This is a genomic window from Metapseudomonas phytobenefica, from assembly GCF_043392685.1.
In the GTDB taxonomy this organism is placed as follows: Bacteria; Pseudomonadota; Gammaproteobacteria; order Pseudomonadales; family Pseudomonadaceae; genus Metapseudomonas.
Genome location: NZ_JBHZGM010000003.1, coordinates 170,422 through 225,075, shown reverse-complemented (window position 1 = coordinate 225,075; position 54,654 = coordinate 170,422). Strand labels below are relative to the sequence as shown.

Here is a 54,654-nt window from a genome sequence, read left to right as displayed (position 1 = left end):
GAGATCGCCAAGCTATCCGCTGGCCTCGCCATGGCGGCGGTGGATGCCGTGCTCAAGGGCGAAGCCGACAACGCCTATTCCCTGTCGCGCCCACCGGGTCACCACTGCCTGCCGGACCAGGCCATGGGCTTCTGCATGCTGGCCAACATCCCGGTGGCCATCGAGGCGGCCAAGGCCCGTCACGGACTCGGCAAGGTGGCGGTAATCGATTGGGACGTGCATCACGGCAATGGCACACAGGCGGTCTACTACGACCGACCTGACGTGCTGACCATCTCCCTGCACCAGGACGGCTGCTTCCCGCCGGGCTACAGCGGCACGGACGATCGCGGCGAAGGTGCGGGGCTGGGCAGCAACATCAACATCCCGCTGCTCGCCGGCAGTGGCCACGAGGCCTACCTCGAAGCCATGCAACGGATCGTGATTCCAGCCCTGGAACGCTTCGAGCCGGAGCTGATCGTGGTCGCCTGCGGCTACGACGCCAACGCCGTGGACCCGCTGGCGCGCATGTTGCTGCACAGCGACAGCTTCCGCGCCATGACCCGCCTGGTCCGCGAAACCGCCGAGCGCCTGTGCCAGGGCCGCCTGGTACTGGTCCACGAAGGCGGTTATGCCGAGGCCTACGTGCCCTTCTGTGGCCTGGCGGTGATGGAGGCATTGTCCGGCATCCGCACTGCAGTACAGGACCCGCTGTGTGACTTCATCGGCCTGCAACAGCCCGGCAAAGCGCAGCGCAGCCTGCAGAGCGAACTGATCGGCGAGATGGCGGAAGCATTCGGCATCGCACCCTAGGCACGCTAGCAGCACCTTCTCCTGTGGGGGCGATGTCAATCGCCAGGCGGGACGCAGTCCCGGCTACCGGGCAAATCGAATGCTCGCCAGGGGCCGCTTCGCGGCCCTTTTCGAATGAATTCGAACCCACATGGGTGCAGCGACCTGGGCAGTCTCGACCACTTGCAGGACTTGCTGCAGACATAGCCATTGCCAACCCGGCATCGGCAAGGCTGTTATTTCTCACCCTCCAGCACATCCCCCGCCCAGCTCAGGGCGGCGACCACGGTCGGAAAGCCGATGGTGCTGGTCAGCGCCAGCAGGGCGTGATGGATCTGTTCGGGGCTGGCACCGGCTTCCAGGGCACGGCGGGTATGGCTGTGGACGGCGCCTTCGGAGTGGACGGCGGCAGCCGCCGCGAGCTGGATCAGCTGCAGGCTGCGCTCGTCCAGGGGGCCAGCCTGGCGCACCACGGCGCCGAGGGTTTCCACTGCCTGGAAATACGCCGGGTGCTGTTTCTTCAGGCGTTTGTAGGTATCGAGACCGTGTTTGCGTTCCATGGGGCCACCTCGCTGGGACATGCCCTTTCAGCTTAGGAAAACTGCCGGGATCGGTCCGGGAACCTGGCCAATCCATCCCGGGCGGCTATACCGAATCCGTGGATGCCTGGCGGCTTGTTCCCAAGGGGAGATTGCCGAGATGGACGTCAGACTCGCAGACAAACCCGCCCCGGTTGCCAGTTCGACCAGGACGGGGGCCGTTCGGCGTGCCGAACCCGTGCCCGGGGCCGGCGGGCGACAGTCACCGGCCAAGCAGCCATGAGCCGCAGCCTGGTCGGTGTCGTGCTGGTCGCGCTCGCACTCTACCTCGGCGTGGGCGTGCTGCTCCTGGTGTTCCAGCGCTCGCTGATCTACTTCCCTCAGCCGCGCGCCATTGGCGGCCCGGACCGGCAGCTGATGCTGCCGGTGACGGATGAGCAGATCGTCGTAACCGTGCGTCCGCTGGCCAGTTCCAGGGCGCTGATCTACTTCGGCGGCAATGCCGAGGATGTGTCCCGCAGCCTGCCGGATTTTGCCGAAGCCTTCCCCGACCACGCGCTCTACCTGTTGCACTACCGGGGTTTCGGCGACAGCACCGGCAAGCCTACCGAGGAGGCCATCCAGCACGACGCCCTGGCGCTGTTCGACAAGGTGCATGCCCTGCATAGCGACGTGGCCGTGGTCGGCCGCAGCCTGGGCAGCGGCGTTGCCATCCGCCTGGCCAGCCAGCGCCCGGTGGCGCATCTGGTGCTGGTCACGCCCTATAACAGCGTGCTTGAACTGGCCCAGCGGCAGTTCCCGATCTATCCGGTGCGCTGGATGCTGCAGGACAAGTACGAATCCTGGCGCTATGCCCCGGCCATCACCGCTCCCACCCTGCTGATCGTCGCCGGGCACGACGAGGTGATCCCGCGCTGGAGCAGCGAAAAGCTCTTCGCCCGTTTCCATCCAGGCGTAGCACGGTGGGAGGTGATCGATGATGCGGGGCACAACGACATCGGTGGGCAGCCGAAGTACCTGCGGCTGATCCGCGACGCGCTCTAGGCGCGGGCCGGGGATGGGCTGAGCATCTCGATCTCGCGGATCTCGAAATCCCGCTGCAGGTAATCCATGCGCTGTGCATGGAAGCGCCGCATGTGAGGCAGCGCACTGTGGACGTCCAGATGGGCGCGGCTCTGCCAGACCTCATAGAAGATGAACAGGCTCGGGTCCCGGGCATCTCGCAACATGTGGTACTCGATGCAACCCTCCTCCGCGCGACTGGGTTCGACATAGGCGCGGAACAGCGCCTCGAACGCGTCGGACTTCTCGGGGCGGGTGTGGGCATGAAGGATGAAGCCGTAGGGCTGGGTCATGGTGATGGCCTTGCGGGTTATGAAGGTTTTATCAACCCTACCTCAAGGCATAGCCTCCGATTCATGACATTCCGGCAACTATCTATTGCGTGCGCGCGGATTTTTCCGCAAGGGCGTGGCCGGTAGTCTGCCGCCACATCGAATCCCGGAGGCTACTGCCATGAAAAAAGTCCTGTTGCTCAACGGCGGCAAGAAGTTCGCCCACTCCGACGGCCGCTACAACGCCACCCTGCATGAGGCCGCGCTGGCCTTCCTCGACCGCGCCGGTTGCGACGTGAAGGAAACCTTCATCGACGGTGGCTACGACGTGGCCGAAGAAGTGCAGAAGATCCTCTGGGCGGACGTGGTGATCTACCAGATGCCCGGCTGGTGGATGGGCGCCCCCTGGACCGTGAAGCGCTACCTGGACGAGGTCTTCACCGCCGGTCACGGCAGCCTCTACGCCAACGACGGCCGCACCCGCTCCGACGCCTCGCAGAAGTACGGCAGCGGCGGCCTGATCCAGGGCAAGCAGTACATGCTGTCGCTGACCTGGAACGCACCGCAGCAGGCATTCGACGATCCCACCGACTTCTTCGAGGGCAAGGGCGTGGACGCGGTGTATTTCCCCTTCCACAAGGCCAATCAGTTCCTCGGCATGAGCGCCCTGCCTACCTTCCTCTGCGTGGATGTGATGAAGCAGCCGAACATCGCAGCGGATGTGCAGCGCTATGAAGAGCACCTGGCGAAAGTGTTCGGCGCCTTGTAGGAACCTGCTCGCTGGCGAAAGAATTCCGTAGCCTGGATGAAATCCAGGGAAAGCCCCACCACCGCTCCCGGATTTCATCCAGGCTACGATCTACCGGTGCTTCCCCTGCGGAGTCCCGGTTTTCGTGTCAGTTGAACAGGCGGTTCCAGAGCTTCTTGATGGGGTTGCTCTCTTCCTGCTGCCGCGGCTGCTGGGATCGGGCCTGACGGGTCGCGGCCACCCGCGCGGCCTCGGCCTTCTTCACCCGCTGCTCGTGCACGGCGCGGAGTTCGAGCAGGGTCGGGTTGGTCGGTGCCACCTGCAGGCCGGCGTCGATGTACTCCAGCGCCAGGGCGAACTCGCGACGAGCGTAGGCTTCTTCGCTGTGCTCGACGAAGCGCTGCGCCACCCTTTCCAGCCCGGCCAGCGCCTGCTCGTTGCCCGGCGCCAGGGTAAGCACCTGCTGGAAGTAAAACACCGCATTGTCCTGGTCCGGCTGCAGCAGGCTGTCCTCGGCCAGGCGCTGTTCGGCCAGCGCGAGAATATTGCGCAAGCGCGCGGCAAGCACCCGCTGCAGGCCGTCGCCGGCCTGGGCGTTGTCGTTGTCCAGGCGCAGCACCTCATGGAAATAGAAGTCGGCATTGTCCGCCGCCGGCTCCACCAGCTTGCCTTCGACCAGGCGCTGCTCGCCCAGCTCCAGCAGGTCGGCGATCTTCATCCGCAGCACGACGTAGTAGCCGCCACCGGCGGAAGCCACCAGCAGCATCAGGCCCGCCAGGCCCCAGAGCAGACCACGCAGGCGCTTCGGGGCCGCCGCTTTCGACTTCGACTTCGACTTCGACTTCAGCTTCGCCCCGTCCACCGGCATGACCGGCGCGATGCGGGTGAAGTCGAGATCGAGGTTGCCGAGTTCAGTCAGGCTGTCCAGCAGCACGCGACAATCGGCGAAGCGCTCGTCCGGGTCCTTGGCCAGCATGCGGTCGATCACGTGCTGGTAGTCGGACAGGCCTCGGCGCAACAGCGGCGGGTCCATCTGCACGTGGTTGAGCACGGTTTCGGCGTAGTTGGCGCCCCGGTACGGGTTCTCACCGGTCAGCAGCTCCAGCAGGATCACGCCCAGGCTGTAGATATCGCTGCGCGCGTCCAGCGGCTGACACTGAGCCTGCTCCGGGCTGCTGTACGCCGGGCTGCCGACGGCGACGTTGAACTGGGTCAGCTCGGTGTCCAGTTCCAGGTCCTTGGCGATGCCGAAGTCGGTGAGCACCGCCGTGCCGTCGTCGCGGAAGAGGATGTTGGCCGGCTTGATGTCACGGTGTACCAGCCCCTTGTCGTGCACCACTGCCAGGGCACCGGCGATCTGCCGGACGATCCGCAGCGCTTCCAGGGGTTCCAGCACCTGGCCCTGGTAGCGGCCGAGGTCGCCGCCGGACAGGAACTCCATGGCGAGATAGGGCCGGCCGTCGGGCAGGCGGTCGATGTCGTGGATGGTGACGATGGACGGATGGCGCAGGGACGCGAGCATGCGCGCTTCCCTGAAGAAACGGTCGATGAAGGCTTCGTCGTCCAGCCTGTTCAGCACCTTCACCGCCACCTTGCGGTTGAGGGATTCCTGGGTGGCCAGGTAAACCTCGGCCATCCCGCCCTTGCCCAGGCGTCCGTGCACGAGGTAGCCGGGGATGTCGAGAAGATTGTCGGTCATGGATTCAGGTTCTTCGGGGTTGGAGCAACCGGCTCAGGAACGACTTGGACCTGTTTGCCACCGCAGAGGTTTCCGGCGACGCGAGCTTGATGACGATACAGGAGATATTGTCCCGACCGCCGGCATCGCAGGCCTGCTCCAGCAGGCGCGTCACCAGCTCGTCGAGGCTGCCGGCGCGGGCACACTGGGCCTGGATCTGTCGATCCTCCAGTTCGCCGCTGAGGCCGTCGCTGCAAAGCAGCAACAGCTCGCCGGGGGCCAGCCGGCCTCGCGCCAGGCCGACCTCCAGGGCCTGGTGCTCCTGGCCGAGGCACTGGGTCACCACATTGCGCTGGGGATGGCGGCGGGCCCGCTTCGGGCTCAGCTGGCCGGCATCCACCAGTGCCTGCACCAGGCTGTGGTCGTGGCTGAGACGAACGATGCGGCCAGCGCTCACCCGGTAGGCACGGCTATCGCCGGCCCAGGCCAGGTCGAATGCCACGCCGTCGAACTTCACCGCCACCAGGGTCGTGCCCATGCCGGAACCCGACGCTGCCGCGAGCACTGCTTCATGAGCCGCCTGCACGGCGTTGTCGAGGCCCTGCCCGGCCGCCACACCCTCGCGCAGGGTCGCCACCGCCACCGCACTGGCGACTTCGCCGCGCTGGTGGCCGCCCATACCGTCGGCCACCGCCCAGAGACCCAGTTCCGGGGCGCAGAGCAGCGCATCTTCGTTGTGTTCGCGCACGCAACCGGTAATCGATTGCGCGGCGTATCCCAGGAGCTCGGACATGGGTTCCTGCTTCAATCCAGCGGTATCCCTGCATGATGCGGCGACCACCCAGCGCTGTCATCGCCTGGCGCATGAGGTGTCTCGCAGTCGAGGATTTGCATGGCCCTACGGCCAGCCGCAGCGGGGCTATGCTGATTGCAGCGAATTCACAAACCACAGGTTCGTGCAGCCCAGGAGGTGGTAATGGCCGTTGAGCGCTTCAAGGCAGGGATGCGCTGATCCATTCACCCTCTCGCGGAGGTCACCGCCATGAGCAAAGGTCTCGATTCAAAACGCGAAGCGAAGAAAAAGCCCCAGAAAACCCTCCAGGAAAAACGCATGGCCAAGCGCAACAAGAAATCCGGCGCGGGCCTGCTCGGCAGTCATGCACCGAATCCTTGAGACACCCGATAACACGAGAACGCCCTCCGCGATGGAGGGCGTTGTCGTTCAGGCTGCGCGATGGCCGCTGGGCGCCAAATCGTCCAGCGACGCGACATCCGGCGACGCAGAATCCGGCTTGAGCACCAGCAGGTCGCCTTCCAGGCGGTCGAGCACGGCTTCGGCGGTATTGCCCACCAGTGCACCGACCACGCCATGACGGGCGACCGTGCCCAGAACGGTCAGTGTCGCCTCGAATTCGTGGGCGATGCGTGGAATCAGCTCCCTGGCCGGCCCTTCGCCGACGTGCAAGCGATACGCGGGCAGCTCGTATTCCTCCATGAACCAGCGGCATTGCTCCAGGCAATGATGCGCGGCGACCTGGCCGTAGGTCTGCTCCGGGTCGGCCTGGGGCAGGCGCGCGGACGAATAGGCGCTGACCACATGCAGGTCGGCCTCGAACAGGTCGCAGAGAAACTTCGCGTGCCCGATCACATTGCCTTGCAGCGCCACGTGCGCTTCGTCCCGATGCTCGACGTCCATGCCGGCGAGGAAGGTGCCGCCTTCCCAGGCCTGGCTGCTGCGGATCAGGAACAGCGGCGTCGGCACCTTCCGCAGCAGGTGCCAGTCGTCGGGGGTCATCAGCAGCTGGCTCAACCGTCCGGACGGACGGTGCTGCTTGATCACCAGGCCGCATTTCTGGGACCGGCAGACGTCCAGGACCTGACTGCTGGCCCGCGCGAAAGGCACCCGCGCCACTTCGCCATGGGCATGCACGCCCGCCCGCAGCAAGCCGAGCAGGTACTGGTCGAGCAGCCCCGAGGAGTCATCGCTCGGGTCGCAGAGCAGCAGGTGGAGATGGGCACCGAGCTTCTGGGCGAGCTGCAGACCCCGTTCAAGGGCCGGGGAGCCGGGTTCGGCGGGAATGGCGACCAGGATCTTCTTGATCGAGCGCATGGCAATCGTCCTCCTTTGCTGAAATGCGATTGCGGGCATACCTCTCTTGCTGGAAAGCGGCACGAGGCCCCGGTACTTGGGGACCTGTGCCTTCGGAACAATGGGGGGATCAGGCAAGGAGTATGGCCACTCGCCAAGCCCGGGCAAGGCAGGTCATCGCCAGCTACAGCCTGTCTGGTTCTAAGCCGTGTCACCAGCGGAATAAGGGCTGCCTCCGCGCTTGCCGGCGTCAGAGGAACATTCCGCCCGAGGCTTCCACGCGCTGGCCGTTGATCCAGCGGCCGCCATCGGAGAGCAGCATGGCCACGGCGGCGCCGATGTCTTCCGGCAGACCGACGCGTCCCAGCGCGGTGTTGCTGGCGATGAAGGCATTGACCTCGGCATTGTCACGCACCACGCCACCGCCGAAATCGGTCTCGATGGCGCCGGGTGCCAGCACGTTCACCGAAATTCCCCGCGCGCCCAGTTCCCTGGCCTGGTAGCGGGTCAGCACTTCGATGCCGCCCTTCATCGCCGCGTAGGCGGCATAGCCCGGCAGGGCGAAGCGGGTCAGGCCCGTGGAGATGTTGAGGATGCGGCCGCCATCGGTGATCAGCGGCAGCAGTTTCTGGGTGAGGAAGAACGGCCCCTTGAGCTGGACGTTCACCAACTGGTCGAACTGCTCTTCGCTGGTTTCGGCGAAGCTCGCGTGGATGCCGATGCCGGCGTTGTTCACCAGGAAGTCGAAGTTGTCGCGGCCGAACTCGTTCTTCAGCAGGCGCGCCAGGCTGGCGGCGAAGTCGTCGAAGGTGGCGCTCTTGCTCACATCCAGCTGCAGCATGGCGGCGTGGCCGCCGAGGTCCATGATTTCGCGGCTGAGGGACTCGGCATCCTCCAGCTTGCTGTGGTAGGTGCCGATGATGTCGATGCCCTGGGCCGCCAGGTGCTGCGCCATGCTTTTGCCAAGGCCACGGCTGGCGCCGGTGATGAGTGCGATATTGCGGGTCATTGCTGTGCTCCTGGTGCAGTGGGTGGGGGTGCAGAGCTGTCCGGTTCATGAATGGCTGATCCGGGGAGCGCTGATCGGCTCGATCGAACAATCCGGAGGGAGGCGCCGCACGGATGAACAGGCTGGAGCTACTGAAACCTTCGTACGGGTCGGCGAGCTGTCAAGTTTCACCCTGTCCGACCAGCTGCAGGAGCGGAAAGGCCAGTGGTCGCACGGGGCCTGCACCGGCGCTTTGGCGGAGTCAACTGACGGCCGGCGAATAAAAGGTTAGGCATTCCTCGAAAGCACAGGTATTGTGTCGAGCGCTGTGATGCATGTGTCACCGGGAAACGGTCTGTACTTTAGCGGTCCCCTCTTCATCGGTTGCCGACTTTCTGCACTCAGTGACAGGCTGGAACGATCCAGCCCAGCAATAATTCAGTTTCTAGGAGACATTCAAATGTCCGAGCGCCAAACCGGCACCGTCAAGTGGTTCAACGATGAAAAGGGCTACGGCTTCATTACCACCGATAACGGCCCGGACCTGTTCGTCCACTACCGTTCCATCCAAAGCGCCGGCTTCAAGAGCCTGAAGGAAGGCCAGAAGGTTTCCTTCATCGCCGTGCAGGGCCAGAAAGGCATGCAGGCCGACGAAGTGCAAGTACTGTAAGTACAAGCCGAAAAAGAACCGGCCTTCGGGCCGGTTTTTTTTTCAGTGGTTTCAAATGGCCCCACCGGGCCACTCCGTACCGAGAACGTGATATGCGCATCAAGACTTCCCACAGCAGCACCCCCAAGGCGCCGGCAGCCACCACCAGCAGCGAAGCCCTGGAAGCCCAGATTGCCGCCTTCCTGAACAAGGGCGGCCAGATCCAGGAAATCGCCAAGGGCGTCAGCGCCCAGGTCGCTCCGAGCCGCCACATCCGCATCGGCAACAAGTAAGACCTTCCTGGCGCCCACGGGCGGTCAGGCATCCGGCCTGACCCCCGGCGCCAACACGCCGCCCTGCCGATGGGCGGATGCCGCTTGCCACGAGCCCCGTCACGCTACACTTCCACTCAGGCCGCCAGCGGCCGGAACCGGGGGTATCGGCCGGTGGGGACCCGGCGCCAGCCAGATGGGAGGTGTCCCATGCAGCGGCACTACTACATCAGCGACAACCTCAAAGACCTGGAAAGGGTCGAAGACGAGCTCGAAGCCCGGGGCATCGATCATGAGCAGATCCATGTGCTCAGCGAACGCGATGCCGACGTCGAGCATTACCACCTCCACGACGTGTCCTCGGTGATGAAGCGCGACATGGTCCACTCCGGCCTGATCGGCGTCGGCATTGGCATCGCCCTGGCGGCACTGGTGATGCTGGTGGCCTGGTTCAGTGGCTGGACCGGCACGGCCGCCGGCTGGATACCCTTCATCTTCCTCGCCATCGCCCTGTTCGGCTTCAGCGTCTGGGAAGGCAGCCTGTTCGGAATCCAGACCCCCAACGCCGTGGTGAAACGCTTCCAGCGCACCCTGGAAGAAGGCAAGCATGTGTTCTTCGTCGATGTGAAACCCGCCCAGGAAGCCATTCTCGCCAGCGTCGTCAGCCACCACCCGATGCTCAGGACCGCCGGCACCGGCCAGGCCACTCCGGACTGGGCCGAAGGCCTGCAGCACCGCCTGCATCAGTGGCGCAAGATGATGTGATCCACGCCTGCGGCGGCGGATGCAACGCCTGGCGTCATCCGCCGCTTCAACCCGCGCTCACCGCTCCCTGAGCCGGTATCGTGATGGCGCGGGCTTCTGCCAGCAGCCAATCGATCAGCCGGCGTACCTTCTCCGTCGGGGGCGACCTGCGGCTCCAGGCCAGCCGGTAGGCCCAGGGCGTCGGCAGGCGGCAAGCCTCGCCGAAAGGCAGCACCAGCCGGCCATTGGCGATGTCGTCGAAGGCAAGGGCCGTTGACCCCAGGGCGAATCCCTGACCGCTCACCGCCCCCTGGATCGCGTGGCCGATCAGGCCGAAGCGCATGCCCCCCTTTACCGGCCCCGGCTCACCCACATAGGTGGCGAACCAGTCTTCCCAGTTCGGCAGATGCAGGTTGCCGGTGTTCTTCCAGTGGGTGTGGATCAGTCGGGCGCCGAGCAGGTCCCGTGGCTCGCGCACTGCACCGTACTGTTCCAGGTAGGCGGGGCTGCAGACCGGAAAGAACTCTTCGACGAACAACTGTTCGCTGGCCGGCAGGAGCGTGTCGGCGGTGGTGAAGCGGATGGCCAGGGTCGCTTCGCCGCGCTCCAGGTCCACCAGTTGCTCGGTGGCTTCCAGGCTGAGGGTGATGTCCGGGTTGCAGGCGGAGAACTGGTTGAGCCGGCGCATCAGCCAGTGGCTGGCGATGGAAGGGGCACAGGTGATGTGGATCGGCTGTTCGTCCTGCCCGCGCAACTCGTCGGCGCCCCGCGCCAGCAGCTCGAAGGCCTGGGCGACGGTGGCGGCCAGGCGACGGCCGTTGTCGTTCAGGGTAACGGTATTGCGCGTGCGGTCGAACAGATTCACGCCCAGATCGCCTTCCAGCAGGCGGATCTGTCGGCTCACCGCCCCCGGCGTCACCGAAAGCTCTTGGGCGGCTTCGGTGAAATTGCGGCTGCGGGCGGCGACCTCGAAGGTACGCAGGGCGATGAGTGAAGGAAGGCGCATAGCGGAATAGCTTTGAGTTCAAGTCAAAGCATAATGACAAATCATCGTTTGAAAGCAAGCCGTCCGGGAACGATCCTGCCACCCATTGGCGGCGTCTGCCGCGCCCTTCTGCCTTGCGAGTCAAACGATGAAACCCTCCCGTCTTCCCCTGGACTGGTTCGTCTGCGGACTGATGTTCGTCCTCTGTATCTTCTGGGGCTTCCAGCAGGTGGCGATCAAGCTGGCACTGGACGATGTGCCTTCCATCCTGCAACTGGCCATCCGCGCCGGCGGTGCCGCCCTGGTTCTGGGCGCCCTGGTGCTGTGGAAGGAAGGCCGCGGTGCCTTCAGCGATGGCACCCTGTTGCCGGGCATCACAGCAGGCATGCTGTTCGCCCTGGAGTTCCTCTTCATCGGCGAAGGACTGAACCACACCAGCGCCTCGCACCTGGCGGTATTCCTCTACACCGCGCCCATGTTCGCGGCCCTCGGCCTGCACCTGATGCTGCCCGAGGAACGCCTCTCGCCGATCCAGTGGCTGGGCGTGCTGGTGGCCTTCGGCGGTGTCGCCACGGCCTTCCTCGGCCAGCCCGCCGGCGCTCCTGGCAATATGCTGCTGGGCGACATCTACGCCCTGTGCGCTGCCCTGGCCTGGGGCGCCACCACCCTGGTGATCCGCGGGTCGAAGCTATCCGAGGCCAACCCGGTGAAGACCCTGTTCTACCAGCTGTTCGTTACCGTCCTGCTGCTTGGCGCGGTGGCGTTCAGCACCGGCAAGACCGATATGCAACTGACCCAGAAGACCGTCATCAACCTGGCCTTCCAGGTGGTGGTCATCGGCCTGGTGAGCTACATGGCCTGGTTCTGGCTGCTGCGCCGTTACCTGGCTTCACGCCTGTCGGTGCTGTCCTTCATGACACCGCTGTTCGGCGTCGCCTTCGGCGTCCTGATACTGGGTGAAACCATCGACACTTCCTTCGCCATCGGCGCGACCCTGGTACTGGGCGGCATCGTGCTGGTCAGCGGTGCCGAGCTGCTGCGCGGTCGCAAGCAACGCAAGACACTCGCCACGTCCGAGGCCTGACCGGGCCCTGTCCGCTTCGTCAAGGCAACGCCGGGGAGATTTCCCCGGCCAGTGATCAGCGCCGACGGATGCGTTCCACCACTATCCGGCCATCCGCGCCCCAGCGCCCGCGCACTTCGACGTAGTCCCCGACACCCGGCAACTTGTCGATGCGGGTGCCGGGGCCTATCGCCAGTGGCACCGAGTCCAGGGTCCAGCCCTCTCCCAGCACGCCTTGCAGCCGCACCCGCGAACCCACGGGGCTGGGCGCCGGCCGGCCTTCGGCGTCGCGCGCGCCCTGGTCGATCCAGTCGGCGATCAGGCGGATTTCCTCATCGCTGAGAAAGGGCGGGCCGTCGTAGGGCATCTGCGGCTGCGACTGGCCACGTATGCGCCGCACCAGTTCACTGGCGTCGGCGGAACCGGGCACCACGCGCACGCGCTCATGGCGATCGAGAATGGCCCCGTAGGAATTCAGCAACAGGCCCTCGGGGGCGGAACCCATCAGGCCGTAGGCTGAATGGCACTTGACGCAGCGGCTGGCGAATATCGGCGCCACATGGCTGTAGGTAACAGGCTGGCCAGCGGGCGGGCGTTGCAGCGGTGCCGCTGCGACGGTGGCGTTAGAGGGACGGCTGCCGGCTTGCAGGCCGCCGGCGATCCAGCTCTCGAACAGGGCAATCTCGGCATCGCTGAGAAAGGGCGGACCCGTCATCGGCATGCGCGGCTGGCTCTGGCCTTTGAGGCGCCGGATCAGCTCGCTGGCGGCGGGATCGCCGGCTTTCACCACCGGCCGGCGGCTGCCCGCGAGCAATTCATCGAGGCTGGACAGCCGCAGGCCGAGCGGCGCGGCTTCGCCGGAATGGCACATCACGCAACGGGATTGGAGGATTTGCTGGATATCGTCGAAGGTCACCTCCTGGGCCAGGGCCAGCATCGGCGCCAGGAACAGCGAACAGCATTTGACCAGCACCGGCAGCTTGCCCATTTCGCCTCCGCTTCAGCTTTGCTTACACCACCCAGCCTAGTGAAGCAGAGCCTGTAGCGCCGCCCTGCGGAACCCCGCTGCAATCCGTCGGTCAGTTTGTTCAAGGCTGGCGTATGCCGGCCCCAGGCCCCGGGCTCTATCCAGTCGCCGCTGTAGACCCGGGGCTTTCCCATGCGCGTAGAATCGGCAACGTCCGCCTGCAGAATCGCCGGACTGGCCTGTTTCCTCAGCGCCAGCCCTGATCAATGATGGCGCCGCATGTCGTAACTGGAGAACCACTGCATGAAACCCGTCCCCCGCCTCACCGCCCTGCTGCTCGGCGCCGGCCTGCTGGCGAGTCTCGCCGGCTGCGACCTGGTCGAGGAGTCGGCCAACAAGCTGGCGGAAAAAGCCGAGGCGGCCGCCCAGGAGATCGTCCGGGAAGCCATTGGCGAAGCGGTCAACGAATTGAACAAGAAAGTGGACGAAGTCCAGGCTTCGGCCAAGGCACTACTGGGCGAACAGAAGCAGGACGAAGCCCGCGGGCAGGCACCACGCGCGCCGTCGCACAAGAATGAGGGCAAGGAAGAGGACGCCATGCTGCCTCCTTCCGGGATCGAGACCTGATCCCCGGCCATTCCCGCCGCGATATCCCTGTCGCGGCGTGCTGGCCTCAGGCGCGCAGGTAGCGCGGCAGAGGCCTTCGATGAAGCACCTTCAGCGATTCCACCGGCGGAACCTCGCCATGCTCCAGCGCCAGGTCGCGCTTGAGCGTGCTGATCAACCAATCCAGCTGCGCCGTCACCGCCACCACGCGCTGGAAGAATTTCCCATCGCGCTCCAGGGTCAGCACAAAGCCACCATCTGGCCGAGCCTTGGTGCTCAGCTCGTATTCCGGAAAGGCGCTGATCAGCTTGTCAAAATCCAGATCCATGTCTTTCTCTCCCAGAAAAGTGATTGCTCCTGCACCCCGCTTGCAGCGTGCATGCCTGCGCTTTGACAACAGAAACGCCAAATAAATCAGTTGGTTGCGAAATTTTTTTCAACTTTTTCCATGCATTGCGCACGATTCCGGTGATTTGCAGCGTGCAATTTGCAAGGCCGCTGAAAGGCAAACCCCCCGACCCGGGTGCGCGCCGGGCCAGGGGCCTTGCATGCAATGCCGCGCCAGGCACGGCCTGCAGGGAGATCAGAGCAGTTCGATGCGATCCTCTTCGATGCGGATCAGCCCCTGCTTGTAGAGGCCGCCGATCGCCTTCTTGAAATTGCCCTTGCTGACGCCGAAGCGCTGGCTGATCAGTTCGGGCGGGCTCTTGTCGGACAGTTTCAGCATCCCGCCTTCGGCACGCAGCGCGGCGATGATCTGCTCGCCCAGGCTACTGACCGCCTCCGTACCCACGGGCTGCAGACTCAGGCTGACCTTGCCGTCGGCACGGATTTCCTTGATGTAGCCCTTCTCGCGCATGCCGCTGCGCACGAACTTGAACACTTCGTTCTTGTGGATCAGGCCCCAGTGCTTGCCGTCGATGATCGCCTTGAAGCCGAGATCGGTCTTCTCCACCACCAGCAGGTCGACTTCCTGGCCCGTCTTGTAGCGCGGCGGAGTCTGGTCCAGGTAGCGGTCCAGCCGGGCCGTGGCGGTGATGCGGCGGGTACGCTTGTCGAGATAGACATGCACCACGCAATAGTCGCCGACCTGCAACGGTCGCTTCTCTTCCGAATGCGGCAGCAGCAGGTCCTTGGGCAGGCCCCAGTCGAGGAACAGGCCGATGCGGTTGATCTCCACCACCTTGAGGCTGGCGAAGCCGCCGACCTGGACCTTGGGCTTGAGGGTGGTGGCCACCGGACGGTCTTCGCTGTCCAGGTAGAGGAAGACGTTCAGCCAGTCGCCCACTTCGGTGGGCTGGTCCTTGGGCACATACCGCTTCGGCAGGAGGATTTCGCCATCCGGGCCGCCATCCAGGTACAGACCGAAGTCGGTGTGCTTGGCCACCTGAAGTGAATTGAAACGCCCGAACAGTGCCATCTTCGCTACCTCTGAAATTCGAAGCGGCATTCTACCTGCTGGCCGGCCGGCTAACCACGAGCGCGGGCATCCGGCGCCGGTATCACGAAGCCTGTCAAACACGCCTTTCATCGCCGGACCAGCCGCAAAGGCCCGCCTGAATTTTCAATCTGCAAAACTGTCTACTGGTCGCTAGCACAACGATGTTTCAGAATCATGTCGTCGTACGCGCGACCTTCATGTATTCCGGCATCACCCAACGGATTCTCGCTGTCACATCTCAGGAGTTCCTGTGCGCTTATCCAGCAGCCGCTGGCTGTCACAATCCCTATCTCTGGCAACGCTCGGCGTGCTGTTCCTGGTGATTCCCCTCGCCAGCCGCTATTGGCTGGACTGGTCCACCCCCTTCGGCTACCTCTCCGACCTCGTATTCGGCAGTTTCCTGATCCTGCTGCTCTACGGCCGCTCGCTGTGGCTGGCGTTGCCGCTGATGCTGCTGTGGAGCGTGATGATCCTCGGCAATGCCGAACTGGTCGGCGCCGTCGGCCGCATGCCGGAACCAAGTGACCTGAAGTACCTGCTCGACCCGCAATTCGTCAGCCATTCCACCCAGGGCGGCGGCATCGCCCATCCCTACCTGGGCCTGGCGCTGGCTGCCAGCATCCTGGCCTGCCTGCTGTGCTGGCGGCGCCGGCACGCTCCGCTGAACTGGAAATGGTTCGCCACGCCGGCCGCGCTGCTGGTCGGGTACGTCACCCTGCAATCGGTGCAGCCCAGCGAGGCCGACCAGTGGAAGCAGTTCAACCTGCCGCACAAGCTGCTGGCCAGCGCCGCCAGCAGCGGCCAGCTGGCGCTCGAAGACTGGCTCGACGGCGACCAGCCGGAAGTGCCGCCGGACATCGCCGGCCTGGCGCGCCTGGACCTCAGCGGCACGCCCCTGCTCGCCGGCCCCGGCCATGCGCGCAACGTCCTGGTGATTACCCTGGAAGGCATTCCCGGGGCCTACATCGCCGCCAACCGCGCCGCGATCAACAGCAGCTACCAGGACTCGCTGATGCCCAAGCTCAGCGCCTGGGCCGAGCGCGCCATGACCACGCCGGACTATGTGCTGCACAGCCACCAGACCATCCGCGGCCTGTACGCCATGCTCTGCGGCGACTACAGCAAGCTGGACTCCGGCACGCCCAAGGGGCTGGAACTGCTGAACAACCCGGCGCGGGCCAAGGCCTGCCTGCCTTCGCAGATGCACCAACACGGTTTCAGCACCCACTTCCTGCAGGGTGCCGGGCTGCGCTTCATGGCCAAGGACAAGATCATGCCGCAGATGGGCTTCGACAAGACCCAGGGGCGCAACTGGTTCCGCAACAAGGCCTACCTGGAATTCCCCTGGGGCATGGACGACAAGGCCTTCTTCGAGGGCGCGCAAGCCTACGTGAAGCAACTGCGCCGCCAGAAGCAGCCGTGGATGCTCACCCTGCTCACCGTCGGTACCCACCAGCCCTACTCGGCCCCGGCCGACTACCTGATGCGCTACCCGGACGCGAAGAAAGCCGCCATCGCCTACCTGGATGACGCCGTGGACGCCTTCCTCTCCGGCCTGGAAAAACAGGGCGTGCTGAAGGACACCCTGGTAATCGTCACCTCCGACGAATCCCACGGCCTCGAGAACGTCCGCCTCGCCTCCGCCTGGGGCTTCAACCTGGTGCTGGCGCCCGAGCAGGCCGCGCTGCCGCCAGTCAAGAGCGGCGTATACGGCCATGTCGACCTGACCGCCTCCATCCTCGACTACTTCGGCTACCCCGTGCCGCAGAACCTTGCCGGCCGTTCGCTGTTCCGCGACTACGAAAGCGGCCGCCAGATCATGTCCTACACCAACGGCAAGCTGCGCTACCACGATGGCGAGGACACCTTCACCGAATGCGATTTCCGCCAGGTCTGCCGGAGCTACCAGAGCGAAGGATTCATCGCCGACGAAGCCCGTTACCTGGGCAGCTTCAGCGGCAAGAAGGCGCGCCTGGTCGCCCAGCGTGCATCGCTTCTGGATCAGTCCCTGCAGGGCGGCAACCTCGACCAGGAATACCAGTTCGCCACCCACGATCGTATCCGCCTCAAGGAGAAGGCCCGGGATGACTGGGCGGATAACCTGATCGGCGCCCAGTACATGGAACTGCCGAAGCACAGCCGCACCAGCGTGCAGATGACCATCAAGGTGCTGCGCATGGACAAACAGGGTGCCCGGTTGCGGCTCAAGGCCAAGGAGTTCGAGCGTGACGTGGCGCTGCCGATTCCCGAAATGCCGCTGCTCGAGCAGGGCAAGCCGCTGCAGGTGAACTTCGCTTTCGACAACCCGGAAGCGCGCAAGGCGTTCTCCTTCCACCTGCTGGCCGAGGGGCGTGGCGAGATCGAGATCAGCGACTTCCGCGTCACCACCGAACCGCTGCCGCTGGCCACCGAGGCCAATGCCCAGGTGGCGCAGAAACGCCCGCAGCACCCCATCACCTCCCTCTTCGGCCTGTTGGCCCGGCAGCAGGACGCCCTGGAAACCGAGCGGGAAGATGCGGGTGATGAGCCTGAAGGCACCGAGCTGAGGTTGCAGCAGTACCACTGAACAACACCACTGAACAACGGGGCGCCGAAATGACGCCCCAGTCGCCTCAGACCGGGTCGGCGCCATCTCGCGCTTGCGAACATTCGAAGCGTCTCAGACAGAGCTGTTACCCCATGATCCATTGATATCCCACGGCCTCGCATCTTTTAGGGGATGGTGGCCCGGGTGGCGTTGCGGCTGTGGGCGCCGAAGTGGCGGATCAGCCGCACCAGCGCCTGGTCCAGCTGGACATCGTCGGGCAATGGCGCGAGCTGGTTGCCCTGGCTGAACCCCATCGGTGTCTGCCCTCCCGCCAGCCAATGGCCGATGCGAGCGTCGAAGTCGTCGGCTGCCTCGTAGGACTCCCGGGATACTACGCGGCGCAGCGACTTGCCATTGAAGGGTGGATAGTCGGCGTCCGTGCGGCTGTCGGCATAGGCCCGCAGCAGCGGACTGTCGTTACGTCCCTCGCGCAGCAGCTTGCGCAGCCAGTCGGCCTGGTACTGCTCCACTTCGGTGTGCCGGTTGGCTACCTGCTCGATGGCCGCCAGCTTGTCGCTGTCCAGGCCGACGGCAGCCTTCAGGGCGATCCAGATCAGCGCGGGTGTGCCGTGTCCCGGCAGGACCTTGGCGTGGTAGGGCTGGGTCAGGTCCTGGATGTAATGCAGGCCCCAGCCGAGGAAGCGATAGCCCCAGTACGGATGGCCGCTCTCGAAGGCGAAGCGCGCCAGCCCCAGGTACTGGTGGACTCGCACTTCAGGGTAGGTGCGCGCCAGGTAGGGCGCGGCGCGGAAGATGAGTTCATTCTCGTGGTAATAGCCGATATGGAACGGCGCCTGGGAGGAGTACTCGAAGCGCGCGTCGCCGAAGGGCTGCTTGCCGAAGTTGTAGCGGGCACCGGCTTCTCCCGGATTGTCGCTGAACAGGTTGATGTCATGGCCGTAGTCCGGCTCATCGGCGGCGCTGGCGACGACCGCCAGGGCGGGCAGCGTCTCGCCGGGCTGCACCTGGTAGAAACGCCATTCGCGCCACAGGCCGAGTTTGCGGAACACCAGCACCTCGAAGGCATCCAGGACCGTACGGTTGCTCCAGTCCATCCCCGGCAGGGCCTGGACGAAGTAGGCCAGCTTGATTTCGGGATTCACCCGCAGCGCCGTCAGGAAGGCCTTGCGGCGGTCACCACCATGGGTGGGCAGCCAGCGCAGCTCATCGGGCCGTTGCGGGTAACCCGGCAGGTTCTGGCGGAAGAATTCCTCCTGCTCGTCCAGCAATTGCTCCAGGGCCACGCCTTCCTCTTCCAGGAAAGACTCCAGGCTTTCCACCTGCACCGGCTGCGCGTCCCTGATCTGCGGCAGGGCCGCCAGCGCCAGGGTGGTACCCAGGGCGTGATTGGACCAGGCCAGGGCCGCCGATGGCAGGCCGGCAAGGCTCAGGCTGAGGGCGAGGGCCAGGTGCTTCATCGATCACTCCATGACGGGGGGTTCAGGCCAGGCCCGGCAGGGTAACAGCAGCCGCGTGAGGCATCACTGTCCGGCCATGACAGCCCGACTCACCAATCGAGCCGGCAGGAACGACTCTAGTGCATGCAAGGAAGTGCTATGCCGCGTTAGCTGTTGCAGTGTTGAAGGGAACGCTCGGGCCAGGGGGGTTCAGATATCCGTTCCGCCTGACGATGGAGGGAGGGAACCCCGGCGCAGCCGGGGCCGGATGCAGGGGCAAGCCCTTTGGTTCCTTTCTGGCGTTTGAGAAAGGAACTCGCCCGGGAGAGCGAAACCAGAAATGTCCGCAGAACTCGGCAATCAGCCTGACTCAGCGGTTCCAGCAACACTTGACGCAGACATAGCCAAAGGAAACGGCCGCCCGGAGGCGGTCGTTTCGCGAAGACAAGCTTCACTGAATGTCTTCGGGCAGTACCACGATCCAGTTCTTGTCCGCCGTCACCGGCATGCCCTGCCTGGCCTGGGCATCGGCATTGCGCTTCTGCATGGCGCTGATCTGATCCATGTACCTGGCCTTGCGGTTGATCCACAGATTGATGCCGCCGTTGGCCACATCCGTACCGTGGAACATCATGTAGCCGTCGCTGAGGGGGGTGTCGCCAGCGGCGAGGATCGGCTTCTTCCATTCGTCGATGTAGGTGAGGATCGCCGCGTACTTGCCCGACATCCAGGTAGCCGGCGTCCACAGGTAAGGGGTCAGTTCCAGGTCGAGGTTGGCCTTCTCGTCATACTTGCCATCGGTGATCTGCTTGCGGCTGGTGGTCACGGCGCCGGACTTGCGGTCCTTCAGCAGGGTGGTGACGCCGATGACGTTCTCCGGCTTCACGTTGTAGCCGTACTTCGGGTCCGAGGCGACCATCCGCACCAGCTCTTCCAGGGCGGCGGTAATGATGTAGACCTCGATGCCATTCTCGCTGAGCTTGTTCATCAGCTCTTTCTGGCCGGTGAAGATCTTCGGCGGGTTGATCTCGATGGTCTTTACCTCGTCCCCTTCGTAATAGGTGGCGGGGACCGGCTTGCCGTAGGCCATCAGCTCGTCGACATAGCCCTTGAGCTCACGCAGGGTGAAGCCGGAAAACACCTGGGCGACCCAGGGATAGCAGACCAGGTCGTCCACTTCACAGAGGCGGTAGTAGTAGCTGTTGAGGCTTTCCTTGTGTCCCTTCACATCCTTGAAGGGGATCAGCTTGAGCGAGGGATCGAGCTTCTCGCGGGTGAGGACGCCCTTCATTTCCAGGAATGGCAGCAGGGATTCCTCCAGGTCGTAGCGATAGCTGGTGTTGTCCATGTCGAATACGGCGAAGTTGCCCTGGTTGGCGTGCCGGGTGATCAACGCATCCAGTTGCTTGGCGGCCGGCTCCGGCCAGTGCTTGAGCTCGGTCGCGGCCTGGGCGCCGCCAGCCAGCCCCAGGCACAGTGCAGCGGACATCAACGTCTTGGCGATCTTCATCTTCTTCTTATTCCTTTTGATGACTTGCGTGAGCATGACGAAGCCCCGACTCCAGCTTCGCCGCCGAACCTAGCAAAGACGCTGCCCGGAGCCGCCACCGGAACGACCTCCAGCGTTCTCTCAGCGCCAGCCGATCAGCTACGGGAATGACGGAGGATTCAGTCACCCTCGGCCGCCTGGGGCTAGACTCAACTTCCCCTCAAGCCGCCAGGAGAAGCGTCATGCTCAAAGCCGAATACAAGACCCGTGGACCAGTGCCCCAGGACGTGATCGAAGCGGTGGAGTTCGAGCTGCCAGCCGTGGCCGCTGGTCAGGCGCTGGTGAAAGTGCTGGCGGCGCCGATCAACCCGTCCGATGTGCTCACCCTGACCGGCGAGTACGGCATGCTGGCGCCGCTGCCCGCCATCGGTGGCAATGAAGGCGTGGGCCAGGTGCTGGAAGTGGCCGCCGACGTCACCGGTCTTGCGCCCGGGCAGACCGTGTTGCTGCCGGTGGGTTGCGGCACCTGGCGTACCCATCTGATCGCCGAGGCCAGGCAGCTCATCCCCCTGCCCGGCGCCGATCCGCAGCAACTGGCGATGCTCACCGTCAATCCGCCCACCGCCTACCTGATGCTGCGTGATTTCGTCGACCTGCAACCGGGCGACTGGGTGATCCAGAACGCCGCCAACTCGGGGGTCGGCGGCTACCTGATCCAGCTGGCGAAGATCCGCGGCCTGAAAACCATCAACGTGGTGCGCCGCGACTCGGCGGTGGCGACCGTGCAAGCCGAAGGCGGCGACGTCGTGCTGGTGGACGGCCCCGACCTGGCCAGGCGCGTGCGCGAAGCCACCGGCGGCGCACCGGTGAAGCTGGGCATCGACGCCGTGGGCGGCGCCTCCACCGACCATCTCGCAGCCAGCCTCGCCGAAGGTGGCGTGCTGGTGAACTACGGACGCATGAGCGGCGAACCCTGCCAGGTGAGTCCGGGCTCCTTCGTGTTCCGCGATGTGACCCTGAAGGGCTTCTGGCTGGCGCGCTGGTTCCGCCAGGCCACGCCGCAGCAACAGATGCAATTGTTCGGCGAACTGATCCAGCTGATCGCCAACGGCAAGCTCAAGGCGCGCATCGCCGCCACCTACGACATCAGCCGGATCAAGGAAGCCGTCGCCGCGGCGGCCGGTGGCGAGCGGGATGGGAAAATCATGCTGGTGCCCTGAGCCCGCCTGCCCTGGCATCGTTGGGCTTCGCTGAGCTCAGACCAACCTACGACCCCGCGGGCCTGCGGGACGAGCCGAATGGTGCGCCGCGCGCACCAGCGGTTTGATGGAGTGTCGAAGCCGCTCCTGAATCGCCGGGTCTCGCTGAAATCAGCCCGCCCCGTGGAGCAGCCAATACCCCAGCAACCCCAGGTGCACGGCCACGATCAGCCAGAACTTCACCTGGTAGGCGACCTTGCGGTTCTTGTGGCGGATCAGCCGCTGGGCCAGCAGGCCACCCGGCCAGCCGCCAAGGAGTTCGTAGAAGTGGAGACAGGCTTCGGGCGTACGTTGCGCCCCGGCCACGGCGAAACGCTTGTCGCGCCAGTAGGCGACGAAGCAGACCAGGCTCATGAACAGATAGACCGCCAACAGCAGCTTCCAGGGCGCCGCGCCAGCCAGCAGGGGCTCCACCCACTGGCCGAAACCGTTCGTGGCAGCCTGCAGGAGTTGCTCGGCGGAACCCGGACTGGCTAGCGGCCGCGAGGCTTCCAGCGATCCACAGCCCTGATCGGTGTAACGCACCACGCCATCGGCCTGGATGCAGCGATAGACCTCGGCCTGCGCCGAACCCAGCGCGAAGAGCAGCGAGACCGGAGCAAGCCGACAGATCATTCCGCCGCCGGCTTCTTGCGCTTGAGCGGCGCCAGGCCGTCGTTGCTCACCACGCGGGATTCCTCACGCGGCTTGCCCGGCTTGCGCCTGGGCGCGGCGGCCTTGGCCGGAGCCTTCTTGTCGGTCTTTTTCTTCTTCGCGCCTGCAGCCTTGCCGGAAGCCTTGACCTTCTTCGGACCGGTGTAGCTGCCCTTGAGCTCCTTGATGGTCCGACGCTCGAAGCTCTGCTTCAGATAGCGCTCGATGCTGGACATCAGGTTCCAGTCGTTATGGCAGATCAGCGAGATCGCCAGGCCTTCGCCACCGGCACGGCCGGTGCGGCCGACACGGTGCACGTACTCGTCGCCGGAGCGCGGCATGTCGAAGTTGATCACCAGGTCCAGGCCTTCGATGTCCAGGCCACGAGCGGCGACGTCGGTGGCCACCAGCACTTTGGTTCCGCCCTGCTTCACGCGCTCGATGGCCAGCTTGCGGTCCTTCTGGTCCTTTTCGCCGTGGAGCACGAACGCCTTGTAGCCACCGGCCACCAGATGCCCGTACAGGCGATCGGCCTGGGCGCGGGTGTTGGTGAAGATGATCGCCTTCTGGTAGGTCTCGTTGGCCAGCAGCCAGCGCGCCAGCTGTTCCTTGTGCTCGGGATGGTCGGCCGTGATGATCTGCTGGCGGGTGTTCTCGTTGAGCTGGTCGACGCTGTTCAGCCGCAGGTGCAGCGGATTGCGCAGCACGCTGGCGGAAACCTCGCGCAGCGCGGCGCCACCGGTGGTGGCGGAGAACAGCAGGGTCTGCTGGCGGTTGGTGCAGAGTTCGGTGATGCGCTGCATGTCCTCGGCAAAGCCCATGTCGAGCATGCGGTCGGCTTCGTCCAGCACCAGCACTTCCACCTCGCGCAGATCCACGGTGCCCGAGTTCAGGTGTTCGATCAGGCGGCCGGGCGTGGCGATCAGCACGTCGGGCAGCTTGCGCAGCATCGCTGCCTGCACCTTGAAGTCTTCCCCGCCGGTGACGATGCCGGACTTGATGAAGGTGAACTGGGAAAAGCGCTCCACCTCTTTCAGGGTCTGCTGCGCCAGCTCGCGGGTCGGCAGCAGGATCAGCGAGCGGATGCGCTCGCGGGGCTTGGCCTCGCCAATCAGGCGATTGAGCAGCGGCAGGACGAAGGCGGCGGTCTTGCCGCTACCGGTCTGGGCGGTCACCCGCAGGTCGCGCCCTTCCAGGGCCGGCGGGATAGCCGCCGCCTGCACCGGGGTCGGCTCGACGAATTTGAGTTCGGCAACGGCCTTGAGCAGACGTTCGTGCAGGGCGAATTGGGAAAACACGGGGCTACCTCGATAAAAAGCGTAAATAGCTGCATAGGTTAACCGGAGTCGGGCGCAAACGCCCGATTTCCGAACGCGCCAGAGACGGAAAACCCGGCCTGGGCTGGTTCGCAGGCCGGAACCTGCTACTCTGCCAGGCTGCTCGATAAACGGGTGTACAGCGCCGTCCCCCCCGGCTCCTGAACGCCCCCGGATTCGCGAGCAACGCAGCTTTCCCACCGGTGTGGTGCAGCTGCACGAACCACTCCTGCCCGAAGCCAAGACACCATGACGACCCTGAATATCGCCGCCGCCTGCCTGCTCGACCCGCAAGACCGCCTGCTGCTGGTGCGCAAACGCGGCACCCGCGCGCTGATGCTGCCCGGCGGCAAGCGCGAAGCTGGCGAGAGCCCGCTTCAGGCCCTGCAACGCGAACTCTGGGAAGAACTCCAGCTGCGCCTGGAGGCATCGGTCCTGACCCCGCTGGGCCGCTTCCACGCGCCGGCCGCCAATGAGGCGGATACCTGGGTGGATGCCGAAATCTTCATCGCTCGCCTGCACTACGCCGTGGAAGCGGCGGCCGAGCTGGAAGAACTGGCCTGGCTTGAGCCCGGTGAGCCCCACCCGGAAAACCTCGCCCCGCTGCTGCGCGACCACGTGCTGGACGCCCTGGCGGGGCGCTGAGCGGCCCTGTTCAGAAACCTTTGCGGGCCTGCCGGCGCAACAGCACCGCGCTGTCGCCGCCGATCAGCAACACGGCCAGCCAGATCGGCAGGTAGGTCCAGAGCTGGTCGGGGTTGAAGGGCTCGCCCAGGAACGCCACCGCCACCGCGAACAACAGCACCGGTTCCACGTAGCTGAGAATCCCGAACAACCCCATTGGCAGCAGCCGGCTGGACGCCATCATGGCCGCGAATGCCAGGGTGCCCAGCAAACCCAGGCCGGGAATCAGCCACCAGAGTTGCGGCACCTGACTGAAGGCACCCGGCGGCGAGAAACTCGCGATCAGCCACACGGCCAGGGGCGCCAGCACCGCCATTTCCAGGATGAAACCGGACAACGCATCCAGCTTCATCCAGCGCCGCAACATGAAGTACGGCGGATAGCCCAGTGCAGTGACGAGAGTCAGCCAGGAGAACGCGCGGGTCAGCCAGAGCTCGTGCAGCACGCCGACCAGGGCGCAGAGTACCGCCACCAATTGCAACGGCCGCAGGCGCTCGGCGTAGAACACCCGCCCGGCCAGCACCATCGCCAGGGGCAGCAGGAAATAGCCGAGAGACACCTCCAGCATCCGCCCCTGCAAAGGCGCCCAGAGAAACAGCCCCCATTGCAGGCCGATCAGCACCGCTGCCAGCGGCAGGCTGGCCAGCAGCAATGGCTCGCGCTTCAGTCGGCCGAGCACGGCAACGAATGTGGGCCACTGGCGGGTCAGCATCAACAGCAGGAGCACCGCCGGGATCGACCAGAGCACCCGCTGGGCGAACACCTGCACGCCATCCAGCGGCGCCAGCTCGCGCACGTAACCGGGCATCAGGGCAAACAGGACGGACGCCGTCAAGGACAGCAAGACACCACGACCGGACAGCTTCATGGCCGTTCCTGCACGTGGGAAAGGGAATGGAACGACATCATCGGGGCCTCGCAGAGCAGCCGGCGAACATACGCCTTCCTTGCCGCGAGCGGAAGATTAACAAGGGCGGATTGTGGTCATCCGGACAGGGCCGTCGCCGGCATTGTTGAAAGCGGCATGGCGATGCCGCTTTCCCCCCTTTTCCTCGTCGTCCGTCATTGCCACGCAGCGTCAGGCCATCGACGCCGCCAGGCCCTGGCGCATGTTGGCCGCATCGCGCACGAAGCAACGGGCGGCCTGGAACAGGGCCAGCATGGTCAGGGTGAGCGCCGCCGGCACCAGGTACATGGCGTTGTGCAGGCCCACGGCCTTGAAGGTTTCGTTCATTTCACCGGCACCGGCCGCCAGCATCGCCACCTGGGAGTAGTGGTCCGACAGCAAGCCCACCACCACCGGGCCGAGGCCGCCGCCGAGCAGGTAGAGGCCGGCGAAGAACAGCGCCATGGCAGTGGCCCGCAGGCGCGGTTCCACCACGTCCTGGATGGCGGTGTAGACGCAGGTGTAGAAGTTGTAGGCGAACAGCCAGCCCAGGCTGAACACGCCGACGAACAGGCCGACCTCGATACGTCCGGCCATCAGCGCGTAACCGGTGCAGGCGGCCGCAACCGCCATGCTGAAGGCAGCCAGCAACAGGCGGCCACGCTCGGACCTCTGGTGCACCTTGTCCGCCACCCAGCCGCCCAGGGTCAGGCCCACGAGGCCGGTGAGGCCGGTGATGATCCCGGTGGCGATGGCCGCCTGCTCCAGCGGCATCAGGAAGTAGCGCTGCAGCATCGGCACCATGAAGGAGTTGGTGGCATAGGTGGCGAAGTTGTAGGTCAGGCCGGCGACGGTCAGCCACCAGAAGGTACGGATCGCCAGCACCCGGCGCAGCGGTTTGTCCACCGGCGCTGCGCTGGAAACCTTCACCGCCTCGGCGGCACCGCGCGCCGGTTCCTTGATGAAGAACATGAAGAGGGCCAGGATCAGCCCCGGCACGGCGGCGATGAAGAACGGCGCCCGCCAGCTGTCGAAGGCCTTGACCATGGCGCCGATGGTGAAGAAGGCCAGCACCAGCCCCAGCGGCAGGCCGAGCATGAAGATGCCCATGGCGCGGGCGCGTTTGTGGGCGGGAAACAGGTCACCGATCAGCGAGTTTGCCGCCGGTGCGTAGCTGGCCTCGCCGATGCCCACGCCCATGCGCACCAGGAGGAAGCTCCAGAAGTTCCAGGCCAGGCCGTTCACCGCCGTCAGCCCGCTCCACACTGCCAGTCCCCAGCCCATGATCTTCCTGCGCGCGCCGGTATCGGCCATGCGTCCCAGCGGCACCCCGGCAATGGCATAGACCAGGGTGAAGGCGGTGCCGATCAGGCCGAGCTGGAAGTCGGAGAGGCTCCACTCGTGGCGAACCGGCTCGATGATGATGGCCGGAATGGTCCGATCGAAGAAGTTGAACAGGTTCGCCAGGAACAGCAGGAAGAGCACGCGCCAGGCATTGGCCGCTTGAGGAGATGGCTGCATGTGTCGGTCTCGTTGTTGTCAGGCGCCCGGATTACCGCATGCCGGGGTTCGATGCAGCAATCTAGAGCCTCCTGATGACAACTGTCTGCGATTATTCGTGTGATTTATGTAACCCGATGCTCCGCTGACAGATGCCCCTTCCCCGCCAGCCATTCAATGTCGGCGACCGTTCAGCGCCCAGGCACGGTGGTGCCAGAAAGATCCCCTACGCTGAGTAGACTGACGGCATTGTGCCAGTAGATTATTTTCCGCGATCTCGAACCGCTTGCATGGGAATTTTTCTATGGATTGGCTGGGCTTGCGTTTCGCTACCGAACTCCCCGCGGATGGCCAGATCCTGCTGGCTTGCAGCCATAACAGCTGGCTGGTGCTGCTGGCCTTCCTGGTGGCCTCCGGCGCCGGCTACTGCGCCTTCGACATGGCCGAACGGGTGGCCCATGCACGGCAGGCGGAAACCCGGCGCTGGTGGAGCTGGCTCGGCGCCTGTTGCCTGGGCGGCGGAATCTGGGCGATGCACTTCATCGCCATGCTGGCGTTCGAGGCGCCGATCAGCATCGATTACGACATCCCCACCACCGCCCTTTCCCTGCTGATCGTGGTCGCCGCTTCACTGGTGGGCATGTATATCCTCGGGCGAGCCAGGCTCTCCCCCCGACACTATGTGATCGCGGCTCTTGTCGTGGGCCTGGGCATCACCCTGATGCACTACTGCGGCATGGCCGCCATGCGTTCGGCGGCCACCCAGTACTACCACCCCGCCATGGTCGCGGTCTCGGTGGGCGTCGCCATCACCGCCAGCCTGGCCGCCATGCTCCTATCCAGCTTTTTCCGTGACCACCACGAAGGCCACCAGCTGCTGAAGATTCCCGCCAGCCTGGCCATGGGCGCCGCGATCTGCGCCATGCATTTCACCGGGATGCTGGCCCTGCAACTGGTGGTGCCGGTCGGCACCGAACTGCAGCTCGAGCGTGCCGACAACGCCGTACAACTCGGCTCCACCCTGGCGGTGATCGCCGGCATGGTGCTGCTGTCCGCCCTCGGTGTGGCCTGGGCCGACAAGAAGCTGCAACTCAAGGATCGCGACCTGCAGCACGTCAGCACCCTGTTGCGGGAGCTGGAACAGGTGAAGGTGAAGCTGCAGAACGTCGCCCACTACGACGCCCTGACCAACCTGCCCAATCGCCACGCCTTCAATGAGTTCTTCCCGGAAAAGCTGCTCGCCCAGGCTCAGCTCAAGCAGCCATTGGCGGTGATGTTCCTGGACGTGGACCACTTCAAGCGCATCAACGACAGCCTGGGCCACGATGCCGGGGACGAACTGCTCAAGGTAGTGGCGGAGCGGGTTCGCAGCGTCCTGCGACGCGACGATGTGATTGCCCGCCTGGGCGGTGACGAGTTCTGCGTGCTCGCCAGCCTGGGCAGCATGAGCGAAGCCAAGGCCCTGTCCCAGCGCATCCTGCAGCGCATGAAAGAGCCCATTTTGCTGGCCGGGCGCAATGTCACCATGACCACCAGCATCGGCATCAGCCTCTTCCCCGACGACGGCGAAACCTGCGAGGAGTTGCTCAAGCACGCCGACCTCGCGCTCTACCAGGCCAAGAACAACGGCCGCAACAACCTGCATTTCTTCAGCCGCCACCTGAAGAACAAGGCCACCTTCGAACTGCAGCTGGAAGAAGAACTGCGCCTGGCGCTGGCCAGGAACGAGGGGCTGTTCCTCAACTACCAGCCGATCCTCGACCTGCACAGCGGCCAGGTGACCAAGCTGGAAGCCCTGGTGCGCTGGCAGCACCCGCAACTGGGACTGCTGTCGCCGGATCGTTTCATCAGCGTTGCCGAGACCAACGGGTTCATCGCCGAGTTGGATGGCTGGGTGCTGCGCCAGGCCTGTCGCGACCTCTCCAGCCTTGCCGCCCTGGGCTTCCACGACCTGCGCGTGGCGGTGAACTGCTCGGCGCTGAACCTCAGCCGTGACGACCTGGTGGAGGAGGTGCAACGCGCCCTGACGGAAAACGGCATCCGCCCGCAACGGCTGGAGCTGGAAGTCACGGAAAACGCCCTGATGAGCAACGTCAGCCAGGCGCTGCGCCTGCTGGAGGGTATCCGTGGCCTGGGTGTGAGCATCTCCATCGACGATTTCGGAACCGGCTATTCCTCCCTCGCCTACCTCAAGCGCCTGCCGCTGGACACCCTGAAGATCGACCGCTCGTTCGTCATGGACATTCCCGACAGCCGCGCCGACATGGAGATCGTCCAGGCCATCATCGGCATGGCCCACACCCTGCACCTGCAGGTGGTGGCCGAAGGCGTGGAGACCCGCGAGCAGCTGGATTTCCTGCGCAGCCACGGCTGCGACTACCTCCAGGGCTACCTGCTCAGCCGGCCCCAGCCGCTGGTGGTGGTCGAGGATTTCCTGCGCCACTCCCACGGCCTGGGCAACAGCAAAGTGAGGCCATTGAGGCCGATAGATTCGAATCCCGCCTAGAATCCCGGCCCCGTTCGGTCAGCCCGCGCGGGCCCGTGCCCGTTCACGCTGACGCAGGTATTCCAGCACCGCCGCCTGTTCCCCGGCGAACTCAATGCGCGACGCCTTGCTCTCGCGCTGGAAGGCGTACATGGGGTCGTAATACTCGCGCAGCAGCCCTTCGATCCAGGCGCGATGCAGGTCCACCTTGCCGGTGGCCTCCTGCTCGGCCAGGGCCTGGTCCATCAGCGCCGACATGCGCTGGTGACGCTCGCCGCCCAGGCGCTTGACGATGTTCGCCAGGCTCTGGCGCATGCGCGCGGCGAATCGGGCAAAGCCGTGGTCGGCACCGTGGGTGTCGATGAACTCGGCGCACAGGTTCACCACGTAGTCGCGCAGGATGCGCTCGACGCGGTCCTCGAAACTGTCGTCAAGCCACACCAGCGGGTAGTTCTGCATGCCCTGGTAGAGCTCCAGCGGCACGGAACAACTGCCGACGATGCGCCCTTCGTCTTCCAGCACGAACTGTTCATGGCCGGCGGCACGCTTCTTCAGGATGTCGATGGCCAGGCGGTTTTCGAAATCGATCTGCGCCGGCTGCGGCGTGGCGCGTTTGCCAAAGCTGGAGCCACGGTGGTTGGCATGGCCTTCCAGGTCCAGGCTGTTGGCCAGCTGGGTGATCACGTCAGTCTTGCCGGTGCCGGTCAGGCCGCCCACCAGCACGAAGTCGCACTGCTCCACCGCCTGCTGGGTGGTTTCCAGGAGGAAGGTCCGCATCGCCTTGTAGCCGCCCTTCACCCGTGGATACTCGATGCCCGCTTCGGTCTTCAGCCATTGCTGGACCAGTTGCGAGCGCAGGCCGCCACGGAAGCAGTAGAGATAACCCAGGGGATTGGCGCGGGCGAAGGCAGCCCAGGCCTCGATGCGCTCGGCCTTGATGTCGCCGCTGACCAGCTGGTGGCCCAGGGCGATGGCGGCTTCCTGGCCATGCTGCTTGTAGCAGGTGCCCACCTTCTGCCGCTCGATGTCGTTCATCAGCGGCAGGTTGACCGTGTGTGGGAAGGCGCCCTTGGCGAATTCCACGGGGGCGCGGGCATCCATCATGGGCACGTCGTTGAGAAAGATTTCGCGGTAGTTCGAGGTATCGGGACGCATCAGAACACCTCTACCGCGAGACTCTGTCGCTCGTACAGCTGGCCGATCGGCGCCAGTTGCAGGCCGAGTTCCTCGGCCACGGCAAGGAACTCCGCCTCGCCGTCCGGCGTCACCGCCACCAGCAGGCCACCGCTGGTCTGCGGATCGCAGAGCAGCAGCTTCTGCACCTCGGCCAGCGGCGCCAGGCGATGACCGTAGCTGTCGAAGTTGCGCAGGGTGCCGCCGGGCACGCAGCCCTGTTCCAGGTAGTACTCGACACCGGGCAGGCTGGGTACCTTGGCGTAGTCGATACGGGCGGTCAGGCCGCTGCCGTCGGCCATTTCCACCAGGTGGCCGAGCAGGCCGAAGCCGGTCACGTCGGTCATGGCGGTGACCCCCGCCAGCTTGCCGAAGCGGCTGCCGGGCTTGTTCAGGGTGCACATCCAGTCGCGGGCCAGGCCCACGTCGGTCTCGCGCAGCTTGCCCTTCTTCTCCGCGGTGGTGAGGATGCCGATCCCCAGCGGCTTGGTCAGGTATAGCTTGCAGCCGGCGCTGGCGGTGTCGTTGCGCTTCATGTTGCGCTTGTCCACCACGCCGGTGACGGCCAGGCCGAAGATCGGTTCCGGGGCATCGATGGAGTGTCCGCCGGCCAGCGGGATACCTGCGTCATCGCATACCGAGCGACCGCCGCGTATCACGTCGCGGGCCACTTCCGGCGGTAGCAGGTTCACCGGCCAGCCGAGGATGGCGATGGCCATCAGCGGGTCGCCGCCCATGGCGTAGATGTCGCTGATGGCGTTGGTGGCGGCGATACGGCCGAAATCATAGGGATCGTCGACGATCGGCATGAAGAAATCGGTGGTGGACACCACGCCGCGTTCATCGTCCAGCGCATAGACCGCCGCGTCGTCCTTGGAGGCATTGCCCACCCAGAGCTTCGGGTCGAGGTTCTGCGCGCCGCTGCCGGCGAGGATCACTTCCAGCACCTTGGGGGAAATCTTGCAGCCGCAGCCAGCGCCATGGCTGTACTGGGTCAGGCGGATAGGGTCGGTCATCTGGGTCTCTCTTACAGAAGCTGAATCAGTTTTCCGTGGGGGCGAATTCATTCGCTAATGGGCGCACCGCGCCCACCGATTGCATCCATCGCCGAACCTGGCGGTCCGCTCAGCGAATGAATTCGCCCCGACAAAGGTCGTGTTCGTTGGTTCAGGCCAGCCTGGCCTTCCACTCCGGCAGCCAGCCGAGGGTCTCGGCGGTGACGCCAGTGGGCTTGTATTCGGCGCCCAGCCAGCCGGGATAATCGTCTTCCTGCAAGGCCCGCAGGGCCGGACCGAAGTCGGCATTGCCCGAGCCCGGCTCGCCTCGGCCGGGGCAATCGGCGAACTGCACATGGCCGATGCGCCCGGCCAGCAGGCGGATGCCCGCCGCCGCATCCACGCCCTGGCGGGCCATATGATAGAGGTCGTACTGCGCTTGCAGGTTGGGGTGATCGACATCCCGCAGCAATTGGTCCAGTTGCTCCGGGGTGTTGATCAGGAATCCCGGCATGTCCAGCGGGTTGATCGCCTCGCAGACCACACCGATATGCAGCACGGCGAAGGCTTCGGCGGTCTTGCGCAGGTTGGCCGCGAGGCAGGCCAGCGCTCGGTCGCGGCTGACGCCCTCGGCCTGGCGCCCGGCCAGCACGTTGACGAAGCGCGGCCGGGTCATGGCGGCGTAGGAAAGCGCCTGTTCCAGCGCGTCGTCGAACTGTTCCTGGCGCTCCGGCACCGCGGCCAGGCCCGGGCCGCCTTCCATCAGGTCGCCGGCCGGCAGGTTGAACAGGATCAGCGGCAAGCCGGCCGCCTCCAGCACTTCCTTCATGCGGATCGCCGGCAACTCGTAGGGAAACTGCACCTCGACGCCATCGAATCCGGCGACGCGGGCAGCGATGACACGCTCGATCAACGGGCGGTCAGTGAACAGCAGGGACAGGTTGGCGGCGATCTTCATCAGTGATTCTCCCGGTACATTTCCACCAGCGTAGCCGGATCACGCTCCAGATTGCCCTGGCTGCCGTGCAAGCGCATCAGTTGCGCCGCCAGGCCGCTGATGGGCGTGGCCGAGTCATGTTCGCGGGACAGCCGCACGGCGGTGTCCAGGTCCTTCAGCAGGGTGCGCACGTGCCACTTGATGGGCTCGAAGCGGCTCTCGGCCATCTGCGGCCCGAGGATCTGCAGGGGTTTGGAATCGGCGAAACCTCCGGCCAGGGCCGGTGCGATCAGGCTGGCGTCCACCCCGGCCTTTTCCGCCAGGGCCACCACTTCGGCGATCACCAGGGCATTGCAGGCCACGATCATCTGGTTGCACACCTTGGTCACCTGGCCGGCCCCCACCGGGCCCATGCGGGTCAGGCGCTGGCCCAGATGCGCAAGGATCGGCCGGACCCGTTCCACGTCGTCCTCATGACCGCCGGCCATGATCGCCAGGGTGCCAGCCTCGGCGCCCGGGGTGCCGCCGGAGACCGGGGCATCCATCCAGCGCATGCCGGTGCGGGCTTCCAGTTCGGCGGCCATCTCGCGGGTGGCGGCCGGTTCCAGGCTGGAAAAGTCCACCAGCAGCTGGCCCGGTTTCGCGCCTTCGGCTATGCCGCCCTCGCCGAACACCACCTTGCGCACCACGCGGGTATCGGCCAGGCAGAGCATGACGATATCGGCCTCGGCGCAGAGCTCTGCCGGGGTCTTCACGCAGCGGGCGCCCTGTTCCACCAGGGAGACGCATTTCTCCGGGGATCGGTTCCACACTGTCAGCGGAAAGCCCGCGGCCAGCAGGCGACGGGTCATCGGAAGGCCCATCAGGCCGATACCTGCGAAGGCGATGGAAGGCAACGAATCGGTCATGCCAGAACTCCGTGCATTTGGCGAAACCCACATCTTAAACGCCTGCTCGGCAACGTGAAGCTTCCATGCCAACGCGCGATAACTATAATCCGCCTGCCTTTTCCGCTATTGAACCGGAGAATCCCATGTTCAAACGCTCTCTCGCCCTTGTGGCAGGCATCGCGCTGTCCGTTTCCGCTGTCGTCTCCCAGGCCGCCGACGTCCTCAAGGTTTCGGCCATTCCCGATGAAGCCCCCACTGAACTGCTGCGCAAGTTCAAGCCGCTCGGCGCCTACCTCGAGCAGCAACTGGACATGAAGGTCGAGTTCGTACCCGTGGCCGACTATGCCGCCGTGGTCGAATCCCTGGCGGCCGACCGCCTGGACATGGCCTGGCTCGGCGGCTTCACCTTCGTCCAGGCCCGCCTGAAGACCGGCAACGCCATCCCGCTGGTACAGCGTGAACAGGACGAGCAGTTCACCAGCAAGTTCATCAGCGCCGACCCGGCGGTGCAGTCCCTGCAGGACCTCAAGGGCAAGACCTTCGCCTTCGGTTCGGTGTCCTCCACCTCCGGCAGCCTGATGCCGCGCTATTTCATGCAGAAGGACGGCATCGTTCCCGAGCAGTACTTCTCCCGCGTCGCCTACTCCGGCGCCCACGACGCCACCGTGGCCTGGGTCCAGGCCGGCAAGGTGGATGCCGGCGTGCTCAACGCCAGCGTCTGGCAGAAACTGGTGGACTCCGGCAAGGTCGACACCGACAAGGTGAAGGTCTTCGCCACCACGCCGACCTACTACGACTACAACTGGACCGTGCGCGGCACCCTCGACCCGGCACTGGCCGAGAAGATCAAGCAGGCCTTCCTCGCCCTCGACCCGGCCAACCCGGAGCACAAGGCGATCCTCGACTTGCAGGCCGCCAGCCGCTTCATTCCGACCAAGCCCGAGAACTACCAGGGCATCGAGGAAGCCGCACGCTCGGCCGGCCTCTTGAAGTGAGCCTGTCGCTGCATGGCGTGGACCTGATCCACGCCAACGGCCATCCGGCGCTCCGAGGTATCGACCTGAACGTCGCCGACGGCGAGCGGGTCGCCATCATCGGCCCGTCCGGTGCCGGCAAGACCAGCCTGCTGCGCCTGCTGGCCACCAGCCTCAAGCCGTCTGCCGGGCAGCTCCAGTTGCTCGGCAGCGCGCCCTGGTCGCTATCCCCGCGGGCGCGCCAGCGCCTGCGCGCGCACATTGGTCTGGTGCACCAAGCCCCGCCGATTCCGCCGCGCCAGCGGGTGGTCACCGCCGTGCTGGCCGGCAAGCTCGGCCAATGGTCCCTGGCCAAGGGCTTGCTCAACCTGCTGCACCCGCTGGACAGCGCTGGCGCCCAGGCCGCCCTGGCGCGCCTCGACCTTGCCGACAAGCTCTTCCAGCGCTGCGACCAGCTCTCCGGTGGCCAACTGCAGCGCGTGGGCATCGCCCGCGTGCTCTACCAGACGCCGGAGCTGATCCTGGCCGACGAACCGGTTTCCGCCATGGACCCGGTGCTGGCCGACCACACCCTCGGCGTGCTCTGCGCCGACGCCAGCCGCCGTGGCGTCACCCTGCTGGCCAGCCTGCACGCGGTGGACCTGGCGCTGGCGCACTTCCCGCGCATCGTCGGCGTACGCGATGGCCGCATCGCCTTCGACCGTCCCCGCGAGGCCGTGAGCCAGGCCGACCTGGACGCCCTCTACGCCAACGAGCAGCTGCGCGGCAACGTGCCGTCCTCGCCGCCCGTGGCCGCCCCGGCGCTGCATATCCCGCGATGCTGAATACCGCCCCTCGCGACCCCGCGGCACTGCCCCGGCTGCTGCTCACCGTGCTGGCCGTGGTGCTGCTCTGGCCCGGCCTGGAACTGAGCGAGCTGAACCCGGCCGTCCTGCTGGATGAAGGCAACGCCCGCACCATGGGGCAGTTTCTCTCCGGCTTCTGGCCTCCGGAACACAGTGGGGACTTCCTCCTGCTGCTGGGCCGCTCCACCCTGGAAACCCTGGCCATCGCCACCGCCGGCATGAGCCTGGCGCTGCTGATCGCCCTGCCCGCTTCGCTCTGGGCCAGCCGTGCGCTGTCGCTGTCCGCCCTGGCCCGTGGCGGTCGCCCGGCCTGGTGGGCGCAGGCCCTGCGCTGGCCGGTGCGCGGACTGCTGATTTTCCTGCGCAGCGTGCCGGAAATCGTCTGGGCGCTGCTCTTCGTCCGCGCCGTGGGCCTGGGCCCGACCGCCGGGGTGCTGGCCATCGCCATCACCTACAGCGGCATGCTCGGCAAGGTCTATGCGGAAATCTTCGAATCCGTCGACCCGCGTCCCACCCGCGCCCTGCTCGCCGCCGGCAGCCCGCGCCTGGCCGCGTTCGCCTACGGGGTGCTGCCCAGTGCGGCGGCGGAGATGATTTCCTACACCGTCTACCGCTGGGAATGCGCGGTGCGCGCTTCGGTGGTGATGGGGTTCGTCGGTGCCGGTGGCCTGGGCCAGCAGATGGACCTGTCCATGCGCATGTTCGCCGGCGGTGAAGTCGCCAGCATGCTGTTGACCTTCCTCCTCCTGGTATTCCTGGCCGACCTGCTCAGCCGCTTCCTGCGCGGGAGGTTCGCGTGAGGACGGGCAATTTCCTCGTGCTGCTCGCCCTGCTGGCGGCGGCGATCACTTCCTTCATATGGCTGGGCATCGATCTCGGCGCGCTGGTCGGTGGCGATGCCCTGCAACAGATGGGCAGCTACGCGGCGCGCTTCCTCAAGCCCGACCTGTCCACAGCGCATCTTGCCGCCATCGGCTGGGGTGCCATGGAAACCCTCGCCATGTCGGCCTTGGGCACCCTGCTGGCAGCCTTGCTGGGGATGCTCTTCGCCATCCCCGCCGCCGGCCGCTTCGGCAGTGTTGCCCAGGGTGGCGCGCGGCTGGTGCTCAACGCCCTGCGTGCCGTGCCGGAACTGGTCTGGGCAGCGTTGATGGTGCTGGCTGCCGGCCTCGGCCCAAACGCCGGCACCCTGGCCCTGGCCCTGCATACCGCTGGCGTGCTCGGCCGGCTGTTTGCCGAAGCCCTGGAAAACACCCCGGCGGAACCGGCCGAAGCCATCCGCCTGAACGGCGGCGGACGCATCACCGCCTTCTGCTACGGCACCCTGCCGGCAGTCTGGCCGCAACTGGTGGCCTACATGCTCTATCGCTGGGAGAACAACATCCGCATGGCCAGCGTGCTGGGCTTCGTTGGCGCCGGTGGCCTCGGGCAGATGCTCTACATGAGCCTGTCACTGTTCCAGGAAGCCCAGGCCGCCAGCGTGATCCTCGCCATGCTGGTGCTCGTGCTGGGTGTGGATGCCTTGAGTGGCTGGATGCGCCAGCGCTGGGTCAGCGCATAGGTGGGCAAGACTGTGAGGGTGATTTCAATCGCCCCCACAGGAAGAACCCAAGCTGAATTGCCTGGGCAGGTAGTCGGTCAGAGACCGTCCTTCTGCAGATGGTCGAGGTTCACCGTCTCACCCGGCGCAGCGCCGAGAACGCGGCGAATGTCTTCGAAGATTTTGTCGTATTCCTTGTGGTCACGCATGATCAGCGTAGTGTTGGGGTGCAACCCGTTCTTCATCGCCACCTTGGAAATGATGCTGGCGAAATTGAACGCCGTATCGCGATGCATCTCGAACTCTTCCGAGAATTGCCTGCCGTCGATTTCACCCACCATGCGGAAATGCAGCATGGTGCCTTCCTTCGCATTCGGACGCGCTTCGTAATAAACGTCGATGGAGAACTTCTGTCCCGGCATTCCGGGCAAGCTAGACCGATGTACATGGCCTGGTTCGAACATGATGACGCTCCCTGTTGCTATCAGATGGAAGTAGAAGGTGGGTTCAGTCTAGCTCGCCCCACCAGATTCGCCGGTTGCCCCTGATCAGTGCGCGATCAGGCGGCCGGCACACTTCTGGACGCCTTCCCTGGCCTCCATTCGGGCGCTCCGTCAGTGACGGGTAGGCGCCTCGTCCCGCTCCTGGATCAATACCCAGGGTGCGACTACTACAGCCCAGAGTTTCGGGTCACGCGCCAGCAGGTCCTGGGCACGGGACTCCTCGACCTTGCTCAGCTTGCCTTCGGCCAGCAGGGCCGAAACCCGGGCCTTGTCGTCTTCGGCCACGGCCAGCGCCACGCCTACCAGGTCTTCGGCGCCATCCACCCAGAGCAGCGCGCCACGGGCGAAGAAGGGCTGCAGCTCTTCCCAGGTGATGGAGGCGGTTTCGCCGAGCAGCTTGGCATAGAGGGTGCTAGCGTTATCGTTCATGGCTTGTTTTGAGTTGGTTGGTAACGAAAGGATTGGGGGGCGCAATGATAGCGTCGGTCAACTTTCAGACAAGCCTGGCCCGACGCCACCAACCACTCTCAAGGCACGCCGTATTTCTATACGTTTGTTTCGATTAAGCGACACAAGATCATTCCGCCATTACAACCCGACTTTTCAAGCCGCAAATCAGCAATCTACACTGTTCCGGTACAGTTGCCGGGGGGTGTTGGCGGGGTGCAACTCCCTGTCCCGTAGCTCCGGCAAACAGGACAACAACAACGAAAAACACAAGAGTGGAGCACTATGAACAAGGCTACCAAGCAGATTTCCAAACTGTTCGCCGCCATGGCTCTAGCCGGTGTCGCCAGCTACTCCGTAGCAGCCGATACCATCAAGATCGCCCTGGCCGGCCCGGTGACCGGTGCGGTTGCCCAGTACGGTGAGATGCAATTCATTGGCGCCAAGATGGCGATCGAGCAGATCAACAAGGCCGGCGGGGTGAACGGCGCTCAGCTCGAAGGCGTGGTGTACGACGATGCGTGCGATCCGAAACAGGCCGTCGCCGTAGCCAACAAGATCGTCAACGACGGTATTCACTACGTGGTTGGCCACCTCTGCTCCAGCTCCACCCAGCCCGCGTCCGACATCTATGAAGACGAAGGCGTCCTGATGATCACCGCCGCCTCCACCAGCCCGGACATCACCTCCCGTGGTTACCAGCTGGTGTTCCGCACCATCGGCCTCGACAGCCTGCAAGGCCCGACCGCCGGCAACTTCATCGCCGACAATATCAAGCCGAAGTCCGTTGCCGTCCTCCACGACAAGCAGCAGTACGGCGAAGGTATCGCCACTGCCGTGAAGCAGACCCTGGAAGCCAAGGGCGTCAAGGTTCCGCTGTTCGAAGGCATCAACGCCGGCGACAAGGACTTCTCCACCATCATTGCCAAGCTGAAGCAGAACGGCGTGGACTTCGTCTACTACGGCGGCTACCACCCGGAACTGGGCCTGCTGCTGCGCCAGTCGGCTGAAAAAGGCCTGAAGGTCCGCTTCATGGGTCCGGAAGGCGTAGGCAACAAGGAACTGTCCGCCATCGCTGGCCCGGCTTCCGAAGGCCTGCTGGTCACCCTGCCGAAGTCCTTCGACCAGGATCCGAAGAACCAGGCCCTGGTAGAAGCCTTCAAGGCCAAGAACGAAGACCCGAGCGGTCCGTTCGTGTTCCCGGCCTACGCCGCCGTGAAAGTCATCGCCGACGGCATCAAGATTGCCGGCGAAGACGACACCACCAAGGTCGCTGCTGCCCTGCGCGCCAACTCGTTCGATACCCCGACCGGTACCCTGGCCTTCGACGAGAAGGGCGATCTGAAGGACTTCAGCTTCGTGGTTTACGAGTGGCACAAGGACGGCACCAAGACCGAAGCTAAATAAGCTTCCCGCCAGAACGCAAAGCCCACTGCTCAGGCAGTGGGCTTTGTCTATCCGTGTTTTACGGGCTCCGCTGCGCCACAAGCGCCGCTTTTCGTGATGCCCGAGGAGTTAGGGAATGCCTGATCTCTACCACTATCTGCAACAGCTGGTTAACGGTCTTACCGTTGGCAGCACCTATGCCCTGATCGCCATCGGCTACACCATGGTCTACGGCATCATCGGCATGATCAACTTCGCCCACGGCGAGGTTTACATGATCGGCTCGTACGTAGCCTTCATCGTGATTGCCGGGCTTACCATGCTCGGTCTGGAAAGCCTTCCAGTCGTCATCATCGCGGCCTTCGCCGCGAGCATCATCGTTGCAAGCGCCTACGGTTACAGCATCGAACGGGTCGCCTACCGCCCCCTTCGCGGCAGTAACCGCCTGATCCCGCTGATCTCCGCGATCGGTATGTCGATCTTCCTGCAGAACGAAGTACTGCTGACCCAGGACTCCAAGGACAAGGCGATCCCCAACCTGATCCCGGGCAACTTCGTGATTGGCGAGAGCACCATGAATGGCGTGGTGATCTCCTACATGCAGATCCTGATCTTCGTGGTCACCTTCCTGGTCATGTACGGCCTCACCCTGTTCATCTCCCGTTCGCGCCTGGGCCGTGCCTGCCGCGCCTGCGCCGAAGACATCAGGATGGCCAACCTGCTGGGCATCAACACCAACAACATCATCGCCCTGACCTTCGTCATCGGCGCCACCCTGGCCGCCGTGGCCGCGGTGCTGCTGGGCATGCAATACGGTGTGATCAACCCGCATATCGGCTTCCTCGCCGGTATCAAGGCCTTCACCGCAGCGGTACTCGGCGGCATCGGCAGCATTCCGGGCGCCATGCTCGGCGGCCTGGTGCTGGGTGTAGCCGAGGCCTTCGGCGCCGACATCTTCGGCGACCAGTACAAGGACGTCGTGGCCTTCAGCCTGCTGGTTCTGGTCCTGTTGTTCCGGCCGACCGGCATCCTTGGCCGTCCGGAGGTGGAGAAGGTATGAATACTCGACTCAAAACGGCATTCTTCAGCGCCCTGCTGGTACTGGCCGTCGCCTACCCGGTCCTCGGCCTGAAACTCAGCGTCGTCGGCGTGGGCCTGGTGGTCACCGGCGCCAATACCGCGACCCTGCTGACCATCGCGGCGTGCGCCGTGGCCATGTTCTTCTGGCAACTGATGCGCGACAAGGTGCAGGGCGCCTGGGCCTCCGCGCCCAAGCTGCCGAGCATGTCCAAGGGCACGGCGAACTTCCTCACCCTGCCCTCCACCCAGCGCTGGGTCATCCTCGGCCTGATCGTGGTCGCCCTGGTCTGGCCGTTCTTCGGCTCCCGCGGCGCAGTGGACATCGCCACCCTGATCCTGATCTACGTACTGCTCGGCCTTGGCCTGAACATCGTGGTCGGCCTGGCGGGCCTGCTGGACCTGGGTTACGTCGGCTTCTACGCCGTCGGCGCCTACAGCTACGCGCTGCTCTCGCACTACTACGGCCTGGGTTTCTGGGTGTGCCTACCGATCGCCGGCCTGATGGCAGCCTTCTTCGGCTTCATCCTCGGCTTCCCGGTACTGCGCCTGCGCGGTGACTACCTGGCCATCGTGACCCTGGGCTTCGGCGAGATCATCCGTATCCTGCTGCGTAACCTGACCTGGCTCACCGGCGGCCCGAACGGCATCAGCAACATCGACAAGCCGACCCTCTTCGGCCTGTCCTTCGAGCGCCGTGCCGAAGAAGGCCTGCAGACCTTCCACGAATACTTCGGCTTTGCCTACAACTCGGTGAACAAGGTGGTCTTCCTCTACCTGGTCGCCCTGCTGCTGGCCCTGCTGGCCCTGTTCGTGATCAACCGCCTGCTGCGCATGCCGCTCGGCCGTGCCTGGGAAGCCCTGCGCGAAGACGAGATCGCCTGCCGCGCACTGGGCCTGAACCCCACCGTCATCAAACTCTCCGCCTTCACCCTGGGCGCCTGCTTCGCGGGCTTTGCCGGCAGCTTCTTCGCCGCACGCCAGGGCCTGGTGACGCCCGAGTCCTTCACCTTCATCGAGTCGGCGACCATCCTCGCCATCGTCGTGCTGGGTGGTCTGGGCTCCCAGTTGGGTGTGATCCTCGCGGCCATCGTGATGATCCTGCTGCCCGAACTCATGCGTGAGTTCAGCGAGTACCGGATGCTGATGTTCGGCGCCCTGATGGTGCTGATGATGATCTGGCGCCCGCAAGGCCTGCTGCCAATGCAACGTCCCCACCTGGAGCTGAAACAATGAGCCGCGCGATTCTCGAAGTAAGCGGTCTCACCATGCGCTTCGGCGGCCTGCTGGCCGTCAACGGGGTGGGTCTGACCGTTCAGGAAAAACAAGTCGTCTCCATGATCGGCCCGAACGGCGCCGGCAAGACCACCGTGTTCAACTGCCTGACCGGCTTCTATCAGCCGACCTCCGGCAGCATCCGCCTGGATGGCGAGCAGATCGAAGCCCTGCCGGGCCACAAGATCGCGCGCAAAGGCGTGGTGCGGACCTTCCAGAACGTCCGCCTGTTCAAGGAAATGACTGCGGTGGAGAACCTGCTGGTCGCCCAGCACCGCCACCTCAACACCAACTTCCTCGCTGGCCTCTTGAAGACTCCGGGCTTCCGCAAGAGCGAACGCGCGGCCATGGACTACGCTGCCCACTGGCTGGACAAGGTCAACCTGACCGAAGTTGCCAACCGCCCGGCCGGCACCCTGGCCTACGGTCAGCAACGTCGCCTGGAAATCGCCCGCTGCATGATGACCCGTCCGCGCATCCTGATGCTCGACGAGCCGGCCGCCGGCCTCAACCCGCGTGAGACCGACGACCTCAAGGCGCTGATCGCCATGCTGCGTAACGAGCACAACGTGACCGTGCTGTTGATCGAGCACGACATGAAGCTGGTGATGAGCATTTCCGACCACATCTATGTGATCAACCAGGGCACCCCCCTGGCCGACGGCACGCCGGAGCAGATCCGCAACAACCCCGACGTGATCAAAGCCTATCTGGGGGAGGCCTGAGCCATGCTTACTTTCGACAAGGTTTCCACCTTCTACGGCAAGATCCAGGCGCTGCACGGCGTCAGCATGGAAGTGAAGAAAGGCGAGATCGTCACCCTGATCGGCGCCAACGGCGCCGGCAAGTCGACCCTGCTGATGACCCTGTGCGGCTCGCCGCGCGCGGCCAGCGGCAGCATTCGCTATGAAGGCGAAGAGCTGGTGGGCCAGGAATCCTGCGACATCATGCGCAAGAGCATCGCCGTCGTGCCGGAAGGCCGCCGCGTGTTCGCCCGCCTGACCGTCGAAGAAAACCTGGCCATGGGCGGCTTCTTCACCGCCAAGGGCGACTTCCAGGAGCAGATGGACAAGGTGCTGCACCTGTTCCCGCGCCTGAAGGAGCGTTTCGAGCAGCGCGCCGGCACCATGTCCGGCGGCGAACAGCAGATGCTCGCCATCGGCCGCGCGCTGATGAGCAAGCCCAAGCTGCTGCTGCTCGACGAACCGTCGCTCGGCCTTGCGCCCATCATCATCCAGCAGATCTTCGACATCATCGAACAGTTGCGTAAGGACGGCGTGACCATCTTCCTGGTGGAACAGAACGCCAACCAGGCGCTCAAGCTGGCCGACCGTGGCTACGTGCTGGAGAACGGACGCATCGTCATGCAGGGTAGCGGCGACGACCTGCTCAACGACCCCAAGGTCCGCGACGCCTACCTCGGCGGTTGACGCCTCGCTGTCAAAAGGAAACGGCCCTTCGGGGCCGTTTTCTTTTCGCCAGCAGAAGAGACTCAAACCTGTCCCGCGCACGGGCTGCCCCCTCTCCCCCCGGGAGTGGGTTGGGGTGAGGGCCATTTCAGGCCGGCTCGGTGCCTGGCCATTTCGCGAATGAATTCGCTCACAGATTTTCCCGACCACGTATGCAGCGTCGTCGTCCTACACCTCATGTTTCAGCCCCGGCAAAGCAATTCCCGCGGATTCGCACTACCCTGTGCCGGTACCTCAAACAAGGAGTCCGCATGAGCCTTTCGCTGCTGAGCCGCTACGCCTTCTTCACCTTCTGCGTGCTGTTCACCCTCTTCAGCCTGCCCTTCACCGACCACGACTGGGTCTGGCCGCTTACTCTGCTGGGTGCTGCGCTCAGCCTGCTGGGGGTGTTCGACCTGCTGCAGTCGCGCCATGCCGTGCGCCGCAACTACCCCATCCTCGGCAACATCCGCTACCTGGTCGAAGGCATCCGCCCGGAAATCCGCCAATACCTGCTGGAAGCCGACGACGACCGCCTGCCCTTCTCCCGCGCCCAGCGTTCGCTGGTCTATGCGCGGGCCAAGAACGAAGGGGGCGACAAGCCCTTCGGCACCCTGATCGACGTGTACAAGAACGGCTACGAATTCATCGGCCATTCCATGCGCCCGGCGCCGCTCAGCGACCCGCACGCCTTCCGCGTGCTGGTGGGCGGGCCGCAGTGCGCCCAGCCCTATTCGGCCTCGGTGTTCAACATCTCGGCCATGAGCTTCGGCTCCCTCAGCGCCAACGCCATCCGCGCGCTGAACCGTGGCGCCAAGCTCGGCAACTTCTATCACGACACCGGCGAAGGCAGCATCAGCCCCTACCACCGCGAAAACGGCGGTGACCTGGTCTGGGAACTGGGCAGCGGCTACTTCGGCTGCCGCACCAGCGACGGCAAGTTCGACCCGGAACGCTTCGCCACCCAGGCCCGTAACCCCCAGGTGCGGATGATCGAAATCAAGCTATCCCAGGGCGCCAAGCCCGGCCACGGCGGCATCCTGCCCAAGCACAAGGTCACCGAGGAAATCTCCCTTACCCGAGGCGTGCCCATGGGCGAGGACTGCATCTCGCCCTCGCGCCACAGCGCCTTTTCCACCCCCATCGAGATGATGCAGTTCATCGCGAAGTTGCGAGAGCTGTCGGGTGGCAAGCCGGTGGGCTTCAAGTTCTGCCTCGGCCACCCGTGGGAATTCATGGGCATCGCCAAGGCCATGCTGGAGACCGGCATCCTTCCCGACTTCATCGTGGTCGACGGCAAGGAAGGCGGAACCGGCGCAGCCCCGCTGGAATTCACCGACCACATCGGCGTGCCGCTGCGCGAAGGGCTGTTGTTCGTGCACAACACCCTGGTGGGGCTGAACCTGCGGGACAAGATCAAGCTGGGCGCCAGCGGCAAGATCATCAGCGCCTTCGACATCGCCAGCGTGCTGGCCATCGGCGCCGACTGGGCCAACTCGGCGCGGGGCTTCATGTTCGCCATCGGCTGCATCCAGTCGCAGAGCTGCCACACGAACAAATGCCCCACTGGCGTCGCCACCCAGGACAAGCTGCGCCAGCGCGCCCTGGTGGTGCCGGACAAGGCCCAGCGGGTGCATATGTTCCACCGCAGTACGCTGAAGGCCCTGGCCGAGATGCTCGCCGCCGCTGGCCTGGAACACCCCAACCAGCTCGAACCCCGCCACCTGGTACGGCGCGTTTCGGAAAAGGAGATTCGCCTGTTCTCGCAGATCCACGTCTTCCTCAAGCCGGGGGACCTGCTCAAGGACAAGATCGAGGCGGACTTCTACGAACGCATGTGGGCAATGGCGCGGGCCGACAGCTTCGAACCGTCGTGCGCGTGGTGAATCCCTGGGGCCGCCATGCGGCCCATCGCGTTTGAAATCGCCCCCACAGAAAGGCCCGAATGGCTCTCGTGGGGGCGAATTCATTCGCCAAGCAGGTCGAAGACCTGCCCTAGCAACCTTTCAACACCCCGCCATCCACCGGAATCAGCGCCCCGGTGACATAGCTGGCCAACGGACTGGCAAGGAACGCCGCCACCGCGCCGAACTCCTCCGCCGCGCCGTAACGCCCCACCGGAATCGCCGCCTGCTCCTTGGCCATCAGGCTCGCCACTGGCGTGCCGCTGCGTTCGGCGGCGCGCAGCAGCAGGGTTTCGGTGCGTTCGGTCCAGAACGAGCCGGGCATCAGGGTGTTCACCGTCACGCCATCGGCCGCCACTTCCGCCGACAGGGTCTTGGCCCAGTTGGCCAGCGCGCCGCGCAGGGCGCTGGACAGCACCAGGCCGGGAATCGGCTCCACCACACTGGTGGAAGAAATCATCAGGATGCGGCCGAAGCGCCGCTGACGCATGCTCGGCAGGAAGGCATTCACCAGGGCCATGGAACTCAGCAGCATGGCATCGAGCTGGCGGTGCCAGAGTTGCGGATCGAAATCCACCGCGTTCACCGGTGGCGGGCCGCCATTGTTGGCAACCAGGATGTCCGGCGTACCGATGGCCGCCACGACCTGCTCGATGGCCATGTCCAGGGCCCCCAGGTCATCGAGGTCCACGGCCACGGCCTGGGCCTCGCCACCCTCCTTGCGGATACGCTCCACTGCCAGCTCCAGCTTCGACAGGTTGCGCGCCAGCAGGCAGACCCGTACCCCCTCCCTGGCCAAGGCCTCGGCCACGCCGAAACCCAACCCGGAGCTGCCGCCGCACACCAGGGCACTGCGGTTCTGTAGTTGAAGGTCCATGATCAGCACTCCATTTCCAGGTTCACCGCCCAGTGTGCGCCTACAGATAGCAGTGGCCAACGGGCAGGCACGACTGAACCTGCGGGGGCAATTTCAATCGCTACAAGGCCAGGGCGGCTGCGCCGCCCCAAGCGAATGAATTGGCTATGTCTGCGTTAAGTGTTGGGATGCGGCGCCAAAGCCGTAGGGTGGGCCGGGCGGCACTCCGCTTCAGCCCACCATCGTAGGTCAGCGTGGGCTAAAGCCCACCCTGCCAGGCTCCGAAATCTGACCGGGATTTCCTAGCAACAGCTACTGCAGACATAGCCAATGAATTCCCCCCACAAGAAAATCGCTTCGCCGTGATCAGACCGCCCGCACCACGTGCTTCAGCTCCTGGAACGAAGCCAGGCCCCATGGGCCGAGTTCGCGGCCGATGCTGCTCTGCTTGTAACCACCCCAGGCGGTCTGCGGGAAGATCACCTGCGGCGAGTTGATCCACACCATGCCGGCCTGCAGGGCGTTGGCGACGCGCTCGGCGGCTTCCAGGTCCGTGCTGACCACGCTGGCCACCAGGCCGAACTCGCTGTCGTTGGCCAGTTCGATGGCTTCTTCCTCGGTGGCGAAGCTGCGCACGCAGAGCACCGGGCCGAAGATTTCCTCGTTCCACAGGGCGCTGTCCTTCGGCACATCGGTGAACACGGTGGGCTTGAGGAAGTAACCGCGCGCCAGCTCCGACGGACGCTCGCCACCGCAGACCAGACGCGCGCCAGCCGCAATGCCGCGCTCGATATGGCCGCGCACGCGCTGGTACTGCGCCTGGTTCACCAGGGCACCCATTTCCACGCCTTCACTGAAGGGATCACCCACCCGGGTGGCTTCGGCACGGAGCTGTACCCGCGCCAGGAAATCCGCGGTCAGCGGTTCGGCCACCAGCACGCGACTGGTCGCGGAACACATCTGCCCGGCGTTGAAGAAGGCGCCACCGCAGGCCAGGTCGACGGCCAGGTCCAGATCGGCCTTCTCCAGCACCAGCAGCGAAGACTTGCCGCCCAGTTCCAGGCTGATGCCCTTCACGGTTTCCGCCGCACGCTGCATCACCTGCACGCCCACGGCGTTGCTGCCGGTGAAGGACACCTTGGCCACCTTGCGGTGGGCCGACAGCGGCGCGCCCACCGCAAGGCCAGTGCCGCACACCACATTGAGCACGCCAGCCGGCAGGCCGGCCCCGCCGATGATGCGTGCGAGTTCCAGCTCCGGCAGCGGAGTCACTTCCGAAGGCTTGAGCACCACGGTGCAGCCGGCAGCCAGGGCGGGGGCCAGTTTCCAGGCGGTGGTCACCATGGGGAAGTTCCACGGCACGATCAGGCCGACCACACCCACCGGCTCGCGACGCAGGCGGGCAGCGAAGTCTTCGCTCGGCAGCTCCACCGGGCGGTCCTGCTGGGCGTCCAGCCCTTCGGCCAGGCCGGCGTAGTACTCGAAGGTGCCAATCACGTCATCGACGTCGATGGCCGCTTCGAACAGCGGCTTGCCGTTGTTCAGCGACTGCAGCTGGATCAGGGTTTCGCGACACTGGCGCACGCCTTCGGCAATGCGGCGCAGTACCGCGCCACGCTCGGCACCGCTGCTGCGGGACCAGGCCGGGAAGGCGGCGCTGGCGGCCTCTACGGCCTGGTCGACACGGGCGGCATCGCCGCTGCCGATGGTGGCCAGACGCTCTTCGGTGGAAGGGTTCACCACATCCAGTTCGGCGCCGCCGGGCAGCCACTGGCCGTTGATATAGACACCGGCCAGGGTCTCGGGGAAGGTCGGCGGGGTATTCGACATTGTATTGGCTCCTTGGGCGAGACTGAAGGTGGCTACATCCTGCACAAGGCAGCGGGGAACCACGATTGGCGCCAATTGAGCCGCTCGACGGCAAGACTGACAAGGTAAAAATCGTCATACTAGCCATGTTCTGAAGTCATGGCTGAGATGATGAAACGCCTGCCTCCCCTGCCCGCCCTGCACACCTTCCTGATCACCGCCCAGTGCTGCAATTTCACCCGCGCCGGTGAATTGCTGCACATCACCCAGGGCGCCGTCAGCCGGCAGATTGCCGGGCTGGAAAGCCATCTCGGCTACCCGCTGTTCCTGCGCCAGGCACGGGGACTGGCGCTGACCGAACAGGGCCGCGACCTCTACCCGCGCATCCAGCAGGCCTTCGCCCTGATCGATGAAGCCGTGGAAGAAGTCGGCGCACGGCGCAAGGCCCTGCAGCTCAAGGCCCCCACCTGCGCGATGCGCTGGCTGCTGCCGCGCCTGATGAAGTGGCAGGCCGAGCGCCCAGACGTGCCGGTGGAGCTGACTACCACCATCGCCTACGGCGTGGATTTCCGCCGCGACCAGTTCGATGCGGCGATCATCTACGGCACCGCGCCAGGCGGGAACGTCACCGCCCATCATCTGTTCAACGAGCAGCTCACCCCGGTCTGCACCCGGCACTACCTGGAACGGTCAGCGCCCCTGACCACTCCCGCAGAACTGGAACACCACGTGCTGCTGCACCCGGCACGGGACAAGCACGACTGGGAAACCTGGCTGCTCGCCGCCGGCCACACGCCGGGGGCCCTGAGTGGCGGGCACCACTTCGACACCATGGACCTGGCCCTCTCCGTCGCCGCCCAGGGCGCCGGCGTGGCACTGGGGGACTGGTCACTCATCGGCGACGACCTGGCCAACGGCAACCTCGTGGCCCCCTTCGACCTCAGGGTGCCCACCGGCGGCGCCTATTACGTGGTCTATCCGGAGCGTCCGGGCGCCAGCCAACAATTGATTGAACTGGCCGAATGGCTGGTGGTCGAAGCCCACGACGAGCAGATGTAACAAATCACTTCATGATCGGTGCACCGCAAAAGTGCACATGCCAGCCGGCAACACCCGAGCCCATCGGGCGCGTTGACATGAGGTGCCACATGGCTTGCCCGTCGGTCGCCACGCCGAGTGTCCAGCCGCTCAGGCCACCCGGACTGGCTCGGCTATACCTGACCTCGAACCTGCCGTAACGGTTCGCTCTTTCCACTATGGGAGGAATGATCCATGGCTACTTTCCCTGGCACTCCGGGAAACGACTTCACATTCGGCACGGAAGACGACGACCTTATCAACGGACAAGGCGGCAACGACTTCCTGCTTGGCTCCGGCGGCAATGACACCATTGATGGAGGCGACGATAACGACAACCTCTCCGGCGACTCGGGCAACGACACACTTCTCGGCGGCAGCGGCGACGACACCCTCACCGGCGGGCTTGGCGCCGATGTCCTCACCGGGGGCAACGGCGCCGACAGCTACTTCTGGACGGTGGAAACCGGTGACCAATCCAGCTCCCTCAGCCAGGACCGCGTCACCGACTTCCAGGGCGCAGGCGACGTCGGCGGTGACATCCTGCGGCTCTCCAGCTTCCCCAACCGCCTGGTCTTCCAGGGCGCCCGCAACGGTGTGCCCACGGTGGGTAGCAACCTGGGCTTCGGCAATAACGGTTTTACCGAAGTTTTCTACGCCATCGGCGCCGCCAACACCCTGCTGTTCGCCGACTCCAACGACAACGGCATCTTCGACGCAACCGACTTCGCGGTACAGCTGGACGGCATCCACAACCTCGTTCGCAGCGACTTCGGCGCCACCGCATTCGTCATCGCCGGTACTGAAGGCGGCGATGTGATCGATGGCACCGACGACCCCGACACCATCTTTGCCCTCGGTGGCGTCGACATCGTCAACGGCAATGGCGGCAACGACATCATCGATGGCGGCGCCGGAAACGACACCCTCAACGGCGGAGCGGGCATCGACCGCCTCACTGGCGGTGCTGGGAATGACATCCTCAATGGCGAAGCCGACCGCGACCTGCTGACCGGTGGCGCCGGCAACGACATTCTCAACGGCGGCGCCGGGAACGACACCACGATGTCGGGCGGTGACGGCAATGACATCGTCAATGGCGGCGAAGGCAACGACACCCTCGACGGCGATGATGGCAACGACGTCCTCAATGGCGGCGTGGGCAATGACGACTTCTTCGGCGGAGAGGGCAATGACCAGATCTTCGGCGAAGACGGCAACGACGAAATCTTCGCCGGCCCCGGCAACGACATCCTCAATGGCGGTGCCGGCAATGACCTGGTCATGGGCGAAGCGGGCCAGGACACCCTCACCGGTGGTGCTGGCGATGACGAGTTCGAGTTCTTCACCGGCTTCAACCCCAGCTCGCCATTCGCCACCTTCGACACCCTGACCGACTTCCAGGGCGCCGGCGTGGTGGGCGGCGACACCCTGGAACTCAACAACGAGTTCTTCTTCCGCGGCCAGGTCAACATCAATCCGCAGCTGGGCGTCGTGCTGGTGGGCGGCGGCAATGGCGTGACCGACCTGTTCTACACCCTGCGCGCGGGCAACACCTGGCTCATCGCCGACGAGAACGACGACGGCGTGCTCGACAACCTCGACTTCACCTTGCGCCTGCAGGGCACGCACAACCTGACGGTGGACGACTTCGGTAACAACACCGACTTCATCATCGGCGGCACCGACGGCAATGACGTGCTCATCGGCACCGACGGCGACGACCGCATCTTCGGCCTTGGCGGCAATGACCAGATCTCCGGCCTGGAAGGCGCCGACATCCTCGACGGCGGCAGCGGTGACGACACCATCGACAGTGGTCTGGGCTTCGACGAGCTGTTCGGTGGCAGCGGCAACGACACCCTGATCGTCCAGGAATTCGCCAATGCCAATGGCGGCGATGGCGACGACCAGCTGTTCGGGGCTGACGATCCATTCGGCTTCCAGTCCAACCTCAACGGCGACGCCGGCAATGACACCCTGACATCGCGCGCCAGCGGCGCCGTCATGCAGGGCGGTACGGGCGACGACGTGCTGGTGAGCAGCAGCGCCAACGACTTCATGGTGGGTGACGTCTTCTTCGAGCCACCAGCAGGGACGGACCAGTTCAAGTTCGGCGCGATCTGGGGTCAGGACGAGATATTCGACTTCGAAGACGGCGTCGAAAAAGTCGACCTCAGCGCCAGCGGCCAGACCTTCGCCGACCTCACCATCTCGGACTTCTTCGGCAGCACTCAGATCACGGTGACGGCTGACGTCAATGGCCAGATCGGCAGCATCACCCTGACCGGCGTCCCCGCCGCGAACATCACCGCTGACGACTTCGTCTTCGCCTGATGCGCGCCTTCCTTCCCCTCTCCTCCGGGAGAGGGGCCGGGGGTGGGGAAGCAACCTGAGGGGCCAGTTCATCCGCCAACCGATCCGCGAAAGCTGCCGACCAGGCACCTTGATTCACCCGTCAATTCCGCTAGTCTCTGGCGCCTCAACGAAAGAGGAGTACCCCACCATGGCACGCGCTACCGCCCGCCACATCCTGGTTTCCAGCGAAGCCAAGTGCAACGAACTGAAGGCCGCCATCGAAGCCGGCGCCGACTTCGCCGAAATTGCCAGGCAGCATTCCACCTGCCCCTCCAGCCGCGACGGCGGCAACCTCGGCTCCTTCGGCCGCGGCCAGATGGTCAAGGAATTCGACACCGTGGTCTTCAGTGCCCCGCTGAACGTGGTGCAAGGCCCGGTGAAAACCCAGTTCGGTTATCACCTGCTGGAAGTCACCAGCCGTCAGGACTGATGCTTCCCCCCGGCGCCGCCGCCCGGCGGCGCCTGCCTTCCTCCCTCTGGCGTTACGGCTTGCCGATCAGTAACCGCCGAAATCCGAACCCACGAATATCCCCGACCTCGGGTCGTAGTACTGGATGACCACGCGCGGGCTGCCGTAGCGCTGGTAGTAGTACGGCCGGTGGCCCGTGTAGTAGCCGTCGTAATAGCGCGGGACGAAGATCACGCGCGAATCGTGGCGGAAGTGACCACGATGCCCGTGGAAGTGCTTGTGCCCGTAGCCGTGGCGATAGTGGCGATGACCGTTGAAGTGCCGACCGCCGCCATGACCGCCACCGTTCCAGGCGAGCAGGGTTTCGCTGGCGCTGCCGGGAGAAGTCCAGGGTTGCTGTGCCAGGGCCTGTCCGCCGGCGAGGCAGGCAACGAGGATGATGAACAGCTTGAGGATGCGCATGGCGAGCCCTCCTGAATGGTCCCCCCGCGTTTCACCCCCGCAATTCAGTATAGTTTTTGACCAGTTTCGCCCCGATTCGGCAGCGCCTTACGTCGGCAGAAGCGACATGGGCGACGTATGGTGAAGCCCTTGCCTGCAGGAGCGAAGCATCGCTCAGCGCTGGGCGGCCGGCGCCGGAAAGGTCCCATGGAAAGCAACGGAAAAATGGGATAGCTCCTGGGGCCCGATTGGATGGGTATCGCTTCGCTCAAGCGCATACTGCAAGGCTACTTGCATGGCATATCAGCCAACATACGGCTGAATTACGACCTGCCGACCATCAGGATTCCGAGGTTCCGCCATGGACTTCAGGGCTATCTGAAACCACCGGTTTAGAGGCGATTCATCACTTTTTCGGGGCCGTTATAACCAGCCTTAGCACTGCCGCCGGTCGGTGTCTTGATCATTTTTTGAGCAAATTTCAGATGTTGCGATTATTATGCCCCGGCGATCAGGACGCGCCTCGCTATCAACACCACTGATAGTGCGACTGAGTTTCCAACTAAATCCGGTACGACTCCGCAGTGCATGAGTTCATGTGCAGGGGATTTTTCGTCCCGAGAAAAGGCCACTGGTGGATGTACATCCGCCCCGGATGTGGCATCTCCGAACAGGGCCTTGGTTCGCACTGAACGGCGAACACCCGAATCAATAATTCCAATGCCGCTGTTGCATCAGTACAGCGCCTTAATTTGCTAGTAAGAGGTAAACCCATGGAGTTTTTTCATCTTGTTGCTTCCGTGTTTCAGCAACCGGTAACCATGGAGCTGACCCGGATGGGTGTCGTGTACGCCCACCTCATCGCTTGCTGTGTGGCCATCGGCCTGGTGCTGACCAGTGACGTCGCCATGATCAAGCAGCTGTTCCAGGGCCGCGATTCGACCGAGGCCGACAAGGAACACCTGCATATGCTGAAGAAGACCGTGCTGATTGCACTGGCGGCACTCTGGGTGACCGGCCTCGGCATCCTGGCGCTGGATTACTCGCAAAAGGGCGCGATGTACTTCCTCAACCCGAAACTGCAGTCCAAGATCCTGGTCGTCGCGCTGCTGACCCTCAACGGCTGGGTTCTGCACAGCGTGGTGATGCCTGCGATGGACAAGGCCGGCAGCCTGCTCAAGCTGGACTTCAACGCCCGTAGCCTCGCGCTGTTCTCGGGTGTCGTTTCCGGGGTGTCCTGGTTCTATGGCGCGATGCTGGGTATCGCCCGTCCGCTGAACTGGAAGTACTCCCTGGTCGAAATCATGGCTGCCTACCCGGTACTCATCTGCCTCGGCTTCGTGGCGATGAGCCTGCTGGTGAAGTGGGCCGCCAACCGGGCCGAAGCCAAGGTTTCCGCCCACCTGAATCCTGCGCTCGCATCCTGCTGAGCGTAGGCGGGCACGGAAGCCCGACCTCATACAAAAGCCGCAGGGCGCCACTGGCACCCTGCGGCTTTTTCGTTGGCTGGAAAACCGCGAATTCGCAGCGGAAACTTCCGCTAGAGCGAAGCGAACTGGCGAATCGTAGCCCTTTCGTTCGCGATTACGACCCCGGGGCGGGCTCCATCTGGATCTCATCCCAGCTGCTGTCAGGGTCGAAGCGCTTCATGGCCTTGGCGATCTTCTCGCTGTCGGGGCCGAGGTCCTTCTGAAAGATCTCGCCTTCGTGGCTGATCATGAAGCTCATCACCCCGCTATCCCCGTATCGGGCAGGCCAGGCGATAAGGGCGAAGCCCCGGCTCATGGCCTTGCCCAGCATGTAGTCGTAGGCGCCGCCCGGCGCTGACGGCCCCTGGGCGGTGAGGATGCGGAAGTGGTAGCCGTGCCAGTCGTCACCCTTGGTCTGACCGCCGAACAGCGGGCCGAGGGGGCTGTCCTCGGTTCCTTCCTCATCGGGCCAGTAGAGGCCGTCGTGCTGGCCATCACTGCTGATGAACTTCTGCGCGTACTCGAGTATGCCGTCACCATTGCGGTCGACTTCGGCATAGTCCATCTGCGCATCGTGATAGGCCTCGACGGACTGGATGGCAGCCAGCTCATTGCGGCCGATGCGGCGCTGGCGAATCTCTTGGCCAGCGGCCCTGGTGTCGAAGCTCCAGCCTTCCTTGTCCTGGACGATGGGGATCGGCAGGGTCCAGGGATCGTTGCCGACGACGATATGGGCGCGCCCCCCGTTGGCGGTCTGAATGACGTGTTTTTCCTTGTAGTGGGCGATGAAGGCGTCCACGTCCTTGCGCTCGATGCCCTTGGTCGGGATGTACTCCTGCCAGTCGGCGCCGAGCAGAGCGGCGAGCTTGTCGGCGTCGGCCTTCTCAGTGCCGAGGGCGGCGACGAAGGCTTGTGCGGCGGCTTCCGGAGTCTTGAAGCGCTCGTTGGCACCGGCGCCAAGGGTGCAGGCCACCAGCGACAGCAGGGCGAAGATGCGGGTTGCGCGATTCATGTGCTGTCTCCTTTCAGCGCCGACGGCCACCACCGCCACGAGACGGTGCTTTGGCTGGACGTTGTACCTGGCGGCCGGCGGCCGACTGGTGCGGACGCGAAGCGGAAGCCCGGCTGACCTGTCCCCGGTTTGCCGCTGCACGCGTCTGCGACGGCTGTCGCGCTCCTGCAAAAGCGTTATTGCGCGGTCCTTGCCGGGCTGAGGCACTTTGCTGCCGTGCCTGCTGCCGCACCTGCTGGTTGTTCTGCGCGCGCGGGCGCTGCTGGCGGTTGGCGTCGCTGCGCTGGCGTTGCTGCAGGGTGCCTTCGGCTCGCTGGCGCGCCTGCGAGTCATTACGCAGCTCACGGCTGGCGGTCTGGGCGCGTTCACGGGCTTGCTGATTGGTCCGGGCAGGCGCCTCGATGCCGCGCTGCTCCAGGCTCTGGCGGGCCTGCTGGCGCTGGGCGGTGCGCTGGGCGTCATAGCCCCGCAGGGACTCGCGCTTCTCAGCACCGGACAGGCGCAGGCCATTCTGCTGGCGGTTGATGTTGTCGCGGTAAGGCACGCCCTGGCGATTGATGGGGTTGTGGACGAACTTGTTCTGGTTACGGTTGATCTGTCGGTTGCGGTTGATGTTGTTGTACTTGTTGACGTCGATGTCGACATCGCCACCGCCCCAGTCGCAGTCGCCCCAGAGTGAATTGACGATGCCCACGCCCACGCCGAAGGCCAGGCCAGCC

General features: G+C 64.8%; 54 protein-coding genes (2 of these 54 cut by a window edge). 27 read left to right on the top strand and 27 right to left on the bottom strand.

Annotation, left to right across the window (positions count from 1 at the left end):
• On the top strand, window positions 1-792 hold the 3' portion of the coding sequence (locus ACFW0B_RS04365; protein WP_449146728.1) for a class II histone deacetylase. It extends 327 nt beyond the left edge of the window; only the last 792 of its 1,119 coding nucleotides appear in the window; the start codon falls outside the window, past its left edge; its stop codon occupies window positions 790-792.
• A 215-nt stretch (window positions 793-1,007) separates the two neighbouring features.
• On the opposite strand, the gene ACFW0B_RS04360 is transcribed toward ACFW0B_RS04365, so the two are convergent.
• A complete protein-coding gene (locus tag ACFW0B_RS04360) occupies window positions 1,008-1,331 on the bottom strand; it encodes a carboxymuconolactone decarboxylase family protein (protein ID WP_449146727.1) in 324 nt (107 codons plus the stop codon).
• A 258-nt stretch (window positions 1,332-1,589) separates the two neighbouring features.
• Between ACFW0B_RS04360 and ACFW0B_RS04355 the strand changes: the two genes are divergently transcribed.
• On the top strand, window positions 1,590-2,354 hold the full coding sequence (locus tag ACFW0B_RS04355; RefSeq protein WP_449146726.1) for an alpha/beta hydrolase: 765 nt from the start codon (window positions 1,590-1,592) through the stop codon (window positions 2,352-2,354).
• On the opposite strand, the gene ACFW0B_RS04350 is transcribed toward ACFW0B_RS04355, so the two are convergent.
• Entirely contained in the window at window positions 2,351-2,665 is a 315-nt protein-coding gene (locus tag ACFW0B_RS04350) for a putative quinol monooxygenase (protein ID WP_449146725.1), read from the bottom strand. The genes ACFW0B_RS04355 and ACFW0B_RS04350 overlap by 4 nt on opposite strands.
• 160 nt (window positions 2,666-2,825) lie before the next feature.
• Here ACFW0B_RS04350 and ACFW0B_RS04345 point away from each other — a divergent pair, with 160 nt between their 5' ends.
• Entirely contained in the window at window positions 2,826-3,413 is a 588-nt protein-coding gene (locus ACFW0B_RS04345) for an NAD(P)H-dependent oxidoreductase (protein WP_449146724.1), read from the top strand.
• Window positions 3,414-3,540: 127 nt separating this feature from the next.
• On the opposite strand, the gene ACFW0B_RS04340 is transcribed toward ACFW0B_RS04345, so the two are convergent.
• A complete protein-coding gene (locus ACFW0B_RS04340) occupies window positions 3,541-5,091 on the bottom strand; it encodes a serine/threonine-protein kinase (protein WP_449146723.1) in 1,551 nt (516 codons plus the stop codon).
• A gap of 4 nt (window positions 5,092-5,095) precedes the next feature.
• Window positions 5,096-5,863 carry a PP2C family protein-serine/threonine phosphatase gene (locus ACFW0B_RS04335; protein ID WP_449146722.1) on the bottom strand — a complete coding sequence of 256 codons (768 nt, stop codon included), beginning with the start codon at window positions 5,861-5,863 and terminating at the stop codon, window positions 5,096-5,098.
• Window positions 5,864-6,112: 249 nt separating this feature from the next.
• Between ACFW0B_RS04335 and ACFW0B_RS04330 the strand changes: the two genes are divergently transcribed.
• Window positions 6,113-6,244: a hypothetical protein gene (locus tag ACFW0B_RS04330; RefSeq protein WP_449146721.1), complete on the top strand. Its 132-nt coding sequence runs from the start codon at window positions 6,113-6,115 to the stop codon at window positions 6,242-6,244.
• 48 nt (window positions 6,245-6,292) lie between these two features.
• Here ACFW0B_RS04330 and ACFW0B_RS04325 read toward each other — a convergent pair whose 3' ends face one another.
• Together ACFW0B_RS04325 and ACFW0B_RS04320 are read right to left on the bottom strand one after the other, a co-directional pair.
• A complete protein-coding gene (locus ACFW0B_RS04325; protein ID WP_449146720.1) occupies window positions 6,293-7,180 on the bottom strand; it encodes a universal stress protein in 888 nt (295 codons plus the stop codon).
• 229 nt (window positions 7,181-7,409) lie between these two features.
• The gene (locus ACFW0B_RS04320) at window positions 7,410-8,168 is read right to left on the bottom strand and encodes an SDR family NAD(P)-dependent oxidoreductase (RefSeq protein ID WP_449146719.1); all 759 of its coding nucleotides are present in this window, start codon (window positions 8,166-8,168) and stop codon (window positions 7,410-7,412) included.
• Window positions 8,169-8,607: 439 nt separating this feature from the next.
• Between ACFW0B_RS04320 and ACFW0B_RS04315 the strand changes: the two genes are divergently transcribed.
• From ACFW0B_RS04315 to ACFW0B_RS04305, 3 genes are all read left to right on the top strand, one after another.
• Entirely contained in the window at window positions 8,608-8,817 is a 210-nt protein-coding gene (locus tag ACFW0B_RS04315) for a cold-shock protein (RefSeq protein WP_151132515.1), read from the top strand.
• Between the two features lie 92 nt (window positions 8,818-8,909).
• Window positions 8,910-9,089: a hypothetical protein gene (locus ACFW0B_RS04310; RefSeq protein WP_449146718.1), complete on the top strand. Its 180-nt coding sequence runs from the start codon at window positions 8,910-8,912 to the stop codon at window positions 9,087-9,089.
• Window positions 9,090-9,278: 189 nt separating this feature from the next.
• The gene (locus ACFW0B_RS04305; protein WP_449146717.1) at window positions 9,279-9,833 is read left to right on the top strand and encodes a magnesium transporter; all 555 of its coding nucleotides are present in this window, start codon (window positions 9,279-9,281) and stop codon (window positions 9,831-9,833) included.
• Between the two features lie 46 nt (window positions 9,834-9,879).
• Here ACFW0B_RS04305 and ACFW0B_RS04300 read toward each other — a convergent pair whose 3' ends face one another.
• Window positions 9,880-10,818 (bottom strand): LysR substrate-binding domain-containing protein, encoded by a 939-nt coding sequence (locus ACFW0B_RS04300; protein WP_449146716.1) that lies wholly within the window; start codon window positions 10,816-10,818, stop codon window positions 9,880-9,882.
• A 127-nt stretch (window positions 10,819-10,945) separates the two neighbouring features.
• Here ACFW0B_RS04300 and ACFW0B_RS04295 point away from each other — a divergent pair, with 127 nt between their 5' ends.
• The gene (locus tag ACFW0B_RS04295; RefSeq protein ID WP_449146715.1) at window positions 10,946-11,881 is read left to right on the top strand and encodes a DMT family transporter; all 936 of its coding nucleotides are present in this window, start codon (window positions 10,946-10,948) and stop codon (window positions 11,879-11,881) included.
• Between the two features lie 55 nt (window positions 11,882-11,936).
• Here the strand turns inward: ACFW0B_RS04295 and ACFW0B_RS04290 are convergent, their stop codons facing one another.
• Window positions 11,937-12,848 (bottom strand): c-type cytochrome domain-containing protein, encoded by a 912-nt coding sequence (locus ACFW0B_RS04290; protein ID WP_449146714.1) that lies wholly within the window; start codon window positions 12,846-12,848, stop codon window positions 11,937-11,939.
• A 282-nt stretch (window positions 12,849-13,130) separates the two neighbouring features.
• On the opposite strand from ACFW0B_RS04290, the gene ACFW0B_RS04285 reads away from it, so the two are divergent.
• The gene (locus tag ACFW0B_RS04285; protein WP_449146713.1) at window positions 13,131-13,454 is read left to right on the top strand and encodes a hypothetical protein; all 324 of its coding nucleotides are present in this window, start codon (window positions 13,131-13,133) and stop codon (window positions 13,452-13,454) included.
• Between the two features lie 46 nt (window positions 13,455-13,500).
• Here ACFW0B_RS04285 and ACFW0B_RS04280 read toward each other — a convergent pair whose 3' ends face one another.
• Complete coding sequence (locus tag ACFW0B_RS04280; RefSeq protein WP_449146712.1) at window positions 13,501-13,761, bottom strand: DUF3509 domain-containing protein; 261 nt, start codon at window positions 13,759-13,761, stop codon at window positions 13,501-13,503.
• A 255-nt stretch (window positions 13,762-14,016) separates the two neighbouring features.
• Entirely contained in the window at window positions 14,017-14,853 is an 837-nt protein-coding gene (locus tag ACFW0B_RS04275; protein WP_449146711.1) for a CvfB family protein, read from the bottom strand.
• A 271-nt stretch (window positions 14,854-15,124) separates the two neighbouring features.
• Between ACFW0B_RS04275 and ACFW0B_RS04270 the strand changes: the two genes are divergently transcribed.
• A complete protein-coding gene (locus ACFW0B_RS04270) occupies window positions 15,125-17,440 on the top strand; it encodes an LTA synthase family protein (protein WP_449146710.1) in 2,316 nt (771 codons plus the stop codon).
• A gap of 146 nt (window positions 17,441-17,586) precedes the next feature.
• On the opposite strand, the gene ACFW0B_RS04265 is transcribed toward ACFW0B_RS04270, so the two are convergent.
• Together ACFW0B_RS04265 and ACFW0B_RS04260 are read right to left on the bottom strand one after the other, a co-directional pair.
• Window positions 17,587-18,879: a phospholipase gene (locus ACFW0B_RS04265; RefSeq protein ID WP_449146709.1), complete on the bottom strand. Its 1,293-nt coding sequence runs from the start codon at window positions 18,877-18,879 to the stop codon at window positions 17,587-17,589.
• A gap of 430 nt (window positions 18,880-19,309) precedes the next feature.
• Window positions 19,310-20,368 carry a haloacid dehalogenase-like hydrolase gene (locus ACFW0B_RS04260; RefSeq protein WP_449146708.1) on the bottom strand — a complete coding sequence of 353 codons (1,059 nt, stop codon included), beginning with the start codon at window positions 20,366-20,368 and terminating at the stop codon, window positions 19,310-19,312.
• Window positions 20,369-20,589: 221 nt separating this feature from the next.
• Here ACFW0B_RS04260 and ACFW0B_RS04255 point away from each other — a divergent pair, with 221 nt between their 5' ends.
• Window positions 20,590-21,567, top strand: a complete 978-nt coding sequence (locus tag ACFW0B_RS04255) for a zinc-dependent alcohol dehydrogenase family protein (protein ID WP_449146707.1) — start codon at window positions 20,590-20,592, stop codon at window positions 21,565-21,567.
• Between the two features lie 150 nt (window positions 21,568-21,717).
• Here the strand turns inward: ACFW0B_RS04255 and ACFW0B_RS04250 are convergent, their stop codons facing one another.
• Both ACFW0B_RS04250 and ACFW0B_RS04245 read right to left on the bottom strand, forming a co-directional pair.
• Window positions 21,718-22,221 (bottom strand): DUF1294 domain-containing protein, encoded by a 504-nt coding sequence (locus ACFW0B_RS04250; RefSeq protein WP_449146706.1) that lies wholly within the window; start codon window positions 22,219-22,221, stop codon window positions 21,718-21,720.
• Window positions 22,218-23,537 (bottom strand): DEAD/DEAH box helicase, encoded by a 1,320-nt coding sequence (locus tag ACFW0B_RS04245; RefSeq protein ID WP_449146705.1) that lies wholly within the window; start codon window positions 23,535-23,537, stop codon window positions 22,218-22,220. Before ACFW0B_RS04245 ends, ACFW0B_RS04250 begins: the two co-directional genes overlap by 4 nt.
• A 267-nt stretch (window positions 23,538-23,804) precedes the next feature.
• Between ACFW0B_RS04245 and ACFW0B_RS04240 the strand changes: the two genes are divergently transcribed.
• Window positions 23,805-24,200, top strand: a complete 396-nt coding sequence (locus ACFW0B_RS04240) for an NUDIX hydrolase (RefSeq protein WP_449146704.1) — start codon at window positions 23,805-23,807, stop codon at window positions 24,198-24,200.
• 10 nt (window positions 24,201-24,210) lie between these two features.
• On the opposite strand, the gene rarD is transcribed toward ACFW0B_RS04240, so the two are convergent.
• Both rarD and ACFW0B_RS04230 read right to left on the bottom strand, forming a co-directional pair.
• A complete protein-coding gene (gene rarD / locus ACFW0B_RS04235) occupies window positions 24,211-25,107 on the bottom strand; it encodes an EamA family transporter RarD (protein ID WP_449146703.1) in 897 nt (298 codons plus the stop codon).
• Window positions 25,108-25,317: 210 nt separating this feature from the next.
• A complete protein-coding gene (locus ACFW0B_RS04230; protein WP_449146702.1) occupies window positions 25,318-26,646 on the bottom strand; it encodes a spinster family MFS transporter in 1,329 nt (442 codons plus the stop codon).
• A gap of 283 nt (window positions 26,647-26,929) precedes the next feature.
• Between ACFW0B_RS04230 and ACFW0B_RS04225 the strand changes: the two genes are divergently transcribed.
• Window positions 26,930-29,131, top strand: a complete 2,202-nt coding sequence (locus ACFW0B_RS04225) for a putative bifunctional diguanylate cyclase/phosphodiesterase (protein ID WP_449146701.1) — start codon at window positions 26,930-26,932, stop codon at window positions 29,129-29,131.
• An 18-nt stretch (window positions 29,132-29,149) separates the two neighbouring features.
• Here ACFW0B_RS04225 and mnmH read toward each other — a convergent pair whose 3' ends face one another.
• From mnmH to ACFW0B_RS04205, 4 genes are all read right to left on the bottom strand, one after another.
• Complete coding sequence (gene mnmH / locus ACFW0B_RS04220) at window positions 29,150-30,265, bottom strand: tRNA 2-selenouridine(34) synthase MnmH (protein ID WP_449146700.1); 1,116 nt, start codon at window positions 30,263-30,265, stop codon at window positions 29,150-29,152.
• Window positions 30,265-31,299 (bottom strand): selenide, water dikinase SelD, encoded by a 1,035-nt coding sequence (gene selD / locus ACFW0B_RS04215; protein ID WP_449146699.1) that lies wholly within the window; start codon window positions 31,297-31,299, stop codon window positions 30,265-30,267. Before selD ends, mnmH begins: the two co-directional genes overlap by 1 nt.
• Window positions 31,300-31,450: 151 nt before the next feature.
• Entirely contained in the window at window positions 31,451-32,236 is a 786-nt protein-coding gene (locus ACFW0B_RS04210) for a hydroxypyruvate isomerase family protein (protein WP_449146698.1), read from the bottom strand.
• On the bottom strand, window positions 32,236-33,123 hold the full coding sequence (locus ACFW0B_RS04205) for an NAD(P)-dependent oxidoreductase (protein WP_449146697.1): 888 nt from the start codon (window positions 33,121-33,123) through the stop codon (window positions 32,236-32,238). The genes ACFW0B_RS04210 and ACFW0B_RS04205 overlap by 1 nt, the downstream gene beginning before the upstream one ends.
• A 125-nt stretch (window positions 33,124-33,248) precedes the next feature.
• On the opposite strand from ACFW0B_RS04205, the gene ACFW0B_RS04200 reads away from it, so the two are divergent.
• Genes ACFW0B_RS04200 through phnE form a run of 4 tightly spaced genes read left to right on the top strand, consistent with a single transcriptional unit; the run spans window position 33,249 to window position 36,485 of the window.
• On the top strand, window positions 33,249-34,100 hold the full coding sequence (locus ACFW0B_RS04200) for a putative selenate ABC transporter substrate-binding protein (RefSeq protein WP_449146696.1): 852 nt from the start codon (window positions 33,249-33,251) through the stop codon (window positions 34,098-34,100).
• Complete coding sequence (locus ACFW0B_RS04195) at window positions 34,097-34,903, top strand: phosphonate ABC transporter ATP-binding protein (RefSeq protein ID WP_449146695.1); 807 nt, start codon at window positions 34,097-34,099, stop codon at window positions 34,901-34,903. The genes ACFW0B_RS04200 and ACFW0B_RS04195 overlap by 4 nt, the downstream gene beginning before the upstream one ends.
• On the top strand, window positions 34,897-35,724 hold the full coding sequence (locus ACFW0B_RS04190) for a PhnE/PtxC family ABC transporter permease (protein WP_449146694.1): 828 nt from the start codon (window positions 34,897-34,899) through the stop codon (window positions 35,722-35,724). Before ACFW0B_RS04195 ends, ACFW0B_RS04190 begins: the two co-directional genes overlap by 7 nt.
• Complete coding sequence (gene phnE / locus ACFW0B_RS04185) at window positions 35,721-36,485, top strand: phosphonate ABC transporter, permease protein PhnE (RefSeq protein ID WP_449146693.1); 765 nt, start codon at window positions 35,721-35,723, stop codon at window positions 36,483-36,485. The genes ACFW0B_RS04190 and phnE overlap by 4 nt, the downstream gene beginning before the upstream one ends.
• 77 nt (window positions 36,486-36,562) lie before the next feature.
• On the opposite strand, the gene ACFW0B_RS04180 is transcribed toward phnE, so the two are convergent.
• Together ACFW0B_RS04180 and ACFW0B_RS04175 are read right to left on the bottom strand one after the other, a co-directional pair.
• Window positions 36,563-36,928: a DUF5064 family protein gene (locus ACFW0B_RS04180; protein ID WP_449146692.1), complete on the bottom strand. Its 366-nt coding sequence runs from the start codon at window positions 36,926-36,928 to the stop codon at window positions 36,563-36,565.
• Window positions 36,929-37,078: 150 nt separating this feature from the next.
• Window positions 37,079-37,396, bottom strand: coding sequence for a DUF2288 domain-containing protein (locus ACFW0B_RS04175; protein ID WP_449146691.1), 318 nt, complete (start codon window positions 37,394-37,396; stop codon window positions 37,079-37,081).
• 303 nt (window positions 37,397-37,699) lie between these two features.
• Between ACFW0B_RS04175 and ACFW0B_RS04170 the strand changes: the two genes are divergently transcribed.
• The 6 genes from ACFW0B_RS04170 to ACFW0B_RS04145 all read left to right on the top strand — a co-directional run bounded on the left by ACFW0B_RS04170 (window position 37,700) and on the right by ACFW0B_RS04145 (window position 44,486).
• Window positions 37,700-38,821 (top strand): branched-chain amino acid ABC transporter substrate-binding protein, encoded by a 1,122-nt coding sequence (locus ACFW0B_RS04170; protein WP_449146690.1) that lies wholly within the window; start codon window positions 37,700-37,702, stop codon window positions 38,819-38,821.
• Between the two features lie 115 nt (window positions 38,822-38,936).
• Complete coding sequence (gene livH, locus ACFW0B_RS04165) at window positions 38,937-39,860, top strand: high-affinity branched-chain amino acid ABC transporter permease LivH (RefSeq protein WP_449146689.1); 924 nt, start codon at window positions 38,937-38,939, stop codon at window positions 39,858-39,860.
• Entirely contained in the window at window positions 39,857-41,113 is a 1,257-nt protein-coding gene (locus ACFW0B_RS04160; protein WP_449146688.1) for a high-affinity branched-chain amino acid ABC transporter permease LivM, read from the top strand. The genes livH and ACFW0B_RS04160 overlap by 4 nt, the downstream gene beginning before the upstream one ends.
• Entirely contained in the window at window positions 41,110-41,877 is a 768-nt protein-coding gene (livG, locus tag ACFW0B_RS04155; RefSeq protein WP_449146687.1) for a high-affinity branched-chain amino acid ABC transporter ATP-binding protein LivG, read from the top strand. The genes ACFW0B_RS04160 and livG overlap by 4 nt, the downstream gene beginning before the upstream one ends.
• Before the next feature lie 3 nt (window positions 41,878-41,880).
• A complete protein-coding gene (locus ACFW0B_RS04150; RefSeq protein WP_449146686.1) occupies window positions 41,881-42,582 on the top strand; it encodes an ABC transporter ATP-binding protein in 702 nt (233 codons plus the stop codon).
• 290 nt (window positions 42,583-42,872) lie between these two features.
• On the top strand, window positions 42,873-44,486 hold the full coding sequence (locus ACFW0B_RS04145) for an FMN-binding glutamate synthase family protein (protein ID WP_449146685.1): 1,614 nt from the start codon (window positions 42,873-42,875) through the stop codon (window positions 44,484-44,486).
• A 109-nt stretch (window positions 44,487-44,595) separates the two neighbouring features.
• Here ACFW0B_RS04145 and ACFW0B_RS04140 read toward each other — a convergent pair whose 3' ends face one another.
• Window positions 44,596-45,381, bottom strand: a complete 786-nt coding sequence (locus ACFW0B_RS04140) for an SDR family oxidoreductase (RefSeq protein WP_449146684.1) — start codon at window positions 45,379-45,381, stop codon at window positions 44,596-44,598.
• A 345-nt stretch (window positions 45,382-45,726) separates the two neighbouring features.
• On the bottom strand, window positions 45,727-47,190 hold the full coding sequence (locus tag ACFW0B_RS04135) for an aldehyde dehydrogenase family protein (RefSeq protein WP_449146683.1): 1,464 nt from the start codon (window positions 47,188-47,190) through the stop codon (window positions 45,727-45,729).
• A gap of 150 nt (window positions 47,191-47,340) precedes the next feature.
• Between ACFW0B_RS04135 and ACFW0B_RS04130 the strand changes: the two genes are divergently transcribed.
• The 3 genes from ACFW0B_RS04130 (at window position 47,341) to ACFW0B_RS04120 (ending at window position 51,034) form a co-directional block, all read left to right on the top strand.
• Window positions 47,341-48,228 carry a LysR substrate-binding domain-containing protein gene (locus ACFW0B_RS04130; protein WP_449146796.1) on the top strand — a complete coding sequence of 296 codons (888 nt, stop codon included), beginning with the start codon at window positions 47,341-47,343 and terminating at the stop codon, window positions 48,226-48,228.
• 213 nt (window positions 48,229-48,441) lie between these two features.
• On the top strand, window positions 48,442-50,583 hold the full coding sequence (locus ACFW0B_RS04125; protein ID WP_449146682.1) for a calcium-binding protein: 2,142 nt from the start codon (window positions 48,442-48,444) through the stop codon (window positions 50,581-50,583).
• A 124-nt stretch (window positions 50,584-50,707) separates the two neighbouring features.
• Window positions 50,708-51,034 (top strand): peptidylprolyl isomerase, encoded by a 327-nt coding sequence (locus tag ACFW0B_RS04120; protein ID WP_449146795.1) that lies wholly within the window; start codon window positions 50,708-50,710, stop codon window positions 51,032-51,034.
• A gap of 66 nt (window positions 51,035-51,100) precedes the next feature.
• On the opposite strand, the gene ACFW0B_RS04115 is transcribed toward ACFW0B_RS04120, so the two are convergent.
• Window positions 51,101-51,475 (bottom strand): hypothetical protein, encoded by a 375-nt coding sequence (locus ACFW0B_RS04115; protein ID WP_449146681.1) that lies wholly within the window; start codon window positions 51,473-51,475, stop codon window positions 51,101-51,103.
• Window positions 51,476-52,227: 752 nt separating this feature from the next.
• Here ACFW0B_RS04115 and ACFW0B_RS04110 point away from each other — a divergent pair.
• Window positions 52,228-52,884: a hypothetical protein gene (locus ACFW0B_RS04110; RefSeq protein ID WP_449146680.1), complete on the top strand. Its 657-nt coding sequence runs from the start codon at window positions 52,228-52,230 to the stop codon at window positions 52,882-52,884.
• Between the two features lie 154 nt (window positions 52,885-53,038).
• Here the strand turns inward: ACFW0B_RS04110 and ACFW0B_RS04105 are convergent, their stop codons facing one another.
• Complete coding sequence (locus ACFW0B_RS04105) at window positions 53,039-53,935, bottom strand: DUF2950 domain-containing protein (RefSeq protein WP_449146679.1); 897 nt, start codon at window positions 53,933-53,935, stop codon at window positions 53,039-53,041.
• 13 nt (window positions 53,936-53,948) lie between these two features.
• On the bottom strand, window positions 53,949-54,654 hold the end of the coding sequence (locus ACFW0B_RS04100; RefSeq protein WP_449146678.1) for a DUF3300 domain-containing protein. 767 nt of this gene lie beyond the right edge of the window; 706 of the gene's 1,473 nt are visible here — the last part of the coding sequence; its start codon lies off the right edge, out of view; it ends in the stop codon at window positions 53,949-53,951.

Bases quoted from the DNA above. Each gene is read 5' to 3' on its own strand.
- ACFW0B_RS04360 (WP_449146727.1), bottom strand. From the start codon at position 1,331: ATGGAACGCAAACACGGTCTCGATACCTACAAACGCCTGAAGAAACAG.
- ACFW0B_RS04355 (WP_449146726.1), top strand. From the start codon at position 1,590: ATGAGCCGCAGCCTGGTCGGTGTCGTGCTGGTCGCGCTCGCACTCTAC.
- ACFW0B_RS04350 (WP_449146725.1), bottom strand. From the start codon at position 2,665: ATGACCCAGCCCTACGGCTTCATCCTTCATGCCCACACCCGCCCCGAG.
- ACFW0B_RS04345 (WP_449146724.1), top strand. From the start codon at position 2,826: ATGAAAAAAGTCCTGTTGCTCAACGGCGGCAAGAAGTTCGCCCACTCC.
- ACFW0B_RS04340 (WP_449146723.1), bottom strand. From the start codon at position 5,091: ATGACCGACAATCTTCTCGACATCCCCGGCTACCTCGTGCACGGACGC.
- ACFW0B_RS04335 (WP_449146722.1), bottom strand. From the start codon at position 5,863: ATGTCCGAGCTCCTGGGATACGCCGCGCAATCGATTACCGGTTGCGTG.
- ACFW0B_RS04330 (WP_449146721.1), top strand. From the start codon at position 6,113: ATGAGCAAAGGTCTCGATTCAAAACGCGAAGCGAAGAAAAAGCCCCAG.
- ACFW0B_RS04325 (WP_449146720.1), bottom strand. From the start codon at position 7,180: ATGCGCTCGATCAAGAAGATCCTGGTCGCCATTCCCGCCGAACCCGGC.
- ACFW0B_RS04320 (WP_449146719.1), bottom strand. From the start codon at position 8,168: ATGACCCGCAATATCGCACTCATCACCGGCGCCAGCCGTGGCCTTGGC.
- ACFW0B_RS04315 (WP_151132515.1), top strand. From the start codon at position 8,608: ATGTCCGAGCGCCAAACCGGCACCGTCAAGTGGTTCAACGATGAAAAG.
- ACFW0B_RS04310 (WP_449146718.1), top strand. From the start codon at position 8,910: ATGCGCATCAAGACTTCCCACAGCAGCACCCCCAAGGCGCCGGCAGCC.
- ACFW0B_RS04305 (WP_449146717.1), top strand. From the start codon at position 9,279: ATGCAGCGGCACTACTACATCAGCGACAACCTCAAAGACCTGGAAAGG.
- ACFW0B_RS04300 (WP_449146716.1), bottom strand. From the start codon at position 10,818: ATGCGCCTTCCTTCACTCATCGCCCTGCGTACCTTCGAGGTCGCCGCC.
- ACFW0B_RS04295 (WP_449146715.1), top strand. From the start codon at position 10,946: ATGAAACCCTCCCGTCTTCCCCTGGACTGGTTCGTCTGCGGACTGATG.
- ACFW0B_RS04290 (WP_449146714.1), bottom strand. From the start codon at position 12,848: ATGGGCAAGCTGCCGGTGCTGGTCAAATGCTGTTCGCTGTTCCTGGCG.
- ACFW0B_RS04285 (WP_449146713.1), top strand. From the start codon at position 13,131: ATGAAACCCGTCCCCCGCCTCACCGCCCTGCTGCTCGGCGCCGGCCTG.
- ACFW0B_RS04280 (WP_449146712.1), bottom strand. From the start codon at position 13,761: ATGGATCTGGATTTTGACAAGCTGATCAGCGCCTTTCCGGAATACGAG.
- ACFW0B_RS04275 (WP_449146711.1), bottom strand. From the start codon at position 14,853: ATGGCACTGTTCGGGCGTTTCAATTCACTTCAGGTGGCCAAGCACACC.
- ACFW0B_RS04265 (WP_449146709.1), bottom strand. From the start codon at position 18,879: ATGAAGCACCTGGCCCTCGCCCTCAGCCTGAGCCTTGCCGGCCTGCCA.
- ACFW0B_RS04260 (WP_449146708.1), bottom strand. From the start codon at position 20,368: ATGAAGATCGCCAAGACGTTGATGTCCGCTGCACTGTGCCTGGGGCTG.
- ACFW0B_RS04255 (WP_449146707.1), top strand. From the start codon at position 20,590: ATGCTCAAAGCCGAATACAAGACCCGTGGACCAGTGCCCCAGGACGTG.
- ACFW0B_RS04250 (WP_449146706.1), bottom strand. From the start codon at position 22,221: ATGATCTGTCGGCTTGCTCCGGTCTCGCTGCTCTTCGCGCTGGGTTCG.
- ACFW0B_RS04240 (WP_449146704.1), top strand. From the start codon at position 23,805: ATGACGACCCTGAATATCGCCGCCGCCTGCCTGCTCGACCCGCAAGAC.
- rarD (WP_449146703.1), bottom strand. From the start codon at position 25,107: ATGAAGCTGTCCGGTCGTGGTGTCTTGCTGTCCTTGACGGCGTCCGTC.
- ACFW0B_RS04230 (WP_449146702.1), bottom strand. From the start codon at position 26,646: ATGCAGCCATCTCCTCAAGCGGCCAATGCCTGGCGCGTGCTCTTCCTG.
- ACFW0B_RS04225 (WP_449146701.1), top strand. From the start codon at position 26,930: ATGGATTGGCTGGGCTTGCGTTTCGCTACCGAACTCCCCGCGGATGGC.
- mnmH (WP_449146700.1), bottom strand. From the start codon at position 30,265: ATGCGTCCCGATACCTCGAACTACCGCGAAATCTTTCTCAACGACGTG.
- selD (WP_449146699.1), bottom strand. From the start codon at position 31,299: ATGACCGACCCTATCCGCCTGACCCAGTACAGCCATGGCGCTGGCTGC.
- ACFW0B_RS04210 (WP_449146698.1), bottom strand. From the start codon at position 32,236: ATGAAGATCGCCGCCAACCTGTCCCTGCTGTTCACTGACCGCCCGTTG.
- ACFW0B_RS04205 (WP_449146697.1), bottom strand. From the start codon at position 33,123: ATGACCGATTCGTTGCCTTCCATCGCCTTCGCAGGTATCGGCCTGATG.
- ACFW0B_RS04200 (WP_449146696.1), top strand. From the start codon at position 33,249: ATGTTCAAACGCTCTCTCGCCCTTGTGGCAGGCATCGCGCTGTCCGTT.
- ACFW0B_RS04190 (WP_449146694.1), top strand. From the start codon at position 34,897: ATGCTGAATACCGCCCCTCGCGACCCCGCGGCACTGCCCCGGCTGCTG.
- ACFW0B_RS04180 (WP_449146692.1), bottom strand. From the start codon at position 36,928: ATGTTCGAACCAGGCCATGTACATCGGTCTAGCTTGCCCGGAATGCCG.
- ACFW0B_RS04175 (WP_449146691.1), bottom strand. From the start codon at position 37,396: ATGAACGATAACGCTAGCACCCTCTATGCCAAGCTGCTCGGCGAAACC.
- ACFW0B_RS04170 (WP_449146690.1), top strand. From the start codon at position 37,700: ATGAACAAGGCTACCAAGCAGATTTCCAAACTGTTCGCCGCCATGGCT.
- livH (WP_449146689.1), top strand. From the start codon at position 38,937: ATGCCTGATCTCTACCACTATCTGCAACAGCTGGTTAACGGTCTTACC.
- ACFW0B_RS04160 (WP_449146688.1), top strand. From the start codon at position 39,857: ATGAATACTCGACTCAAAACGGCATTCTTCAGCGCCCTGCTGGTACTG.
- livG (WP_449146687.1), top strand. From the start codon at position 41,110: ATGAGCCGCGCGATTCTCGAAGTAAGCGGTCTCACCATGCGCTTCGGC.
- ACFW0B_RS04150 (WP_449146686.1), top strand. From the start codon at position 41,881: ATGCTTACTTTCGACAAGGTTTCCACCTTCTACGGCAAGATCCAGGCG.
- ACFW0B_RS04145 (WP_449146685.1), top strand. From the start codon at position 42,873: ATGAGCCTTTCGCTGCTGAGCCGCTACGCCTTCTTCACCTTCTGCGTG.
- ACFW0B_RS04140 (WP_449146684.1), bottom strand. From the start codon at position 45,381: ATGGACCTTCAACTACAGAACCGCAGTGCCCTGGTGTGCGGCGGCAGC.
- ACFW0B_RS04135 (WP_449146683.1), bottom strand. From the start codon at position 47,190: ATGTCGAATACCCCGCCGACCTTCCCCGAGACCCTGGCCGGTGTCTAT.
- ACFW0B_RS04130 (WP_449146796.1), top strand. From the start codon at position 47,341: ATGAAACGCCTGCCTCCCCTGCCCGCCCTGCACACCTTCCTGATCACC.
- ACFW0B_RS04125 (WP_449146682.1), top strand. From the start codon at position 48,442: ATGGCTACTTTCCCTGGCACTCCGGGAAACGACTTCACATTCGGCACG.
- ACFW0B_RS04115 (WP_449146681.1), bottom strand. From the start codon at position 51,475: ATGCGCATCCTCAAGCTGTTCATCATCCTCGTTGCCTGCCTCGCCGGC.
- ACFW0B_RS04110 (WP_449146680.1), top strand. From the start codon at position 52,228: ATGGAGTTTTTTCATCTTGTTGCTTCCGTGTTTCAGCAACCGGTAACC.
- ACFW0B_RS04105 (WP_449146679.1), bottom strand. From the start codon at position 53,935: ATGAATCGCGCAACCCGCATCTTCGCCCTGCTGTCGCTGGTGGCCTGC.